General features: G+C 72.3%; 55 protein-coding genes and 1 tRNA gene (2 of these 56 cut by a window edge). 12 read left to right on the top strand and 44 right to left on the bottom strand.

Annotation, left to right across the window (positions count from 1 at the left end):
- The 3 genes from N801_RS00560 to N801_RS00550 all read left to right on the top strand — a co-directional run.
- Window positions 1–94 carry the 3' end of a flavodoxin domain-containing protein gene (locus tag N801_RS00560; protein ID WP_035931687.1) on the top strand. The gene continues 440 nt to the left of window position 1, outside the view, so the window shows 94 of its 534 coding nt (coding positions 441–534); its start codon lies off the left edge, out of view; the stop codon is at window positions 92–94.
- Window positions 95–164: 70 nt separating this feature from the next.
- Entirely contained in the window at window positions 165–962 is a 798-nt protein-coding gene (locus tag N801_RS19470) for an alpha/beta fold hydrolase (RefSeq protein ID WP_052112462.1), read from the top strand.
- Between the two features lie 27 nt (window positions 963–989).
- Window positions 990–1,631, top strand: a complete 642-nt coding sequence (locus N801_RS00550; RefSeq protein ID WP_052112461.1) for an SRPBCC family protein — start codon at window positions 990–992, stop codon at window positions 1,629–1,631.
- Between the two features lie 42 nt (window positions 1,632–1,673).
- Here the strand turns inward: N801_RS00550 and N801_RS00545 are convergent, their stop codons facing one another.
- The 3 genes from N801_RS00545 to icmF form a co-directional block, all read right to left on the bottom strand.
- Window positions 1,674–1,940 (bottom strand): hypothetical protein, encoded by a 267-nt coding sequence (locus tag N801_RS00545; RefSeq protein ID WP_156996377.1) that lies wholly within the window; start codon window positions 1,938–1,940, stop codon window positions 1,674–1,676.
- A 155-nt stretch (window positions 1,941–2,095) separates the two neighbouring features.
- The gene (locus N801_RS00540) at window positions 2,096–5,011 is read right to left on the bottom strand and encodes a helix-turn-helix transcriptional regulator (RefSeq protein ID WP_035931680.1); all 2,916 of its coding nucleotides are present in this window, start codon (window positions 5,009–5,011) and stop codon (window positions 2,096–2,098) included.
- Window positions 5,012–5,069: 58 nt separating this feature from the next.
- Window positions 5,070–8,333, bottom strand: a complete 3,264-nt coding sequence (gene icmF / locus N801_RS00535; RefSeq protein WP_035931678.1) for a fused isobutyryl-CoA mutase/GTPase IcmF — start codon at window positions 8,331–8,333, stop codon at window positions 5,070–5,072.
- A gap of 188 nt (window positions 8,334–8,521) precedes the next feature.
- Here icmF and N801_RS00530 point away from each other — a divergent pair, with 188 nt between their 5' ends.
- A complete protein-coding gene (locus tag N801_RS00530; protein ID WP_035931675.1) occupies window positions 8,522–8,893 on the top strand; it encodes a VOC family protein in 372 nt (123 codons plus the stop codon).
- 52 nt (window positions 8,894–8,945) lie between these two features.
- On the opposite strand, the gene N801_RS00525 is transcribed toward N801_RS00530, so the two are convergent.
- The 5 genes from N801_RS00525 to N801_RS00505 form a co-directional block, all read right to left on the bottom strand.
- The gene (locus N801_RS00525) at window positions 8,946–9,107 is read right to left on the bottom strand and encodes a hypothetical protein (protein ID WP_156996375.1); all 162 of its coding nucleotides are present in this window, start codon (window positions 9,105–9,107) and stop codon (window positions 8,946–8,948) included.
- Window positions 9,108–9,155: 48 nt separating this feature from the next.
- The gene (gene aroQ / locus N801_RS00520; RefSeq protein ID WP_035931668.1) at window positions 9,156–9,599 is read right to left on the bottom strand and encodes a type II 3-dehydroquinate dehydratase; all 444 of its coding nucleotides are present in this window, start codon (window positions 9,597–9,599) and stop codon (window positions 9,156–9,158) included.
- 187 nt (window positions 9,600–9,786) lie between these two features.
- Window positions 9,787–12,396 (bottom strand): DUF4153 domain-containing protein, encoded by a 2,610-nt coding sequence (locus tag N801_RS00515; RefSeq protein ID WP_035931665.1) that lies wholly within the window; start codon window positions 12,394–12,396, stop codon window positions 9,787–9,789.
- Window positions 12,393–13,106, bottom strand: a complete 714-nt coding sequence (locus N801_RS00510; RefSeq protein ID WP_052112460.1) for a response regulator — start codon at window positions 13,104–13,106, stop codon at window positions 12,393–12,395. Before N801_RS00510 ends, N801_RS00515 begins: the two co-directional genes overlap by 4 nt.
- Before the next feature lie 136 nt (window positions 13,107–13,242).
- Window positions 13,243–14,199 carry a helix-turn-helix domain-containing protein gene (locus tag N801_RS00505; protein WP_035931962.1) on the bottom strand — a complete coding sequence of 319 codons (957 nt, stop codon included), beginning with the start codon at window positions 14,197–14,199 and terminating at the stop codon, window positions 13,243–13,245.
- Between the two features lie 91 nt (window positions 14,200–14,290).
- Between N801_RS00505 and N801_RS00500 the strand changes: the two genes are divergently transcribed.
- Window positions 14,291–14,488: a hypothetical protein gene (locus tag N801_RS00500; RefSeq protein ID WP_035931659.1), complete on the top strand. Its 198-nt coding sequence runs from the start codon at window positions 14,291–14,293 to the stop codon at window positions 14,486–14,488.
- Window positions 14,489–14,503: 15 nt separating this feature from the next.
- Here the strand turns inward: N801_RS00500 and N801_RS00495 are convergent, their stop codons facing one another.
- The 8 genes from N801_RS00495 to N801_RS00460 form a co-directional block, all read right to left on the bottom strand.
- Window positions 14,504–15,220 (bottom strand): SRPBCC family protein, encoded by a 717-nt coding sequence (locus N801_RS00495; protein ID WP_035931656.1) that lies wholly within the window; start codon window positions 15,218–15,220, stop codon window positions 14,504–14,506.
- Between the two features lie 3 nt (window positions 15,221–15,223).
- Window positions 15,224–16,078 carry an FAD binding domain-containing protein gene (locus N801_RS00490; protein WP_035931654.1) on the bottom strand — a complete coding sequence of 285 codons (855 nt, stop codon included), beginning with the start codon at window positions 16,076–16,078 and terminating at the stop codon, window positions 15,224–15,226.
- The gene (locus N801_RS00485; RefSeq protein ID WP_035931651.1) at window positions 16,075–18,597 is read right to left on the bottom strand and encodes a xanthine dehydrogenase family protein molybdopterin-binding subunit; all 2,523 of its coding nucleotides are present in this window, start codon (window positions 18,595–18,597) and stop codon (window positions 16,075–16,077) included. The genes N801_RS00490 and N801_RS00485 overlap by 4 nt, the downstream gene beginning before the upstream one ends.
- Window position 18,598: 1 nt before the next feature.
- Window positions 18,599–19,096 (bottom strand): (2Fe-2S)-binding protein, encoded by a 498-nt coding sequence (locus N801_RS00480; protein WP_035931960.1) that lies wholly within the window; start codon window positions 19,094–19,096, stop codon window positions 18,599–18,601.
- Between the two features lie 133 nt (window positions 19,097–19,229).
- On the bottom strand, window positions 19,230–20,351 hold the full coding sequence (locus N801_RS00475; protein ID WP_035931649.1) for an XdhC family protein: 1,122 nt from the start codon (window positions 20,349–20,351) through the stop codon (window positions 19,230–19,232).
- Window positions 20,344–21,456, bottom strand: coding sequence for a vWA domain-containing protein (locus tag N801_RS00470; protein ID WP_035931646.1), 1,113 nt, complete (start codon window positions 21,454–21,456; stop codon window positions 20,344–20,346). The genes N801_RS00475 and N801_RS00470 overlap by 8 nt, the downstream gene beginning before the upstream one ends.
- A gap of 7 nt (window positions 21,457–21,463) precedes the next feature.
- Window positions 21,464–22,348: an AAA family ATPase gene (locus N801_RS00465; RefSeq protein WP_035931644.1), complete on the bottom strand. Its 885-nt coding sequence runs from the start codon at window positions 22,346–22,348 to the stop codon at window positions 21,464–21,466.
- A gap of 56 nt (window positions 22,349–22,404) precedes the next feature.
- Window positions 22,405–23,013 carry a nucleotidyltransferase family protein gene (locus N801_RS00460; protein WP_035931641.1) on the bottom strand — a complete coding sequence of 203 codons (609 nt, stop codon included), beginning with the start codon at window positions 23,011–23,013 and terminating at the stop codon, window positions 22,405–22,407.
- 133 nt (window positions 23,014–23,146) lie between these two features.
- On the opposite strand from N801_RS00460, the gene N801_RS00455 reads away from it, so the two are divergent.
- Window positions 23,147–24,280 (top strand): alcohol dehydrogenase catalytic domain-containing protein, encoded by a 1,134-nt coding sequence (locus N801_RS00455; protein WP_156996373.1) that lies wholly within the window; start codon window positions 23,147–23,149, stop codon window positions 24,278–24,280.
- Between the two features lie 3 nt (window positions 24,281–24,283).
- Here N801_RS00455 and N801_RS00450 read toward each other — a convergent pair whose 3' ends face one another.
- A complete protein-coding gene (locus N801_RS00450; protein WP_035931638.1) occupies window positions 24,284–25,033 on the bottom strand; it encodes a ZIP family metal transporter in 750 nt (249 codons plus the stop codon).
- 169 nt (window positions 25,034–25,202) lie between these two features.
- On the opposite strand from N801_RS00450, the gene N801_RS19465 reads away from it, so the two are divergent.
- Window positions 25,203–26,735, top strand: coding sequence for a CYTH and CHAD domain-containing protein (locus N801_RS19465; protein WP_169744194.1), 1,533 nt, complete (start codon window positions 25,203–25,205; stop codon window positions 26,733–26,735).
- A gap of 53 nt (window positions 26,736–26,788) precedes the next feature.
- Here the strand turns inward: N801_RS19465 and N801_RS00440 are convergent.
- Window positions 26,789–26,872, bottom strand: a tRNA-Tyr gene (locus N801_RS00440).
- Window positions 26,873–26,932: 60 nt separating this feature from the next.
- Here N801_RS00440 and N801_RS00435 point away from each other — a divergent pair.
- On the top strand, window positions 26,933–27,427 hold the full coding sequence (locus tag N801_RS00435) for a YajQ family cyclic di-GMP-binding protein (RefSeq protein WP_035931636.1): 495 nt from the start codon (window positions 26,933–26,935) through the stop codon (window positions 27,425–27,427).
- Window positions 27,428–27,457: 30 nt separating this feature from the next.
- On the opposite strand, the gene N801_RS00430 is transcribed toward N801_RS00435, so the two are convergent.
- Window positions 27,458–27,916 (bottom strand): hypothetical protein, encoded by a 459-nt coding sequence (locus tag N801_RS00430; protein WP_035931632.1) that lies wholly within the window; start codon window positions 27,914–27,916, stop codon window positions 27,458–27,460.
- A gap of 299 nt (window positions 27,917–28,215) precedes the next feature.
- Here N801_RS00430 and N801_RS00425 point away from each other — a divergent pair, with 299 nt between their 5' ends.
- Window positions 28,216–28,431, top strand: a complete 216-nt coding sequence (locus tag N801_RS00425) for a hypothetical protein (protein WP_035931629.1) — start codon at window positions 28,216–28,218, stop codon at window positions 28,429–28,431.
- A gap of 33 nt (window positions 28,432–28,464) precedes the next feature.
- Here the strand turns inward: N801_RS00425 and pepN are convergent, their stop codons facing one another.
- From pepN to N801_RS00335, 18 genes are all read right to left on the bottom strand, one after another.
- Window positions 28,465–30,927: an aminopeptidase N gene (pepN, locus tag N801_RS00420; protein WP_035931952.1), complete on the bottom strand. Its 2,463-nt coding sequence runs from the start codon at window positions 30,925–30,927 to the stop codon at window positions 28,465–28,467.
- Window positions 30,928–30,970: 43 nt separating this feature from the next.
- Window positions 30,971–31,861, bottom strand: coding sequence for a zinc metalloprotease HtpX (htpX, locus tag N801_RS00415; protein ID WP_035931626.1), 891 nt, complete (start codon window positions 31,859–31,861; stop codon window positions 30,971–30,973).
- Between the two features lie 46 nt (window positions 31,862–31,907).
- Window positions 31,908–33,359 carry a proton-conducting transporter transmembrane domain-containing protein gene (locus N801_RS00410; protein ID WP_035931624.1) on the bottom strand — a complete coding sequence of 484 codons (1,452 nt, stop codon included), beginning with the start codon at window positions 33,357–33,359 and terminating at the stop codon, window positions 31,908–31,910.
- Window positions 33,356–34,894, bottom strand: coding sequence for a complex I subunit 4 family protein (locus tag N801_RS00405; RefSeq protein ID WP_035931620.1), 1,539 nt, complete (start codon window positions 34,892–34,894; stop codon window positions 33,356–33,358). The genes N801_RS00410 and N801_RS00405 overlap by 4 nt, the downstream gene beginning before the upstream one ends.
- The gene (locus N801_RS00400; protein ID WP_035931618.1) at window positions 34,885–36,792 is read right to left on the bottom strand and encodes an NADH-quinone oxidoreductase subunit 5 family protein; all 1,908 of its coding nucleotides are present in this window, start codon (window positions 36,790–36,792) and stop codon (window positions 34,885–34,887) included. The genes N801_RS00405 and N801_RS00400 overlap by 10 nt, the downstream gene beginning before the upstream one ends.
- Window positions 36,789–37,085, bottom strand: coding sequence for an NADH-quinone oxidoreductase subunit NuoK (gene nuoK, locus N801_RS00395; RefSeq protein ID WP_035931615.1), 297 nt, complete (start codon window positions 37,083–37,085; stop codon window positions 36,789–36,791). The genes N801_RS00400 and nuoK overlap by 4 nt, the downstream gene beginning before the upstream one ends.
- Window positions 37,082–37,588: an NADH-quinone oxidoreductase subunit J family protein gene (locus tag N801_RS00390; protein ID WP_035931611.1), complete on the bottom strand. Its 507-nt coding sequence runs from the start codon at window positions 37,586–37,588 to the stop codon at window positions 37,082–37,084. The genes nuoK and N801_RS00390 overlap by 4 nt, the downstream gene beginning before the upstream one ends.
- Window positions 37,585–38,130, bottom strand: a complete 546-nt coding sequence (locus N801_RS00385; RefSeq protein WP_052112479.1) for a NuoI/complex I 23 kDa subunit family protein — start codon at window positions 38,128–38,130, stop codon at window positions 37,585–37,587. Before N801_RS00385 ends, N801_RS00390 begins: the two co-directional genes overlap by 4 nt.
- An 80-nt stretch (window positions 38,131–38,210) precedes the next feature.
- Window positions 38,211–39,167, bottom strand: coding sequence for a complex I subunit 1/NuoH family protein (locus N801_RS00380; RefSeq protein ID WP_035931608.1), 957 nt, complete (start codon window positions 39,165–39,167; stop codon window positions 38,211–38,213).
- 195 nt (window positions 39,168–39,362) lie between these two features.
- Window positions 39,363–39,911 carry an NADH-quinone oxidoreductase subunit C gene (locus N801_RS00375; protein ID WP_035931606.1) on the bottom strand — a complete coding sequence of 183 codons (549 nt, stop codon included), beginning with the start codon at window positions 39,909–39,911 and terminating at the stop codon, window positions 39,363–39,365.
- 9 nt (window positions 39,912–39,920) lie between these two features.
- Window positions 39,921–40,331 carry a hypothetical protein gene (locus N801_RS00370; RefSeq protein ID WP_035931604.1) on the bottom strand — a complete coding sequence of 137 codons (411 nt, stop codon included), beginning with the start codon at window positions 40,329–40,331 and terminating at the stop codon, window positions 39,921–39,923.
- 142 nt (window positions 40,332–40,473) lie between these two features.
- Window positions 40,474–41,526 (bottom strand): SGNH/GDSL hydrolase family protein, encoded by a 1,053-nt coding sequence (locus N801_RS00365; protein ID WP_035931601.1) that lies wholly within the window; start codon window positions 41,524–41,526, stop codon window positions 40,474–40,476.
- A 189-nt stretch (window positions 41,527–41,715) separates the two neighbouring features.
- Window positions 41,716–42,063 carry a DUF2568 domain-containing protein gene (locus N801_RS19460; protein WP_052112458.1) on the bottom strand — a complete coding sequence of 116 codons (348 nt, stop codon included), beginning with the start codon at window positions 42,061–42,063 and terminating at the stop codon, window positions 41,716–41,718.
- Window positions 42,063–42,662 (bottom strand): NADH-quinone oxidoreductase subunit B, encoded by a 600-nt coding sequence (locus N801_RS00355; RefSeq protein ID WP_035931946.1) that lies wholly within the window; start codon window positions 42,660–42,662, stop codon window positions 42,063–42,065. The genes N801_RS19460 and N801_RS00355 overlap by 1 nt, the downstream gene beginning before the upstream one ends.
- 91 nt (window positions 42,663–42,753) lie before the next feature.
- A complete protein-coding gene (locus tag N801_RS00350; RefSeq protein WP_035931598.1) occupies window positions 42,754–43,113 on the bottom strand; it encodes an NADH-quinone oxidoreductase subunit A in 360 nt (119 codons plus the stop codon).
- Between the two features lie 60 nt (window positions 43,114–43,173).
- Entirely contained in the window at window positions 43,174–43,605 is a 432-nt protein-coding gene (locus N801_RS19455; protein ID WP_169744193.1) for an LppA family lipoprotein, read from the bottom strand.
- Between the two features lie 122 nt (window positions 43,606–43,727).
- A complete protein-coding gene (locus N801_RS00340) occupies window positions 43,728–45,455 on the bottom strand; it encodes an alpha/beta hydrolase (RefSeq protein ID WP_052112456.1) in 1,728 nt (575 codons plus the stop codon).
- Window positions 45,456–45,457: 2 nt separating this feature from the next.
- The gene (locus tag N801_RS00335; protein WP_035931594.1) at window positions 45,458–45,757 is read right to left on the bottom strand and encodes a hypothetical protein; all 300 of its coding nucleotides are present in this window, start codon (window positions 45,755–45,757) and stop codon (window positions 45,458–45,460) included.
- A gap of 189 nt (window positions 45,758–45,946) precedes the next feature.
- On the opposite strand from N801_RS00335, the gene N801_RS00330 reads away from it, so the two are divergent.
- From N801_RS00330 to rarD, 3 genes are read left to right on the top strand one after another with little or no spacing between them, the layout of a single operon-like run.
- A complete protein-coding gene (locus N801_RS00330) occupies window positions 45,947–47,815 on the top strand; it encodes a 2-oxoacid:acceptor oxidoreductase subunit alpha (protein WP_035931939.1) in 1,869 nt (622 codons plus the stop codon).
- The gene (locus N801_RS00325) at window positions 47,812–48,918 is read left to right on the top strand and encodes a 2-oxoacid:ferredoxin oxidoreductase subunit beta (protein ID WP_035931591.1); all 1,107 of its coding nucleotides are present in this window, start codon (window positions 47,812–47,814) and stop codon (window positions 48,916–48,918) included. The genes N801_RS00330 and N801_RS00325 overlap by 4 nt, the downstream gene beginning before the upstream one ends.
- Window positions 48,919–48,943: 25 nt before the next feature.
- The gene (gene rarD, locus N801_RS00320; RefSeq protein WP_052112455.1) at window positions 48,944–49,894 is read left to right on the top strand and encodes an EamA family transporter RarD; all 951 of its coding nucleotides are present in this window, start codon (window positions 48,944–48,946) and stop codon (window positions 49,892–49,894) included.
- Between the two features lie 75 nt (window positions 49,895–49,969).
- Here rarD and N801_RS00315 read toward each other — a convergent pair whose 3' ends face one another.
- The 7 genes in view from N801_RS00315 to N801_RS00285 are tightly spaced (at most 42 nt apart) and all read right to left on the bottom strand, a layout consistent with a single transcriptional unit that may run on beyond the window.
- Window positions 49,970–50,527, bottom strand: a complete 558-nt coding sequence (locus tag N801_RS00315) for a GerMN domain-containing protein (RefSeq protein WP_035931588.1) — start codon at window positions 50,525–50,527, stop codon at window positions 49,970–49,972.
- A complete protein-coding gene (locus tag N801_RS00310; RefSeq protein WP_052112454.1) occupies window positions 50,524–51,894 on the bottom strand; it encodes a sensor histidine kinase in 1,371 nt (456 codons plus the stop codon). The genes N801_RS00315 and N801_RS00310 overlap by 4 nt, the downstream gene beginning before the upstream one ends.
- Window positions 51,891–52,571, bottom strand: a complete 681-nt coding sequence (locus N801_RS00305) for a response regulator (protein WP_035931933.1) — start codon at window positions 52,569–52,571, stop codon at window positions 51,891–51,893. The genes N801_RS00310 and N801_RS00305 overlap by 4 nt, the downstream gene beginning before the upstream one ends.
- A 42-nt stretch (window positions 52,572–52,613) precedes the next feature.
- Window positions 52,614–53,600 carry an ABC transporter ATP-binding protein gene (locus N801_RS00300; RefSeq protein ID WP_245618152.1) on the bottom strand — a complete coding sequence of 329 codons (987 nt, stop codon included), beginning with the start codon at window positions 53,598–53,600 and terminating at the stop codon, window positions 52,614–52,616.
- Window positions 53,601–53,604: 4 nt separating this feature from the next.
- Entirely contained in the window at window positions 53,605–54,639 is a 1,035-nt protein-coding gene (locus tag N801_RS00295; protein ID WP_052112453.1) for an ABC transporter ATP-binding protein, read from the bottom strand.
- 10 nt (window positions 54,640–54,649) lie between these two features.
- On the bottom strand, window positions 54,650–55,618 hold the full coding sequence (locus tag N801_RS00290) for an ABC transporter permease (RefSeq protein WP_084107966.1): 969 nt from the start codon (window positions 55,616–55,618) through the stop codon (window positions 54,650–54,652).
- A protein-coding gene (locus N801_RS00285; RefSeq protein WP_035931583.1) for an ABC transporter permease crosses the window boundary here: on the bottom strand, window positions 55,611–56,373 show its 3' portion. The gene runs 161 nt beyond the window's last position; the window shows 763 of its 924 coding nt (coding positions 162–924); its start codon lies off the right edge, out of view; it ends in the stop codon at window positions 55,611–55,613. The genes N801_RS00290 and N801_RS00285 overlap by 8 nt, the downstream gene beginning before the upstream one ends.

Below are 56,373 nucleotides of genomic sequence, written 5' to 3'. Positions count from 1 at the left end.
GGCGCGCGAGGGCATTCCTGCCGGCGACTTCCGTGACTGGGACGCCATCGGTGCCTGGGCCGAGGAGATCGCCTCCGACATCGAGCGCGGCTGACCCCGTGGCCCCCCGGCCGGTGAGGGAGGGCTCACGAGCCCAGCGCCGGACGGGCGTCTCTGCCCGGCGGATGGCGTTCGCCGTCCTGGGCACAGGTCCTCGGAGCATCCTGTTCCTCCCCGGCGGGCCGGGGAGCGAGATCTCGCGCGGGCTCATGGCCGAGATGGAGCGCCGGCACGCCCGCGCCTACCTCGAGCGCGGGTACGCCGTGTGGACGGTCACCCGCAGACGTCACATGGAGCCCGGGACCACGGTGGCGGACATGGCGGCTGACCACGCCTCGTTCATCCGCGAGGTCATGGGCGGACAAGCCGACGTCGTGGTCGGCCAGTCCTACGGTGGGCTGGTCGCGCTGTTCCTGGCGGCCGACCACCCCGAGGTGGTGGGCAGGGTCGTGCTCGCCGGGGCGGCGGCGAAGATCTCGGAGTGGGGACGGGACGTCGACATCAGGTGGGCCGAGCTCCGCGCGGCCGGCCGCCACTCCCGGGCCGGTGTCGCGATGATGGAGGTCATGCTGCCGGGGAGCCGCTGGGAGCTCCTGCGCCGGATCGTGGGACCGGTGGCCGGTGCCGCGTTCCGGCGCTCCCGCACCCCCGCCGGCGACCTTCTCGTGGAGGCCGACGCCGAGCGCGGGTTCGACGGGCGAGCCGTGCTCGGACGCATCACCGCCCCCGTCCTGCTCGTGTGCGGTGACGCCGACCGGTTCTTCCCGCCGGACGCGGTTCGGGAGACGGCCGGGGGCATCAACGACTGCACGACGGTGACCTACCCCGGACTGGGGCACGTCCGCACCCTGTCGGGCAGCAGGCTCCAGCGCGACGTCCTCACCTGGCTCGAGGCCGCCACTCCCCACCCATCCGTCCCCTGAGCCGGGCGTCCAGCGGAGGAGGACGTGGTGCACGCGAATCGAAGGTTCGGCGCGCTCCTCGCGGCGACGACGGCATACGCCGTCCTGCTTCGGTGGGGGACGACGTCCGGATCCACGTTCCAGGAGCGCCGGTGTGGGCTCCCGGGGGACGAGCTCATCGCACACCCGACCCTGGTCACCAACCATGCCGCGACCATTGCCGCTCCCCCGGAACGCGTGTGGCCCTGGCTCTCCCAGCTCGGATGGCACCGCGGCGGCTGGTACACACCGCGCTGGGTCGACCGTCTCCTGTTCCCCGGCAACTGGCCCAGCGCGGAGCGACTTGATCCAGCCCTCGTGAGGGAGCTCCGTCCCGGCGACACCGTTCCCGACGGCCCACCCGGCACCGCGGAGTTCGTCGTGGAGCGGGCGGAGGCGCCCTCCGTGCTCGTCCTGCACTCGCGGACGCACCTACCACCCGGGTGGGCCGAGCGCTTCGGAGCCGAGCTCGACTGGGTCTGGACCTTCTCGCTGACCCCGACGGGCAACGGCACCCGACTCCTCATCCGCAACCGTGGATGGGTCACGCCGCCCTGGCTGGACCTCGCCTATCGCGCCATCGTCGTGCCGGCCGACCACGTCATGGCGCAGGGCATGCTCAAGGGTCTGGCCTCCCGGGCAACGCGATGACGAACGGGGTGGCGCCGATGCCCGGGAAGGCCGGTCCGCCGGTTACGGGCACCCACCCTTGAGGAGGCGGGAGCCGCCCTCGTCAGCCGCGTAGGCGGTGCCGATCTCGTCCGCCGGGAACGTCTCGGGTCGCAGGTCGTGCAGCGACCCGTCGGGCAGCGTCACCGACTTCTCGGACCCCACGACCATGCACTCGCCCGAGGGCAGGATGACGTGCGCCCTGTTGTGCGCGTGCGCACCGTTGCTCACCGAGACCTGCAGCACCGCGGCGAGAGAGATCACCGCTGCTGCGCCCATTGCCTTCTTCATCGCTTCTCCTTCGTGTGACCAGAACGGGTCCTTCGGACCTCCCCACGCTCCCGCGATCACCGTGTCGGCGGCATCGGGCATCACCCCTGAGATGGCTGCGCCCTGACCCTGACCTCCGCTCGCGCCGGCGGGTCGCGTGACGAGCGGTGACGCCGTCAGGGCGTGGGTGCCGACGCGGACGTCGACGCGGACGTCGACGCGGACGTCGTCGCGGACAGCCGTCGCGCCAGCTGGGCGAGCTCGATCCGGCTGGCCGTCCGCGTCTTGCGGAGCATGTGCGAGATGTGCGTGCTCACGGTCTTCTCACTGATGAAGAGCTCAGCGGCGATCTCCGTGTAGGTGCGCCCTGCCAGCACGAGGGCAAGCACGTCGTGCTCGCGCTCGGTGAAACCCGGGAAGGGCGTCGACCCCCGCGGGCCAGGGGCACCCGGCGTGGACAGGGAGATGCGCGCCTGGCGCGCGAGCCCCTGGATCTCCTCGAGCAGAGGCACCGCCTCGAGGTCCGTGGCCAGGCTGTGCGCCCGCCGCAGGAGCTCCCTCGCGGACGGGGTCACCGTGCCGGGCTTCAGTCCCGCCTCCGCCGCGCGCCACCGGGCGTAGACCTCGTCCCAGGTCAGACCCGCCTCGGCGCACCTCTCCGCGGCGGCCTCCCAGGTCGACGAGGAGCCGGACACGTTCTCGGCCCGGGCGGCCTCCGCCTCGTACACGGCCTGCATGGCCACGATCCCGGCGGCGTGCGCGGTCCCGGGGCCGACGTCGAACAGGACGTCGGGATACCGCGTCCGGAGGTCGTGGAGGGTCTCCAGCACCGGTCCGACGTCCTGGTCACGGTCCCGCAGGGTGATTGCCTCGTTGGCGAGAGCTCGGGCCGCCAGAGGCAGCACGTGCTCCGTGAGGTTGGCGCGCCCGACCTCCACCCCGGCCATGGCGGCTGCGAAGGCTGCACGGTCATCGCCCCGGGCCAGCTGCAGCTCGGCGTTGATGGCGTGGTAGCCGAAGAACTCGTGGGGCGCACCCGTGAGCTCCAGCGCACGCGCGAGGTGCTGGGCTCCTTGTTGCCAGCGTCCTTGGCGGATGTCCAGGAGGCCCGCGGCGAGCCGTCCGATGCAGTCGACCGCAGGGCCGGGAGTCGAGCCAAGGGCAACCCGGAGGAGCTCGAGGCAGCGGCGCCAGTCACCCGACATCAGGGAGGAGTACGCGTCCCCGGCACTCAGCCACGCCACGTAGCGGTACGGCGCACCCAGTGCGACGAGCCGCTCCCGGCTCCGGGTCGCGTGCTCGATCTCCCTGGGGTTGGTGAAGCCGATGTCGATGGCGTTGCCCGCCGTGCCCACGGCCTCCACGTAGGTCCGGAAGTCCCCGGCAGCAGCTGCGGCCTCCTCCGCGGCCAACGCGTCCGCGAGCCCGTCCCCTTCACCGGCGAAGCTCGTGGCGGTCGCGCGCGCTATCAGCGCCAGGGCCATGGCCTTGGTGGACCCACTCGTGGTCGCGTGCTCGACCGCGTCCGCTGCCCGTGCCGCACCGGTCGGCATTCCGGCCCAGACCTCGCTCCCGGCGAGAAGCGCGACGGCCGTCGCGTGCTGGGCGCTGTCCGGTCGGGCAGCCGAGAGCCGCACCGCACGCTCTGCCATGTCCATCGCGGCGGGCTTGGACACCAGCCCGGTCTCGTAGCCCAGCTCGATCCTCCGGACGAGCAGCTCCGAGACGCGCATCGGGTCCGCGTCCGCGTCGGCGAGCTCCACGAGTCGATCCACGGCCTCCATGGCCGCGTCCAGGTCTCCACATCGCTCTGCGGCATCTGCCAGTCGCTCCAGGATCTCGACCTCCGCTCGGGGTGACAACGCCAGGTGCGCCGACAGGGCGCGCGCGCGCTGCAGCAGCCGGAGCGCCTCGGCAGCGCCGCCCGCACGCTGCACCGACGTCGCGGCCGTCAGGGCCCACCGGAACGCGTCCTCACGATGACCGGCGCCGGCGTGATGGTCGGCGAGGTCCACGGCAACGTCCGCATCGGCCTCGTCGTCTCCGACCGTCGCGGCGAGGTACCGCGCCATGGACGCGTGCAGTCGCTGCCTCTCCTCGGGCAACAGCTCCTGTTCGAGCACCTCCGCCAGCAGCGGATGGCCGAACCAGTACCTGCCCTCATGCCGTTCGACGACACCGGCCTCGATCGCCTCCCGGAGAAGGCGAACCGGGTCCCCCTCCACACCCCCCGACGTTGCGAGGCGGGCCAGCCGCTCTCCGCCCTGCGGACGCCCGGCCACGGACAGCAGGCTCGTCAGCGCCTTCGCGTTCCGGGAGAGCCGACGCCACGTCCTCGCCACCGCATCCTGGAGGTCCGTCGGCAGACCCTCCGGAAGCTGGCGGGCATCCGGGCTGAGCCCGCGCACCAGGAGCTCCGTGAGGTAGGGGTTGCCCGCGGCCTTCCCATAGAGCTGGTCGACCAGGGATGCGCGCGGTGGTTGGCCGAGCAGGGCCGTCAGCTGGGCCTGGACCCCGAGCCGGTCCAACCGAGCGAGGTGGAGCTCACGAGTGCGTGGGAGCCTCCTCACGTTGGCCAGCCACTCGGGCAGGAGCCGCCCCTCTTCCCCCTGACGCACCGTCATCAGCACCGTCAGCCGGCGGTCGGCCGGGCCGGCAAGGACGTAGAGGAGCACGTCGAGGGAGCTCTGGTCCGCCCACTGCAGGTCATCGACCACGAGGACGACGGGTCGTTGGGCGCAGGCCCTGTCCAGCCACCCGTCGAAGGTGGTCAGGGCGTTCACCGGCGACCCGTGGAGGTCGTCGAGCAGGCCCTGCTCCGCGCCGTGGCCGCGCAGGGCCGAGATCAGCGGCAGGAACGGGACCGACAAGGTACTCAGCGGCAGGCAGGACGCCCACAGGACATCGCTGGTCGAGGGCGTCCGCGACATCGACTCCTGCAGGAGCGCGGTCTTGCCGACGCCCGCCTCCCCGCTGAGGACGAGCGCGCCGGCCGCGCCGGCCGCGCCCTGGCCCACCAGCCCGAGGACGACCTCCAGCTCCGTGGTGCGCCCCACGAGCGCCTTCCCAGCCTGCGTGACCTCGACTGCCACCTGCTCAGTCTGGCATCGACCGGTGGGCGACCCCCACCGTTTGCCGGACCCGCACCACTCAGACGTTCCGGCGGTACTGACCCCCGACCTCGAAGAAGGCGTCCGTCACCTGCTGCAGCGTGCACACCCGCGCCGCATCCATGAGCACCGCGAACACGTTGTCCCCACTCATCGCGGCCTCGCGCAGTCGCTCCAGCGCCACCTCGGCCTCCTCGCGGTGGGTCTCGCGGTACGCCCGCACCCGGGCCAGCTGCGACTCCTTCTCGGACTCCGACGCGCGCGCCAGCTCGACGTGCTGCGGCGTGCCGCCTTCGGCATCGGGCTTGCGGAAGGTGTTGACGCCGATGATCGGCAGCGAGCCGTCGTGCTTGCGGTGCTCGTAGACCATCGACTCGTCCTGGATCTTGCCGCGCTGGTACCCGGTCTCCATCGCCCCGAGCACTCCCCCGCGCTCCGAAATCCGGTCGAACTCGGCCAGCACAGCCGCCTCGACCATGTCGGTGAGCTGGTCGATGATGTACGACCCCTGGAGCGGGTTCTCGTTCATCGCGAGCCCCCACTCACGGTTGATGATCATCTGGATCGCCAGCGCACGACGCACCGAGTCCGGACCCGGCGTCGTCACCGCCTCGTCGAAAGCGTTGGTGTGCAACGAGTTCGCGTTGTCATAGATCGCGATGAGCGCCTGGAGCGTGGTGCGTATGTCGTTGAAGTCCATCTCCTGCGCGTGCAGCGACCGACCCGACGTCTGCACGTGGTACTTGAGCTTCTGGCTGCGCTCGTTGGCGCCGTACTTCTCACGCATCGCGACCGCCCAGATGCGGCGGGCCACCCGGCCGATGACGGAGTACTCGGGATCCATGCCGTTGGAGAAGAAGAACGAGAGGTTCGGCGCGAAGTCGTTGATGTCCATGCCGCGCGCAAGGTACGCCTCGACGTAGGTGAACCCGTTCGACAGCGTGAACGCGAGCTGGCTGATGGGGTTCGCCCCGGCCTCGGCGATGTGGTAGCCGCTGATCGACACCGAGTAGAAGTTGCGCACCTGCTGCTCGATGAACCACTCCTGGATGTCGGCCATCATCCGCAGCGAGAACTCGGTCGAGAACAGGCACGTGTTCTGCCCCTGGTCCTCCTTGAGGATGTCGGCCTGCACCGTGCCGCGCACCTGCGTGAGGGCGGACGCGCGTATGCCGGCCGCCTCCTCCTCGCTCGGATCGCGCCCCTCGCGCTCGGTGAACTTCGCCAGCTCGGCGTCGATGACCGTGTTGAGGAAGAACGCGAGGATCGTCGGCGCCGGGCCGTTGATGGTCATCGAGACGCTGGTGCTCGGTGACGTGAGGTCGAACCCGTCGTAGAGCGCCTTCATGTCGTCGAGAGTCGCGACCGAGACGCCGGAGGTGCCGACCTTGCCGTAGATGTCGGGGCGCGGGTCGGGGTCGCGGCCGTAGAGCGTCACCGAGTCGAACGCGGTGGACAGCCGGGTCGCCGGCTGCCCCTCGGACAGGAGCTTGAAGCGACGGTTCGTGCGGAAGGGGTCGCCCTCGCCGGCGAACATGCGCGCGGGGTCCTCGTTGTCGCGCTTGAACGGGAAGACACCCGCGGTGAACGGGAAGAAGCCGGGGAGGTTCTCGCGCCGCAGGAACGACACGAGATCGCCGTTGTCGGCGAAGGAGGGCACCGCCACGCGGCGGATCTTGTTGCCGGACAGGGACTCCTTGACGAGTGCCGTGTGGAGCTCCTTGTCGCGGATCCGGACGACCTGCTCGTCACCCGCGTAGGTCTCGACGACGGCCGGCCACTTCTCGATCGCCTCCCCCACCTCCGTCGGCAGCGCCTTGCGTGCCTCCACCAGGAGGACATCGACGGCGTGGGCCGTGTCTTCCACGTGACCCGCGGCTGCGAGCTCGTCGTCGACGAACTCGAGCCGCTGCACGCGACGGGCGTGGGCGGCATACGCCTCGGTCTGCGAGTGGTACCCACGGACGGTGTCGGCGATCTCGGAGAGGTATCGCACGCGCGCGGCCGGGACGATCTGTCGAAGCACCGAGGAGTGCCGCACCTCGACGTGCGGCAGGACACCCTCGGCGAGCTGGAGACCCTTGCCGACGAGGAGCCCGCGCAGCTCCTGGTAGAGAGCGGTGACGCCGTCGTCGTTGAACGTCGCCGCCGAGGTGCCGAAGACGGGCATGTCCTCGGGCTTCTTGCCGAACGCCCCGCGGTTGCGGACGAGCTGGCGACCGACGTCGCGCAGGGCGTCCAGCGCACCACGCCGCTCGAACTTGTTGATGGCGACGAGGTCGGCGAAGTCGAGCATGTCGATCTTCTCGAGCTGGCTCTGAGCGCCGAACTCCGGTGTCATGACGTACATCGAGACGTCGGCGAACGGCACGATCGCCGCGTCGCCCTGGCCGATGCCGGGGGTCTCGATGATGATGAGGTCGTATGCCGCGGCCTTGAGGATGGTGATGACGTCCTCGAGCGCCTCGGGCACCTCGCGGCCGCCGCGGGTCGCGAGCGAGCGGAAGAAGACGGGAGAGGCTCCGTCGGGGCTGCTGTTGGCGTTCATCCGGATGCGGTCGCCGAGGAGCGCGCCACCACCGCGGCGGCGGGTCGGGTCGACCGCGACCACGGCGATGCGGAGCTTGTCCTGCTGGTCGACGCGCAGACGCCGGACGAGCTCGTCGGTGAGGCTCGACTTGCCGGAGCCGCCGGTGCCGGTGATGCCGACGACGGGGACGGTGCGGCCGGCCGCCGCCCTGGTGAGCTCGGCCCGGTCCGCGTCGGAGAGCGCCTTGACCTCGGCGCCGGTGATGGCGCGCGCGACGGCCGGTCGCTCCCCCGCCAGGACGGCGGTGATGTCGGCCGGCCCCGCGGCATAGAGGTCGGTGTCGCAGGCCTCGATGACGGTGTTGATCATGCCGACGAGACCGAGCCGCTGGCCGTCCTCGGGGCTGAAGATCGTCACGCCGGCCTCACGAAGCCGGGCGATCTCGTCGGCGACGATGACGCCGCCGCCACCGCCGACGACCTTGACGTGGTCGGCGCCGGCCTCGCGCAGGAGCTGGACGAGGTACTCGAAGTACTCGACGTGCCCGCCCTGGTAGGACGACACGGCGATGCCCTGCACGTCCTCCTCGATCGCCGCGTCGACGACCTCCTGGACGGAGCGGTTGTGCCCGAGGTGGATGACCTCGGCGCCCTGGCTCTGCATGATCCGCCGCATGATGTTGATCGACGCGTCATGGCCGTCGAACAGGCTGGACGCGGTGACGATGCGCACCGGGTTCGTGGGCACGTGCAGATCGGGCGACGTCGGTGTCATGCCTTCGATAGTAGGACGTCCTACTAACTACCCGGAAGTCACGAAGAGTCGGCGTCTGGCTCACAGGGCCCAGGCCGCGCGATGCGCCTCCGATGCCTCACGCCTGTCGGTCGCCGGGCGTAGCGTCGGCTCCAGCGCCCGGGCGACGGCGTCCGGGCCACGGCCAGTCGAGAACGACAGGAGCAGCCATGGACTACCGAATCGAGCTCATCTTCGTGCCGGTGACCGATCCGGACCGCGCGAAGGCGTTCTACGAGGGCCAGCTCGGCTGGCACGTCGACTTCGACCAGACGGTGCGGCCGGGCCTGAGGTTCGTCCAGGTGACGCCACCGGGATCCGCGTGCTCGATCGCGTTCGGCGACGGGCTCAGCGAGGACGAGCCCGGGTCGCTGCGCAACGTGCAGGTCGTCATCGACGACGCCGATGCGACGCGGGCGACACTCCTCGAGGCCGGCGTCGACGCGAGCGAGGTCGACGACCAGCCGTGGGGCCGATTCGTCACCTTCCCGGACCCCGACGGCAACCGCTGGACGCTGCAGCAGCTCGTCCCCCAGGGGTAGCGCCCGCCGGCCGGCCTGGTGAACGCCCGCGCCGACCCGGCCGGTGGTGCGCTCAGCCGCCGCCGAAGCCCTGGCCCGAGCCCTCACGGTGGGTCGACTGGCCGAGGGCCTTCTCCGTCGTCTCGGTCCCGCCACCCAGACCGCTCGACCCGCGACGGTTGAGCACGTAGGCGAGGATCGCGATGATGACGACGAGCGCGATGAGATACCTCATGTCCGGCCCCTGCTTCCCCCGGACCACGGACGGGCCCGGAGCGTCAGGTTAGCGGTCCTGCTGCTCGGCGACCCATCGAACCGCCTCGACGTACCCGGTGACCCCGCGGCCGATGACCTGGTGGTCGGTGACGTCGGTGAGGTAGCTGTGGTGGCGGAACTCCTCGCGGGCGTGGATGTCGCTGATGTGCACCTCGACGCTCGGGACGGTGACCGCCGAAATCGCGTCGCGCAGCGCGACCGAGGTGTGCGTGTAGCCGGCGGCGTTGACGACCAGGCCGGCGATCCCGCGCCGCCCCTCCTGCACCCAGTCGATGAGCTGGCCCTCGTGGTTGCTCTGCCGGAAGTCGAGGCCGAGCCCAGCGGCGGCGCAGGCCGCTCGGCAGAGCTCCTCGACGTCGGCGAGGGTCGCGCTGCCGTAGATCTCCGGCTCGCGCTCCCCCAGAAGGTTGAGGTTGGGGCCGTTGAGGACGAGCACCGTGGTCGAGTCCATTCCGCGAGTATGCCCGTCCCGGGCCGCCGCCCCGTTCCACCCGGCATACCCGCTGCGTCCGCAACCCTGGTCGCGAACCCGACCACCCTTGCGGACGCACCCACCCGGCATACCCGCTCCGTCCGCAACCCTGGTCGCGAACCCGACCACCCTTGCGGACGCAAGCAACGGCGGGTATGCCGGCCGCTCAGCCTCGCGTGGTGTCCGGCACGAACCCGTCACCGAACGCCCGACACGTCGCCGCGTCGACGGTGAGGTCGGCGCCCTCGAGGGCGTCGAAGGCGCGGTCCCGCGAGATGTTCCAGGAGAGGACGTCGTCGCGCCCCGCGTCGTACTCCTGACGCCACCCGAGGACGCACGCCGCCTGCTTGTCGTCGAGCCGATCGAGGATCGCCGGGGTGGCGTCGGGCCCGAGCGTGGACAGGTAGGCGGTGTCGAGCTCGCCGGTCTGCTCGAACCGGTCGAGGTTGCGCGACGCCACCCAGGCGTCGGGGTTCATCAGCCCGAAACCGAGGAAGAACAGTGCACCGGACAGCAGCGCCGCCCGCGGCAGCCACGTCCCCCGGCCCCTGACGACCGCGACGACCATGAGGACGAGCAGCAGCCCGAGCCACAGTTCGAAGCCGTCGACGAGGACACGCAGTGTCGTGTAGCCATAGGCCTCCTGGTAGAGGCTCATCCGGTAGAGCGCCGACGCGACGACCGCGAGCGTCAGCACGCACAGCGTCACGAGCGCCACCTTGAGGACGAACCGGTCCGAGGCTGACGCCTGCGGCGCCTTGCGGGTGGCGATGCCGATGACGACGAAGGTGAGGAAGGTCGCGGTCGTGAGCTGGCCGAAGCCCTGGTGCACGTACTCGGCGTACGTCAGGCCGGTGGTCTCGCGCAGGTACTCGTGACCGCCCCACATGGCCGTCGCCTGCGCGACGAGGAAGGCGGCGAACAGCGCGATGACGACCCCGAGCGGCACGAGCCACTCCCACCGGTGCCCGACCGGGGCGCTGCGCGGGACGTCGAGGTCGGCGATGCGCGGCGGGTTGAGCGCCAGGTAGCCCCCGGCCAGGGAGACCCCGGCGACGAAGACGAAGATGAAGACCCGCGCGATGATCGAGTCCCAGCGCAGGTCGGGGACGAGCGACTGCGCCCACGACCCGAAGATCGCGTCACCCGAGGCGAACAGCCCACCGAAGAGGACGAGCCCCACCGCGGCGATCGCGACGGTGCGCAGCACCGGCCACAGCAGCGGCATCCGGCTCGTCGCGCTGAGGGTCCGGCCGAGCAGCGGCAGGCCGCGCAGCCCGGCGAGCACCCACGACATCGCGGACAGCGGGATGCTGACGAACGACCGCGCCCGCGTGACGGTGGCCGCCAGGAGCAGGGCCGCGATCATCGCCGACAGCACCATGATCCATTCGGCGGCCCGCAGGACCGTCATCGCGGTGAGCGCGACCCCGACCGCGACGCAGGCGATCGCCCAGGGCGTCCGCCGCTCGCGCGACGCGGAGAGGATGAGGACGGCCGACAGGAGCGCGACGAGTCCGGCGGCCATGCCGATCCGCCTGTCCGGCAACATGATCGCCGCCAGGAGGCCGATGAGCAGCGCGCCGATGAGGAGCTTGGGCTGCGGCCCGCGATCGGTCTCGGGCCAGAACCTCCCGAAGAGCGTGTCGGTCAGCGCCGGGGGCCCTGCCGGCCGCGCCGCCACGGCCGGCAGGGCCGGCTGGGGCTGCGGTGCGGGGGGCTGGGCGGGCGTGGGTGTCATGGTGACCTCCGGGGTCGTGGGCGCGTTCTTCGTCGTATGCCGTGGCAGCACGGCGCGCAGCCGCGCGCCTCGGGCGCCGGGCTCGGTGGGCAGGACGTGGATCGAGCCACCGTGCAGCTCGCAGACCCACGACGCGATGGCGAGGCCGAGGCCGGTGCCGCCACCGGAGTCGTCGCCGGTCCCGAACCGGCTGAAGACGCTGGCGGCCTTGTCAAGGGGGATGCCCGGCCCGTCGTCGACGACCTCGAGCGCCCAGCGGGCGCCGTCGAGGACCGAGGCGACGAGCTGGATCTCGCCGTGGGGCGGGCTGTGCCGGGCGGCGTTGTCGAGGAGGTTGGCGACGAGCTGGGCGAGGCGCGCGGGGTCGGCGGTGACGGCGAGGTCCTCCGGGACCACCCGGCACACGAAGCGGACCGGGCGGGCACCGAGCTCGGCCTCGGCCACGGCACGGCGCAGGACACCCCCGACGACGACCTCCTCGAGCCGGAGAGGCGCCACGCCCGCGTCGATCCGGGAGAGGTCGAGGAGGTCGCCGACGAGGTCGCTGAGCCGCTCGGACTGGGTGAGCGCCCCGCGCAGCGCCTTGTCGTCCGGCTGCACCACCCCGTCGACGAGGTTCTCGAGCAGGGCGCGCTGCGCGGTGAGGGGGGTGCGCAGCTCGTGGGACACCGTGGCGATGAGCTGCCGGCGCTGGTGGTCGGCGTCGGCGAGGTCGGAGGCCATCGCGTTGAAGGCGCGGGCCAGGTGGCCGACCTCGTCGGTGGACGCCGTGGACACCCGCTGGCCGTAGTCGCCCGCCGCCATGCGGCTCGTGGCCTCGGTCATCTCGCGCAGGGGTGCCGTCATCCCCCGGGCGAGCCACTGGGTGACCAGGAGAGCGGCGGCGACGGTGACGGGCAGGGTGAGCCAGGCCGGCATCCCGGCTCGTTCGCCGATCGTCGCGAAGAGCGCGGCGACGACGCAGCTCACCCCGACGAGGAGCCCGAGCTTGACCTTGATCGAGCCGACCCCCTCGAGGGGCTGGTCGGAGTTCACGCGTCCTCCAGGGCGTAGCCGACGCCGTGGACCGTGCGCACCCGGCCGGCGCCGATCTTGGAGCGCAGGGACTTCACGTGGCTGTCGAGCGTCCGGGTGCCGGAGGCGTCCGACCAACCCCACACCTCACCCATGAGCTGCTCGCGGGAGCGCACGGCTCCGGGCGTGGACGCGAGCGCGGCGAGGAGGTCGAACTCGAGCGGGGTGAGGTGGACCTCGGTGCCGGCGACGGTGACCCGACGCGCCGGGCCGTCGATCTGGACCGCGCCGACGTGGGTGGTCGGCGCAGGCGTCGCGGCGAGCTCGGCGGCGCGCTCGACCCGCCGGAGGAGGGCGTGGGTGCGGGCGACGACCTCGCGCATCCGGAATGGCTTGGTGACGTAGTCGTCGGCGCCGACGCCGAGCCCCACGAGGATGTCGGTCTCGTCGTCCCGGGCGGTGAGCATGAGGACCGGGACGGGGCGGACGGCCTGGATGCGGCGGCACACCTCCAGCCCGTCGTAGCCGGGGAGCATCACGTCGAGGACGACGAGGTCGGGGGCGTGCTCGTGGAAGGCCGCGACGGCGCCGGGGCCGTCGTGCGCCTGGTGGACGACGTAGCCCTCGGCCCGCAGGCGGTCGGTGACCGCCTGGTTGATCGTGGGCTCGTCCTCGACGACGAGCACCGTCGTGCTCGCCGGGGCCGCGGTCCCCCCACCTGTTCCACTCATGTCCCTGACCCTAGGAGCCCGTCGATGGAGTCCGTGGGCGCGACCTGTGGAGATCTCGTGAAGATCGACCCTGACGTATGCCGTCCGCTTGCGTCCGCAACCCTGGTCGCCTTCTCGACCAGGGTTGCGGACGCTGTCAGGCGGGGGAGCGGTGACGCGTCCGGAAGACCGTCGGCGTGAGCCCGGTGCACTGGGCGAAGTGGTGCCGCAGCAGGGCGGCGCTGCCGAACCCGACGTCCCGCGCGACCTGGTCGACAGACAGGTCGGTCTCCTCGAGGAGCTCCCGCGCCCGCAGCACCCGCTGGTCGGTGATCCACTGGTGCGGGGTGGTCCCGGTCTCGGAGACGAACCGGCGCGCGAAGGTCCGACCCGACATCGAGGACCGGCGGGCCAGCTGGTCGACCGTGTGCGGCTCGTCGAGGTGCTCGAGCATCCACTCGAGGACCGGGCCGAGGCTGTCGGCCTCGGTGACCGGGACCGGGCGGTCGATGAACTGCCGCTGGCCCCCGTCGCGGTGGGGGGACACCACCATCCGCCGGGCGATGCGGTTGGCGACGGAGCCCCCGTGCTCGGCCCGCACGAGGTGCAGGCAGGCGTCGACCCCGGCGGCGGTCCCGGCGCTCGTGATGACCGTGCCGTCGTGGGCGTAGAGCACGTCGGGGTTCACCCGGGCCAGTGGGTAGGACGCAGCGAGCTCCTCGCTGTGTCGCCAGTGGGTCGTGCACTCGCGGCCGTCGAGGACGCCGGCCGCACCGAGGGTGAACGCGCCGGAGCAGACCGAGAGGACCCAGGCCCCGCGGTCGACCGCGTCACGCACGACCTGCCTGACGGCGTCGGAGGGGGCGAAGGCGGCGCTGCTCGCCGGGATCGCCACGAGGTCGGCGTCGGCCGCCGCCTCGAGGCCCAGCTCCGCGACGAGCGTCGTCCCGCCGTCGGCGCGCAGCGGCACGCCGGGGCGCTCGGTGCAGACGCGGAAGTCGAAGGGCGGCACCCCGTCGTCGGTGCGGTCGACGCCGAAGACCTCGGCGAGCACACCGAACTCGAAGACGGCGACCGGATCCTGGAGCACGACGGCGATCGAGTGCAGGCCCATGCCGGCCAGCATGACAGGTTGGCAGTATCTTGTGCAAGACCGTCAGATCAGCCACTCGTGGCAGGATGTCGTCGGCCATCAAACTCATGCCATGAGCACTCTCCTCTCCGACATCGCCCCCTTCATCCCCGCACTGCTGCTCACGGCCCTGTTCGTCTGGGCGCTCGAGCGCAACCACCGACGCCAGCAGCAGGCCCCCTGGGCCGACGACTTCCGCCACCCGGCCGAGCACGACGCCGACCACCGGCGCAGCGCGCACGACTGGGACGCCTACGGCCGAGCCGCCTGACCTCGTCGGCGCCCGTCAGCCGCGGTCGCGACCGATCGCGTAGCCGATGAGGATCCCGATCAGGCCGGCGACGGCATACGGTCCCCACTGCCTGACCGCCGACGGCAGGGCGACCGCACCGAGGTCGATCGCCTCGTCGACCACCGGTGTGGGTCGCCTCGCCGCCGGTGCACGCACCGGTGCGGACGCGGCCGCCATGGCCGCGTGCGCCGACCCGGCGGCCTCCGCCTCGTCACCTGCCTGCGCCGACGCCACGCCTGCCACGCCCGCAGCCGCACCGTCCTCCGCCGGAGCGACGAACTGGCTCTCGATGCAGTCGACGAACTGGCGCAGCAGCTTGTCGGAGACGTCCTGCATGACGCCCCGACCGAACTGCGCCGGCTTGCCCGTGATGGCCAGGTCCGTGTCGACCTCGACCTTGGTCTGGTCACCCACGGGCGAGAGCTGGAGCGTCACGGTCGCGCCTGCGGTGCCGTTGCCCCGCTTGTCCTTGCCCATGGCCTCGATGACGGCACGCCGCGCGGTGGCGTCGCGTTCGACGAAGGTGCCGGAGCCGGCATACACGAGCGAGATCGGACCGAGCTTGACCTTGACCGTGCCCGAGAAGCCGTCGTGCGAGAACTCGGTGACGGTGGCCCCGGGGAAGCAGCCGCCGACGCGTTCGAGGTCGAGCAGGGTCTCCCAGGCGTGGTCGGCGTCCGCGGGCACGGTGAACTCGTGGTGCAGCTCCACGGATCAGCCTCCCGCCGCGGCCAGGACGGCTCGCCTCGTGAGGACGGGGGCCAGCGCGCGCCGGTAGTCGGCACTGCCGTTGAGGTCGCTCGGCGGCTCGGTGCCGTCGGCGGCCGAGGCGCAGGCCGCGCCGATGGCTGCCTCGCTGACCTCGCAGCCGACGAGGGCCTGCTCGACGCTCCTCGCACGCAACGCGGTGAGGCCCATGTTCGTCAGGCCGATGCGCGCCTCGGCGATCGTGCCGCCCTCGGTGCGCACGGTCGCCGCGACGGCGACGATCGACCACTGGTGGACGACGCGCACGAACTTCTCGTAGTGCCCGCCCCAGCCCGTGTGCTTCGGGATGCGGATCGACGTGAGCAGCTCGCCGTCGCCGACGGCGGTCTCGAACAGGCCGGTGAAGAAGTCGCTCGCCGGGACGGTCCGCTCGCCACCCGGTCCGGTGATGACGAGCTGGGCCTCGAGAGCGAGGATCGGGGCCGCGACGTCACCGGCCGGGTCCGCGTGCACGAGCGCTCCACCGACGGTGCCGCGGTGGCGGATCTGGGGGTCGGCCACCTCCTCGACGGCCTTGGTGAGGACGGTCGCGTGCTCGCGCACGGCCTCGCTTGCGATGAGGTCGACGTATGCCGTCATCGCGCCGATGACGAGGTGGTCGCCGTCGTCGGTGATGCCGCGCAACGCGTCGATCCGGCCGAGGTCGACGACGACCGAGGGGTCGCCGAGCCGCATCCGCAGGACGGGGAGCAGCGACTGGCCGCCGCCCAGCACCTTGGCCTCGTCGCCGTGCTCGGCGAGCGCCGCGAGCGCGTCCTCGACCGAGGTCGGGGCGAGGTAGTCGAAGGCTGCGGGGATCATCGGGTGCCTCCTTCGGCTCCGGTGCCGGGATCCTGGTTGGGCTCACCCTCGACGAAGTGCGGCTGGGCCTCGGGGGTGGTCTCGCTCGTGCCGCCGGCCCGGGCCGACTGGATCGCCGACCACACCCGCTCGGGGGTGCACGGCATGACGATGTCGTCGACGCCGAAGTGGCGCACCGCGTCGATGACCGCGTTGACGACCGCGGGGGTCGAGGCGATGCACCCGGCTTCGCCGACACCCTTGGCGCCGAGGTCGTTTGACGTGGCCGGTGACACGGTGCGGTCGGTCGTGAAGCTGATCGTGTCGGCTGCGGTCGGGAGCGTGTAGTCGACGAAGGAGCCCGTGACGAGCGTGCCCGACTCGTCGTGGACCGCCTCCTCCCAGAGCGCCTGCGCGATGCCCTGGAGGAGACCGCCGTGGACCTGGCCCTCGACGATGAGCGGGTTGACGACGTTGCCGATGTCGTCGACGGCGACGTAGTCGCGCATCCTCACCTGGCCGGTCTCGGTGTCGACCTCGACCGCGCACAGGTGGGTGCCGTGCGGGAACGAGAAGTTCGAGGGGTCGAACGTCGCGTCCGAGTCGAGGTTGGGCTCGATGCCGTCAGGCAGGTTGTGGCCCGCGAAGGTCGCGAGCGAGACCTCCCCCAGGCTGATCCCCTTGCCCGTGCCACGGACCGTGAAGGAGCCAGCCGAGAACTCGAGGTCCTCGACCGCCGCCTCGAGCAGGTGGGCCGCGATGGGCTTGGCCTTCTCGACGACCTTGCGCGAGGCCATGATGACTGCCTGCCCGCCCACGACGAGGCTGCGCGAGCCGTAGGTGTCCATGCCCCGGGCCGAGACCTGGGTGTCGCCGTGGAGGATCTCGATGTCCTCGAACGGGATGCCGAGCTCGTCGGCGACGATCTGGCTCCACGCGGTCTCGTGGCCCTGGCCGTGGGCTGACGACCCGGTGACGACCTCGACCTTGCCGGTGGGCAGCATCCGCACACTGGCGTTCTCCCACCCTCCCGCGCCGTAGCTCAACGAGCCGAGGACGCGCGACGGTGCGAGCCCGCACATCTCCGTGAAGGTCGAGATGCCGAGACCGAGCTGCACGGTGTCGCCGCTCTCACGGCGCCGCTTCTGCTCGGCGCGGAGGCCGTCATAGTCGAAGAGCTCCTTGGCGCGGGCCGTGGCCGCCTCATAGTTGCCCGAGTCGTACTCGAGGCCACACACGCTCGCGAACGGGAACTCCTCGTGCTTGATCCAGTTCTTCTCGCGGATCTCCAGCGGGTCGACACCGAGCTCCACGGCGAGCTCGGTCATGAGCCGTTCGATGGCGAAGGTGGCCTCGGGCCGTCCGGCCCCGCGGTAGGCGTCGGTCCACGTCTTGTTGGTGAAGATGTTCTCGCAGGTGAAGCGGTACGCCGGGAACTTGTAGATCGCGTTGTACATGAACGCCCCGAGGATCGGGACGCCCGGCGTGACGAGGCCGAGGTAGGCACCCATGTCGGCGAGCAGGTCGACCTTGAGACCGGTGACGGTGCCGTCCTTGGTCGCGGCCAGGGTGAGCTTCTGCCACTGGTCGCGGCCGTGGTGGGCCGAGAGCAGCGACTCGCTGCGCGTCTCGGTCCACTTGACCGGGCGGCCCGTCCGACGGGCCGCGAGGAACGTGATGATCTCCTCGGGCGTGACCTGGAGCTTGCCGCCGAAGCCGCCGCCGACATCGGGCGCGATGACCCGGACCTTGGACTCGGAGACGTCGAGGGTCAGCGCGAGCATGAGCCTGAGGATGTGGGGCACCTGCGTGGAGGACCACATCGTCATCTGCTCGCCGGTGGGGTCGACGACGACCGAACGCGGCTCCATGAACGACGGGATGAGCCGCTGCTGCCGGTACTCCCGCTCGAGGACGATGCCCTCGGCCCTGGCGGTCTCGATCGCGGCGTCGACGTCGTCGCCGGTGCCGGCCTCCTTGGAGTCGAACACCCACGTCGCGCTGACGTTGGTCCCGAGGTCGGGGTGGGCGAGGTCGCCTCCCGCGGCCGCGGTGCGCAGGTCGAGCACCGCGGGCAGCTCGTCGTAGTCGACGTCGACGAGCTCGGCGGCGTCGCGCGCCTGGGCGACGGTGCGCGCCACGACGACGGCCACGACCTCGCCGGCGAAGGCGACCCGGTCGACGGCGATGGCGGGGTGGGGCTGGCTCTTCTGGTCGGCCGTGATCGGCCAGGCGCACGGGAGCGCGCCCTGCTCGTCCTTGACGTCGGCGCCGGTGATGACGTCCATGACGCCGGGCGACGCCTTCGCCTCGGTCGTGTCGATCGCCGTGATCCTCGCGTGGGCGAACGGGCTGCGCACGGTGACGATGTGCAGCATGCCGGGCAGGACGATGTTGTCGGTCCACCTCGTGCGGCCGGTGATGAGCCGCTGGTCCTCCTTGCGGACACGGGCGCGGCCGACCTCGCCACCGCCACCGGTGTCGTCGACGTCGACCCGGTCCTCGATCTCCTCGGCCACCGCCTCGGGGCTGATGCTCATGTCACTCACCCGCCATGACGTCGGCGGTGCGGCTGCCGGCCATCGCGGCGGCGCCCTGCTCCACCGCGCGCACGATGTTGTGGTAGCCGGTGCACCGGCAGAGGTTCCCCTCGAGGCCCTTGCGGATCTCCTCCTCGGACGGGGTCGGGTTCTCCCGGACCACGTCAAGGCTCTGCATGATCATCCCCGGCGTGCAGTAGCCGCACTGGAGGGCGTGGCACGCCCGGAACGCCTCCTGCATCGGGTGCAGGACTCCGTCCCTGGCCAGGCCCTCGATCGTCGACACCTCGTGCCCGTCGGCCTGGACGGCCAACAGGTTGCACGACTTCACGCTCACCCCGTCGAGGTGGACGGTGCACGCGCCGCAGTTGCTCGTGTCGCAGCCGATCACGGTCCCCACCTTGCCCACCACCTCTCGCAGGTAGTGCACGAGGAGCATGCGGGGCTCGACCTCGTCGCTGTAGGTCGAGCCGTCGACCGTGACCGAAATCCGAGTCATCATTGACCCTTCCTTGGCGGGGTGGTGCGGTAGTTGATCTTGAACTCACATCGACGTCCGTCGCAAGCGTTCGGGGAAAGTCCCAGGTTCGAGCCGCATGGGGCGGCGCGCCCATGTCCCGACGGGGTCGGGGTCAGCCGTGCAGGTGGATCGGCCCGCCGCGCTCGGAGAGGCGGTCGCCGTGACCTCCCCACTGGAGCGCGATGATCTCCGCGGCGATCGACACCGCGGTCTCCTGGGGGGTGCGCGCGCCGAGGTCGAGCCCGATCGGCGACGACAACCGGGCCAGCTCGTCGTCGGTCAGCCCGGCCTCGCGCAGGCGCTCCGTGCGCTCGTCGTGGGTGCGCCGCGACCCCATGGCCCCGACGTAGCCCACCTCGGGCAGCCGCAGCGCGACCTCGAGCAGGGGCACGTCGAACTTCGGGTCGTGGGTGAGCACGCAGAGCACGGTGCGCCCGTCGACCCGGCCGGCCGCCGCCTCGGCCGTGAGGTAGGTGTGCGGCCACGCGACGACGACCTCGTCCGCGGCCGGGAGCCGTGCGGGGGTCGCGAAGACCGGACGCGCATCGCACACCGTGACGGCATACCCGAGGAAGTGGCCGAGCTCGGCGACCGCCGCCGCGAAGTCGATGGCGCCGAAGACGATCATCCGCGGCTTGGGGGCGTGGGCGGCGACGAAGACGCGCATGCCCTCGCCCCGTCGTTCCCCCTCCGGGCCGTAGGTCAACGTCTCGGTCTGGGCGGTGGCGAGGAGTCCGCGCACGTCGTCGGTGACGGCCTCGTCGGCGCGCCGCGACCCCAGCGACCCGCTCACCGTGTCGGGGCGCACGACGAGCCGGCTCCCGACGCGGGCCGGGTCGGGGTGGGCCACGACCGTCGCGACGGCGACGGGGCGCCCCGCGTCGATGTCGTCGGCGACCTCGCCGAAGTCGGGGAAGGTCCGGCGGTCGACCTGCTCGACGAAGACGTCGAGCTGTCCCCCACAGGTCAGGCCCACGCTGTATGCCGTGTCGTCCGAGATGCCGTAGTGCACGAGTCGTGCCGTGCCCGAGCGCAGGACGTCCTGACCCTCCTCGTAGACGGCGCCCTCGACGCAGCCTCCGGAGACGGACCCGACGGCCTCACCGCTCGGCCCGACGAGCATCGAGGCGCCGGGCGGGCGGGGCGAGGAGCGGAAGGTGTCGACGACGGTGCCGACGGCGGTGCTCTCTCCGGCGTCCCACCACCGGCGCAGCTCGGTGAGGACCTCACGCATCCGCAACCACCTCCAGGAGCTCGGCGAACGCGGCCATCGAGTGGCCGGCGACGAAGGTGTCAACGTACGGCAGGGCCGCGACGATGCCCTGCTGCACCGGCTCGTAGGCCGCGTGCCCCTGGTGCGGGTTGGCCCAGACGACGCGGTGGGCGAGGCCGGCGACCCGGCGCATCTGCTCCGCGAGGGCATCGGGGTCGGTCCGCTCCCACCCGTCGCTGATGACGACGACGACGGCGCCGCGGGCCATCCCCCGCCGTCCCCAGCGGTCGAGGAACGCCCTGAGGCCGTCGGCCAGGCGGGTGCCCCCGGACCAGTCCGGGATGGCGCGACCGGCTGCCACGAGGGCCCGGTCCGCGTCGGGCTGGCGCAGGGCGGCGGTGACGTGGGTGAGGCGGGTCCCGAGCGTGAAGACCTCGACCGGGCCGTCGGACCGGCACCACACGTGCGCGAGCCGCAGGAGGGAGTCGGCGTAGGCGCTCATCGACCCCGACACGTCGAGCAGCAGGACGACACGGCGGGGCCGGTCGGTGCGACGACGGTGGCGGATCGGGCCGGGCTCGCCGTGGCGGCGCAGCATGTCGCGCAACGTCGCCCGGGCATCGACGTCGCCGCGTCGGGAGGGCCTGCGTCGGTGGGCGAGCCGCCTCGGTGGTCGCGGCCGGAGCGTCGCGAACATCCGCGTGAGCATCGCGCGCTCGCTCGCCGACATCGCGGCGATGTCCCTGTGCCGCAGCACCTCCGTGTCGCTGGCCGTCGCCCGGACCGCATCCTGGTCGAGGCCCTCGTCCGGTTCGCCCGGCGGCGGCTCACCCCGCAGGTCGGCCATCGTCGTCGGGGGTCGGACGGGAGCACGGCGGGCCGCGCCGGGGCGTTCGGCACCGAACCATGCGGCATACACGAGGTCGTAGCGCTCGAGGTCTGACGGTGAGCCGCACAGCGTGGCCCGCCCCGCGGCATACGTCGCGGCCTGGTCGTCCAGGCCCACGGTCGAGACGGCCAGCAGGTAGGTGCGCTCCCGGTCGGCGGTGACCGCGACACCCGCGGCTCGGAGGGCGCGCGCGAAGCCGAGGAGGACCTCCTCGGCCGGGCGCACCGCGGTCGTCACGACCGGGTCACCGCGCCATCAGCCGGTCGAGCGACGCGCGGACGCGGGCGCCGTCCTCGCGGTACTTCACCGCGACACCGAGGGTCGCGGCCACGGAGGCGGTGTCGAGCTCCCTCGTGCCGAGCTCGTGGAGGGCCCGCGCCCAGTCGAGGGTCTCGGCGACGCCCGGCGGCTTGATGAGCTCGGCGTCGGCACGGATCGCGTGGACGGCACGGACGACCTGCTCGGCCAGCTCCTTGGGGACCTCGGGCGCTCGGGTCCGGACGATCGCCAGCTCCCGCTCGAGAGAGGGGTGTTCGAGCCAGTGGTAGAGGCAGCGTCGCTTGAGGGCGTCGTGCACCTCCCGGGTGCGGTTCGAGGTGAGGACGACGAGCGGCGGCGTTTCGGCCTTGATCGTGCCGAGCTCGGGGATGCTCACCTGCCACGTCGAGAGGACCTCCAGCAGGAACGCCTCGAACTCGTCGTCGGCCCGGTCGATCTCGTCGACGAGGAGCACCGCCGGGGCCTCACGGAGTGCCCGCAGGACCGGCCGGGCGAGGAGGAAGCGCTCGTCGAAGAGGCTGGCCTCGACGTCCTCGAGCGCCGTGGCGCCGCCGACCGCCCCGACCGTCTCGACCGCGCGCAGGTGGAGGATCTGGCGCGGGAAGTCCCAGTCGTAGAGGGCCTGGCTCGCGTCGATGCCCTCGTGGCACTGGAGCCGGATGAGGGGGACGCCCCCGGCCTCGGCGAGGGCCTCGGCGAGGGCGGTCTTGCCCGTGCCCGGTTCGCCCTCGAGCAGCAGCGGCCGGTCGAGCCGGTGGGCGAGCCATGCGACGGTGGCCAGCGCGTCGTCACCGAGGTAGCCGGTGTCCTCGAGTCGCCGGCGCAGGTCCGCCGCGGTGGAGAAGTCCATGCCCGCATCGTCACACGCGCCGCCTCCCGGGGCGACGCACTCCCCCGGAACTGGGGTCAGAGGTCCGCGGGCCGGTCGACGTCGCGGCCGGTGGCGAGGTCGCCGCACTCGACGAGGAGCGTGCTGGCGGCGTCGAGGTGGCCGCGGGCTCCGCGGTCACCCACCGCGCCCTCCCGGATCGCGTCCCAGTGCTCACGCCCGAGCAGGACGGGGTGCCCCGGCTTCCCGTCGTATGCCGCCCGCACCAGGAGGCTGCCGAGCCCACCGTCCGCCGCGCTCGCCGCGCTGGCGCGGGCCACCTCCAGCACCCGCACGTGGGCGGCCGACCCGACGTCGGGGAGGTCGACGAGCATGACCAGGGCCGCCTGCGCGCTCGTGCCCGCCAGGGCGTCGAGGCCGTGGCGCAGCGAGGCGCCCATCCCCTCGTCCCAGTCGGGGGCCTCGACGACGCGGGCTCCTGCCTTCTCCGCGAGCGCCGCGACGGCCGATGCGGAGGCCCCCACGACGACGTGGACCTCCCCCACCCCGGCCTCGCGCAGGCGTGCCACGGCGGTCTCGACGAAGGTGGGGCCGGACGGAGCGAGCCGGAGCAGGCCCTTGGGCCCGCCCATCCGGCGGCCGGCTCCCGCCGCGAGGACGAGTCCGACCACGTCGTCATGCACCATCCGCACACTGTGCCACCGCCGTGGTGGACGCGCGGACGGGCGCCGAAGGCACGACAGCCGGGGCGTGGGGGCGGAGGCACGCCTACGGTGGGGTTCCGGACCACGACCCGACCCGCACACGACAGGGGCACCCATGGGCATCACGACGAGGGCGGCGGTCCTGCGCGCGTCCACCGGGGTCCATCCCTTCGCCGAGTCGCTGCCCCTCTCCGTCGAGGAGGTGACCCTCGACGGACCCGGCCCGGGCGAGGTGCTCGTCCGGATCGTCGCCGCCGGGCTCTGCCACTCCGACCTGTCGGTCGTCAACGGCGACCGACCACGCCCGCTCCCGATGGTCCTCGGCCACGAGGCCGCCGGTGTCGTCGAGGAGGTCGGAGCCGGGGTCACCTCGGTCGCGGTGGGCGACCGCGTCGTCTGCTCGTACGTCCCCTCGTGCGGGAGCTGCGCCGACTGCGCGGGCGGCAACCCGGTCCGGTGCGCCGACGGCCAGGCCGCCAACCGGGAGGCCCGGCTCGTCACCGGCCGGCGCCCCTTCCGCGACGCCGACGGGCGCGAGCTCCACCACCACCTCGGCGTCTCGGCGTTCTCCGAGCTGACCGTCGTGTCGCCGCGCTCCCTCGTGCCGGTTCCGGACGCCGTGCCGCTCGAGACGGCCGCGGTCTTCGGCTGCGCCGTGCTCACCGGCGCCGGTGCCGTCCTCAACACGGCGCAGGTGCGCCCCGGCGAGTCCGTCGCGGTCGTCGGGCTCGGCGGGGTCGGCATCTCCGCCGTCATGGCCGCGGCCCTCGCCGGGGCCCACCCCGTCATCGCCGTCGACGCCGTCGCCTCGAAGCTCGACTCCGCGCGGGCGGTCGGCGCCACCCACGGCGTGCTCGCGAGCGACACCGCCGTGCAGGAGATCCGTGACCTCACCGGCGGCGGCGTGCACGTGGCCGTCGAGGCCGCAGGGCACCCGGGCGCCCTCGCCACCGCATACGCCGCGGCGCGCACCGGGGGCCGGATCGTCGTCGCCGGGCTGCCGCACCCCCGACACGAGGTCGGCGTCTCGATCGCGTCGCTCGTCGCGGAGGAGAAGTCGATCCTCGGCTCCTACATGGGCTCGTCGGTCCCCCGCCGCGACCTGCCGCGGCTCTTCGACCTGTATGCCGCGGGGCTGCTCCCGGCCGACGCCCTCGTCACGTCGAGCCGGGTCCCCCTCGACGACGTCAACCTCGCCCTCGACCGGCTGCACGCCGGCACCGAGGTGCGCCAGGTCATCGCGCCCTGACGGTCAGGCGTGGCTGAGGACGAACGCCGCCATGAAGCCCACGGTTGCGGCGAGGCCGGCATACATGTGCGTCTTCTCGAAGGCCTCCGGGATCATCGTGTCGGCGACCATGGCGAGGATGGCCCCGGCCGCAAGCGCCGTGATGGCGGCGACGGTCTCCGGCGCCGCCCCCTCCAGCAGGAGCACGCCGAGCAGCCCGGCCAGGCCGGTGGTGATCGCGATAGTGGCCCAGACGCCGAAGACGTAGCGAGCGCTGCGTCCTGACACCTTCATCCCCGCTGCGCTCGACAGCCCCTCGGGGAGGTTGGACAGGAAGATCGCGGCGAAGACCGGGATCCCGGCACCGCCCCCGCCGAGCAGGCTGAGCCCCAGGACGATCGACTCGGGGATCCCGTCGAGCAGGGCACCGATCGCGATGGCGGCGCCGCTGCCCGGCGTCTCCTCCTCCGAGCCCTGGATCTCGTGCGACCGCTTGCGGTGCCGTGCACCGCGCTTGGCGAGGGCCACGTTGGCCGCGACGTAGATGACCGCCCCGCCCATGAAGCCCGCTGCGGTGGGCACGAGCCCGCCGACGGACTCCGCCTCGTCGACGAGGTCAAACGACAGGGCCGAGATGAGCACGCCAGCCCCGAACGCCATGACGGTGGCCACGACCCGCTGCGGCACCTTGACGAACCAGGCGATGCCGGCGCCGAGCACCAGTGCGGCGCCCGCGAGGAGCCCCCACAGTCCTGCCTCGGCCCACACGGGCATGCGCATCGTCCTTTCGCGGTCACCGCAGTTCTACCCCGAACCGCACCGTCCACGGTCCGCAGGCACAGGACGAAGGCCCCTGACCGGCATACGGGCTGGCGCCGACCTGACGTCAGCGGCTGGTCACAGAACCCTCCGCAGGGCCGTGCTCGTCCGCGAGGATGACGTCATGGCAGCGACGCGTCACGAGGAGGTCGAGCGCAAGTTCGCCGTCGAGCCCGACACCGAGTGCCCCTCGTTCAGCGACATCGCCGCCGTCGCCGAGGTCGCACGCGCGGTCGAGATCGACCTGGAGGCGCTGTACTTCGACACCGTCGAGGGCGAGCTGCTTCGCCCTGCGGCGGCGGGTCGGCGGGGCCGACGAGGGTTGGCACGTGAAGGGCCCTCCGGTCCCGGCACGCGCACCGAGACGCGCCTGCCACTCGGTCGGGCGGTCCGCACCGTGCCGAAGCGGCTGCGCGTGCTGGTGGAGCCGGTCATCGGGTCGAGGCCGCTCGTGCCCGTCGCTCGGGTGACGACGCACCGGACCGAGCGCGCTTTGCGTGACGCGTCCGGCGCCGACATCGCACTCTTCTGTGACGACGTCGTGCGCACCGAGCGGCTCGTCCCGCCCACCCTGCACCGCCACTGGCGGGAGTGGGAGATCGAGCTCACTGACGGCAACCGTGACCTTCTCGAGACCCTGACGGCCGCCGTGGTGGCTGCCGGCGCCCGCCCGGCGCCCGCGTCGTCGAAGGTGGCCCGAGCCCTGGCGGAGGACGCACCCGAACGCGGGGACGAGCCGCCGTCGACACCGCCCCGTCGCCGGTCCGACGCCAGTGAGGTGCTGCGCGCCTACCTCGCCGAGCAGCTGGTCGTCCTCAGGGAGCACGACGCCGGCCTGCAGGGTGAGAAGGTCCACCAGCTGCGGATCGCCGCCCGCCGCCTGCGGTCGGTGCTCGCCAGCTATCAGGAGCACGTGGACCCGGGCATCGTCGAGCCCGTCCGTGAGGAGCTGCGATGGCTGGGGCTGTCGCTGGGCCCGGCTCGCGACTTCGAGGTCCTGCGACGCCACCTGGACGAGATGCTCGACGGCGAGCTCGGCCAGCCCAACGACACTGCCTCCGCGTCGCTGCGCTCGCGGATCGACCACGACCTCGAACAGGCGCACCGCGCAGGGCGCCACGCGGCGCTGGAAGCCGTGGCGAGCGAACGTTACGGACGTCTGGTCACGTCGCTCGAGGCCATCGTGGAGTCCCCCACGGCGCTGCCCCCGAGCACTCGTCGGGCGCGCTCCGCGCTCCCCGGGATCCTCGCGCGTGACGTGCGACGGGTGCGACGAGCCGCCGAGGTCGTTACCCGCTCCGCCCCCGGTCACGCGCACGACGCGGCGCTGCACGAGGTCCGCAAGAAGGCCAAGAGGCTGCGGTACTCCGCCGAGTCCGCGATCCCGGTGCTCGGCACGCCGGCGAAGACCCTCGTCACGCAGGCGAAGGCGCTGCAGGAGGCACTGGGTGCCCATCAGGACGCCGTCGCCGCGCGAGCCTGGCTGCAGGACCTCGCCGCACGGGCTGACGGCGACGTCACCGTGGCGTTCGGCGCCGGTCGGCTCCACGCAGGAGAGCAGCTGCGCGCTCGCTCCGCTGAGCGGGACTACGAGGAGGCGCTGCGACAGCTCCCGCGCAAGCACGTCCGCACATGGCTGCGTGGGCGCACGACCTGAGGTGCCACGACGAAGGCCCCTGACCGGCATACGGTCAAGGGCCCTCGAGCACGTGGTGGCGGGTGAAGGATTCGAACCTTCGAAGCTTTCGCGATGGATTTACAGTCCACTCCCATTGGCCGCTCGGGCAACCCGCCGTGCGCGTGGAAGGATAGCAAGCCGAGACCCTGAACCCGAAACTCGACCCTGGAGGACCCGTGGCGGACAGCTCGATGGACATCGTGAGCAACTACGACAAGCAGGAGGTCGCCAACGCGGTCAACGCCGCGGCCAAGGAGGTCGCCAACCGCTACGACTTCAAGAACGTGGGCGCCAAGGTCGAGCTGTCGGGTGAGTCGATCTCCATGCAGGCCAACTCCGAGGAGCGCGTCCTCGCCGTCCTCGACGTCGTCCAGACCTGGCTCGTCAAGCGCAAGGTGTCGCTCAAGCACCTCGACGTCCCCGAGGCCGGGCCGCGACTGTCGGGCAAGGAGTACAAGCTCGACGTGCCGCTCAAGCAGGGCATCTCGACCGAGAACGCGAAGAAGATCAACAAGATGATCCGCGACGAGGGGCCCAAGGGCGTCAAGTCGCAGATCCAGGGCGACGAGCTGCGCGTGAGCAGCAAGTCGCGCGACGACCTCCAGGCGGTGCAGCGCATGCTCACCGCTGCCGACCTCGACGTCGCGCTGCAGTACACGAACTACCGCTGACGAAGCCGCCCCGCGCGTGGCGGCCTCTCGTCAGCGGCTGGATCCCGGGGCGCGCGCGATCGTGACCGGGCCCACGATCCACTCGGTCCCCTCGCCTCCGTCCCCCCACTGCGAGGAGAAGTCACAGGTGAAGGCGGAACCCGTGAGGCCTGCCTTGGTGCCCCACGACCGGGTCTCGAGCTCCGGGAGGCCCGCGTAGTCCGTGGCTGGCGCCTGGGCGGCCTGCTCGGCAGTGGTCGCGAGGTAGTGGGCGTCCCGGAGGATGACGTAGTGACCCGCGAGGTCACCGGTGAGGATCCACAGCGAGTCCGACGGCGGCACGGCCACCCAGTCGCTCGGAGCCAGCGTGGTGCTGCCACACGTGAGGGTCGCGTTGGGCAGCCAGGTGTCCGGCGCCCCCGACGCGGACGCAGCGGCGCCGATGCCGAGCGTCGCCGCCGTGACGCCCACCAGCGCTGCCCGGGTGATGTTCTGTGTCTTCGTGGCCATGTCGAACCAGTTCCCTTCACCTGCCGCGAGGACCTGCCCGCGGCTCCCTCGCCGCGGGCTCCTGCCAGCGGCGACTCGCCGCCGAGATCGTGCCGACGGCGCCCTCCGGGTCTCTCCAGCGTATCGACAGGACTCCGCCCACGTCCGAGGTTCGCCACAACGGCCGAGAGCGTCGACGCGCACACGACGGGCGCGCCGGTGGCAGGGTCATCAGTGCCATTGGCCTCCCACCCGGGGAGGCGTACGTTGCGAGACGGCAGGGGTCTGGACCGCCCAGTGCCCCGCGCCCGGAGGAAGCCATGAAGAAGCTCACGATGCTGCTGTCCGCGCTGGCTCTCTGCGCCGCCGCTCCGGCGTCCGCGTCGCCTCAGCCCAACCCGACGGCTCCCGCCCACACGGGGAACGCCTGCATGAAGGTGCTCGAGCACAACCCGCAGGCAGGCCCGGGGTCGCACAGTGCCCCGCAGGCCCAGGAGAACTTCGCCGAGGTCGGCGCAGCCTTCTGCGGGCTCTGAGCCCTCACCACTCGCGCGACGGCAGGAGCGGGCTCAGCCGGCCCAGCGCGAGCGGGAGGTCAGCGCCTCCTCGAGCTTGGACAGCTCGTCACCCATCGCGCGCCGCACGCCGGCGGTGAGGCGGGGGCCGGCCATCGCCGTGCGCACCAGCTCGACGGTCCCGGGCTCGACCACCCGCGAGGGGAAGGCCAGGCTCGCGACCCGGTCGTGCGCGTCCGCGCCCAGCCACTGCGCGAGGCGGGGGATGTCGGTGACGTAGCGGGCGGCATACGGTCGCAAGGTCTCGATGGACCCGCTCGACCAGAACCCGGTCGCGAGCGCGTTGAGCTCGTAGTTGGAGCGCTCCCGGTTCTCGGTGATCTCGGCCCACGCCCATTCCTTGTCCGAGGCCTCGGGGCGGGCGGCGCGTGCCGTGAGCCCGGCCAGGTGCCCGGAGAGCGTCGTGTCGTCCGCCTCGACTCCGGCGATGAGCGTGTCGTCGGCGAGCCCGAGACGAGCCATGGTCTGCACGACGAGCCACCGGAAGTCGGAGTCGCCCTCGAGACCCTCGGGGAGGGAGCGCCCGTCGACCCACGCCGAGAGCCGATCCTCGTCGGTCGTCGCAGCGGCCAGGACCCGCGCCGCCACGAGGGCCCGGTCCGACCCGGGTGTCGCTCCCTGGAACGCCATGAGCGCCGCGCCGGCGAGTCGCTCCTCGGCCGCCTCCACGTCGTCCTCCGCGAGGAACGTCGGGAGGATCCGGTCGTTGAACGCGGTGGCCACCCGGGACATCAGGGCGTCGTGGGACTCCAGCGGCCAGGCCGCCGTGAAGACGTCGAGCGCGACCTTGGGGTCGACGCTCGCCCGGAAGACCCCGGTGAGCACCGCGCCCCAGAGGACCGAGCGGGCGGTGGTGTCCGGGATCCGCGACAGCTCGGCCGGCAGGGCCGCGAGCGAGGCGGCGTCGAGGTCGACGACGGCCCAGGTGAGGTCACCGGCGTTGGGCAGGAGCACGGCGGAGTCCGGCACCGCGTCCAGCCGCACCTGCGGGGCGTCGAGCGTGACGGGGGTGCGGAAGGTCTCGGCGCCGCCGGTGAACCCCGCGACGTCGAGGGCGTGCGTGCGGTCGGCGGGGTGCGCCTCCGGCACGGTCCGGGTCAGCGTCCCGTCGCGGTCGAGCGCGATGACGTCGACGCCCGCGGTCTCGAGCCAGGCCCGGCTCCAGTCCGCGAGCGAGGCACCGTGGGTGGCCTCCATCGCCTCGAGGAACTCGGACAGCTCGCCGTTGCCGTGCTCGTGGGAGCGGAGGTATGCCGTGACACCGGTGTTGAACGCCTCCTCGCCGATGTGGGCGATGAGCTGGCGCAGGACCGAGGCGCCCTTGGCGTAGGAGATGCCGTCGAAGTTCTCGAGGGCGCTCTGGGCGTCCGGTGCCGGTGACCCGGCGACGGGGTGGGTGCTGGGTGCGCGCTCGGCGGCATACCCCCACTGCTTGCGCGCGATCCCGAACTCGACCCACGAGTCGGTGAACTCGGTCGCGGCGCTCGTCGCCGTGTAGGCCATGAACTCTGCGAACGACTCGTTGAGCCACAGGTCGTCCCACCAGCGCATCGTCACGAGGTCGCCGAACCACATGTGGGCCATCTCGTGGGCGATGGTGTTGCTGCGCTGGAGGACCTGCTCCCGGGTGGCCGCCCCGCGGAACAGCATCGGGTCGCGGAAGGTCACGCAGCCCGGGTTCTCCATGGCACCGGCGTTGAACTCGGGCACGAAGACCTGGTCGTAGTCGCCGAACGCGTAGCGCACGTCGAAGGTCCGGTGGAAGTGGTCGAAGGACTGCTTGGTCACCTCGAGCATCTGCGGGGCGTGCCGCTCGAGGTCGGCGCGCAGGCTGCGGCGGGCGTGGATCCCCAGGGGGATGCCGTCGTGCTCGTCGTGCACGGACACCCACGGCCCGGCGCACACGGTGACGAAGTAGGTGGCCAGCGGCAGGGTCTCGCTGAGCTCCCACTCCCCCGGCCCGGTCCGGGTCGCTCGGCCGTTGCCGAGGACGACCCACTCCTGCGGCGCACGGACCGACACGGCGTAGGGCGCCTTGAGGTCGGGCTGGTCGAAGCAGGCGAACACCGTTGGCGCCGCGTCGAGGAACAGGTGCCCGTAGACGTAGTCCTCCCCGTCGGCCGGGTCGGTGCTGCGGTGCAGTCCCTGCCCGTCGCGCGAGTAGGTCATCGTCGCGGTCACCTCGACGGTGTTCTCGGCGCGCAGGTCCCTCAGCGCCACCCGGCCGCCGTGGACCGACCCGACGTCGAGGGGCGCGCCGTTGAGCACGACCGACTCGACCGACACGGGTCGCAGGTCGAGGAACGTGGTCTCACCCGGGGCGTTGCAGGAGAACCGGATCCGCGCTGTGGAGCCGAACTGCTCGGCGCCGCGGTCGAGGTCGAGGTCGACCTCCATCCGGTCCACGGTGATGAGCTGCGCCCGCTGCCGGGCTTCGTCGCGAGTCAGAGATGGCACGCCGCGATGCTGCCACACGGCGCGCGCCCGGGCAGCCGAGCCGTCAGTATCCCCGGAAGCCCGTCGCCATGGCCTGGAGCCGCGCGATGCGTTCGGCCATCGGCGGGTGGGTCGCCATGAGCCGGGAGACGTCCTGGGCGCGGAACGGGTTGGCGATCATCATGTGGCTCGCGTTGACGAGGTCCTTGGTCGGGGCGAGCGGCGCCCGCGACACCCCGGCCTCGAGCTTGGCCAGGGCCGACGCGAGCGCCAGCGGGTCGCCGGTGAGCGTCGCGCCGTCCTCGTCGGCGTCGTACTCGCGGGTGCGCGAGATGGCCAGCTGGATGACCATGGCGCCGATGGGGGCGATGATCGCCATCGCGAGGCCGGCGATCGCGCCGCCGGGGTTGTTGCTGTCGCGGTTGCCCCCGCCGAACATCGCGCTGAAGCTCAGCATCTGGCCGACGGTGCTGATGACGCCGGCGATGGCCGCGGCGACGGAGCCGGTGAGGATGTCGCGGTTGTAGACGTGCATGAGCTCGTGGCCGAGTACCCCGCGCAGCTCGCGCTCGTCGAGCAGCTGGAGGATCCCCTGGGTGCAGCAGACGGCGGCGTTCTGCGGGTTGCGGCCGGTCGCGAAGGCGTTCGGTGCCTCGGTCGGCGAGATGTAGAGGCGCGGCATCGGCTGCCCGGCCTTGGTCGAGAGCTCGCGCACGATGCGGTACATGCCCGGCGCCTCGGTCTCGCTCACCGGGAAGGCGTGCATCGCCTTGATGGCGAGCTTGTCGCTGTTCCAGTACGAGTAGAACGTCATGGCGACGCCGATGAGGGCGAAGACGAGGATGAAGGTGGAGTTGCCGAAGTAGACCGCCGCGGCCCAGCCGAGGGCGAGCAGCAGCCCGAAGATGAGGCCGAAGAGCCCCGCGGTCTTCAGTCCGTTGAAATGGTTGTGCATGTCCCCTCCAACGCTTGGTCGAGCACGAATCGTTCCAGTGACACGCTCACGACACCAGCCCGACGAGCAGCTGCGGCAGGACGCTGGCGAGCACGAGGACCGCCGACCCGACGAGGGCGACGCCCACGCTGGCGCGGCGCGACCGTTGCCGCGCCGGGGCGTCCTCGCCGGGCTCGCCGATGAGCACCGCGAACCACCGTACGTACACGGCGATCCCGAGCACGGCCGCGACGACGGCGACGACCGCCACCGGCCACAGCCCCGCCGAGACGACGGGCCGGATCGCGACGATCTTCGCGACGAGCCCGATGACCCCCGGCGGCAGCCCGGCGAGGACGAGCAGGGCGAGCGCGAGCGCCCCCCCGGCGACCGGGTCGCGACGGAGCAGACCTTGGTATGCCGTGAGGTCCCGCCGGTCCTCCACGTGCGGTCCGTGGACGGCGCGGACCGCAGCGAAGGCGACGAGGCCGGCGACGGCATACACGACGACGTAGACCGCGGCGGCCCGGCGGCCGGCGGCGGTGAGCGCGGTGAGCGGCAGGATCACCCAGCCGGCCTGGGCGACGGTCGACCACGCGAGGAGGCGCACGACCTCGGTCTGGCGCAGCGCCATGACCGTGCCCACGAGCATCGACGCGACGGTGAGGGTGACGAGGGCCGCGACGACGGCGTGCGGCCCGGGGCTGAGGCCGAGGACCGACTCGTAGGGGGTGAGGACGACGATGAGCGCTCCGACGGCGGCGACCTTGGACGCCGACGCGAGCAGGGCCGACACCGGCAGTGGTCCCGCAGCCAGGGTGGTGGGCGTCCACGCGTGGAACGGCACCGCCGACATCTTGAACGCCAGCCCGGCGACGAGGACGACCGTGGCGAGGCTGACGAGGACACGCTGCTCGGGGACCTCCCAGGCGGTCGCGAGCGAGTCGCCGGTGAGCGTCGGGTCGCCGGTGCCGGTGACCCAGAGGGCGGCGCCGAGGACGAGCAGGCCGAACGAGACGAGGGAGGTCGTCAGCAGGGTCAGCGCTCCGTGCGCGGCGGCGCGGCGGTCCCGCCACGCGACGAGCGCGATGACGGGCAGGGTCGCGAGCTCGAGCGTGACGAGCCACGTGCCGAGGTCGCGGGAGGCGACGACGGCGGCGGCGCCGCTGGCGGACGCGAGCAGCAGGACGACGTCGATGACCCCGGCCCGGTGGATCGAGACGAGGGCGAGCACGGCGAGGGTCGCGAGCAGGGCGGCGACCTGCAGGGTGCTCGTCAGCGGCCCGCCGTCCCAGAGGCAGCGGCCCTCCGGGGCGGGCGTGCAGAGGGTGAGCCGGGGGCCGGTGCCGACGAGCCCGGGGAGCGCGGTGGCCGCGCCGCCACCGAGCCCGAGGGCGCCGATGACCGGGGCGGCCAGCCGGGCCCGGGGGGCGACGGCGTCGACGACGAGCACGAGGAGCATCGCCGCGACCGGGAGGAGCGCCGGGAGGAGCAGGCCCCACGACATCTCGAGGGTCATCGCCCACCCCCGACGAGCGCCTCGGCGGCTGCGGCGGTGACGGAGAGGACCGTGTGCGGCACGACGCCGATGGTGACGACGGCGGCGACGAGGACGGCGAGGACGGCGAGCTCGACGCCGCGGGTGTCGGGTGTCCGGGTGTCGATGCGGTCGAGCGCGCCCGCGACCGGGTCGTCCGTCGCGGCGTCCGGGACGGCGTCGCCGACCCAGACGATGCGCGCGACCCGCAGGGCGTAGGCCGCAGCCAGTGCCGCGCCCACGGCGGCGATGACCGCGCAGGTGCGCAGCACGCCCTCGTGGTGAGCGGGCTCCCACGCCGCGACGAGCGCGAGGAACTCACCCCAGAAGCCTGCGAGGCCGGGGAGGCCGAGGCCGGCCGCGAGCCCGAGGATGAGGGCGAAGCCGAGTCGGGGTGACACCTCGCGCAGCGCCGGTCTCACCACCGCGAGGTCGACCGAGCCCCAGCGGTGCTTGAGGCCGCCGACGATGACGAAGAGCAGGGCCGAGATGACGCCGTGGGCGATGTTGCCGATGAGGGCGGCCTGCAGCCCGGTCGCGCTCCCCGAGGCGAGGCCGAGGACGACGAAGCCCATGTGCGCCACCGACGAGAAGGCGATGAGCCGCTTGAGGTCCCGCTCCACGAGGCAGATGAGCCCGCCCCAGAGGATGCCGACGACACCCGCGATCGCGAGGCCCGGCGCGATCCGGGCGAAGCCGTCCGGCACGTTCGCCAGCGGGAGCCGGACCAGCCCGTAGGTGCCCAGCTTGAGCAGCACGGCGGCCAGCAGGACGGACCCGGCGGTCGGTGCGGTGGTGTGCGCCGCGGGCAGCCAGGTGTGCAGCGGGAAGACCGGCACCTTGACGGCGAGCCCGAGGGTGAGCAGGACGGCGATGAGGGTCTGCGGGCCTTGCCCGAGCGCGCCCGCCGCGGCGGGGAGGGCGTCGAGGTCGGCGGTCCCGGCCTGGCCGACGAGCAGCAGGATCCCGACGAGCATGAGGGTCGACCCGACGGCGGTGTAGAGGATGAACCTCGCCGACGCGTCCGCCCGCGCCGCCGCGCTCTTCGGGTCGCCGTAGCGCGAGATGAGCACCCACATCGGGACGAGGACGACCTCGAAGGCGATGAAGAAGAGGACGGCGTCGCGGGCGGCGAAGGCGGCCAGGGCACCGGTCTCGACGAGCAGCAGCGCGCCGAGGTAGGTCGCGGCACTCCCTCGGGGGAGTCCGAGGTGCGTGTCGGTCCACGGCTGCTCGACCCACGCGTGCGCGACGACGAGGACCCCGATGACGGCGGTGAGGACGACCAGGGGAGCACTGATCCCGTCGATCGCGAAGTGCCAGCGCACCCCGAGGTCGGGGATCCACGCCCGGTCGACGACGGGGCGCATGGCGGCGGCGACGACGGCCGCGAGCCCCCCGACCGTGGCGGCGACGAGGGCGACGACCCGAGCCGTGTGGGCGTCGAGTCCGCGACCGCCGGTGACGAGCCACAGCCCGACGGCCCCGGGGACGAGGAGCATGAGGATCAGCGCCATGTGAGCACCGCCGTCCCGGCCGCGACGAGCAGTCCGAGGGCGAGGAGGCCGAGTCCGGCAGAGGGCGACTCGCGGCGGTGACCGCGTTCGGCGAGCCACCCCGCGACACCGGCCGACGCTGCCGCCCCCCGCACGTAGCCGTCGACGACCTCGCGGTCGAGGAATGCGACGACCCGCGCCAGTCCCAGCACCGGCCGCGCCACGAGGGCCCGGTATGCCGTGTCGGCACCGAAGCCGGAGTCGGCCAGCGCCCGGTGACGGGGCGTGCGGACGAACTGGTCACGCGGGTCACCGGAGCCGCGGGCGAGCCAGGCGAGCCCCCCGCCGATGACGATGAGCAGGGTCGTCAGCACCATCCACCACACCGATGCACCGTGGACGTCGAACAGCCCGGTGAGCAGCACGAGCCCCCCGACGACGGTGAGCACGGTGAGCACGGCGAGCGACGCGAGCACGGGGGCCGACGGCATACCGGCGTGTCCCGTGCTTTTCTCGCCAATTCCCCCGTTCGGCCCCGGCGTGTCCGGACCCAACGGGGGAATTGGCGAGTTGGGCACGGGGGCGGAGACGACGAGGTGGGCGCGGACGGCGTACGCGGCGGTGAGGACCACGGTGACGAGGAGGGCGGCGAGGACGACGACCCCGGGGCCGCCGGCGCTGGCCGCTCCCTCGTAGGCCGTGACGACGACGTGCTCCTTGGACAGGCCGCCGACGACGAAGGGCGCACCGGCGAGGGCGAGGAGGCCGAAGAGCCACGCGACCCGGGCGAGCGGGTGTCCGTGTCCCGCGCCGCGCAGGGCGCTCGCGAGCGTCGAGCCGGCGATGACCGACAGCCAGCCGATGGTGAGGAAGAGCAGCGACTTGAAGATCGCGTGCGACCAGAGGTGGAACAGCGCGGGGTCGGGGCCGACGTCCCGGGTGGTCGTCGCGAGCGCGGAGAGCATGATCGCGACCTGGCTCACCGTCGACCACGCGAGCAGCCGCTTGAGGTCGGACTGGCCGAGCGCGAGGACCGCGGCCCCGACCATCGTCACCGCCGTCGCGAGGCCGAGCACCCAGCGGGCGCCGTCGGCGAGCACGAGGACCTCGAACAGCTGGGCGAGGACGACGGTCCCGGCGGCGACCATCGTCGCGGCGTGGATGAGCGCCGAGGCCGGCGTCGGGCCCTCCATGGCGTCGGGCAGCCAGTCCTGGAAGGGGAACTGGGCCGACTTGCCGAGCACCCCGATGACGACGAGCACGAGCAGGGTCGAGCGCAGCGCGGGCGAGCCGGGTGCCTCGTCGGAGGTCCAGGCGGCGACGACGGTGTCGAGCCCCGTGGAGCCGGCACCGGCACACAGGCCGACGACCCCCAGAACGAAGCCGATGTCGGCGACGCGGGTGACGAGGAAGGCCTTGAGCGCCGCCCGCCGGGCCGACTCCTTGCGCGACCAGTGCCCGATGAGGAGGTAGGAGCACCAGCCCATGACCTCCCACCCGACGACGGTGAGGACGAGGTCGCGGGAGTGGACGACGAGCATCATCGCGGCGGTGAAGAGGCTGACCGTGGCGGCGAAAACCGCGAGGCGGTCGTCGGCGGCGAGGTACCAGCGGGTGAAGACGAGCACGGCCGCGGCGACGAGGGCCACGACCGCGGCCACCGCGGCGGTCGCTGGTCCGGCACCCAGCTGGAGCGGGAGGTCGAGCCCGCCGACGGCGTACGAGCCGCGCAGGGGGACGAGGTCGGTGCCGCGCACCGGGGCCACGACGAGCCCGACGACCGCCAGCAGGAGCGAGACGAGCGCGGCGCCGACCGAGACGAGCGTCGCCGGTCCCTGCCACCGTCGCAGCGCCAGGGTCGCGACGGCGGCGAGGGCGGGGACGAGCACGAGGAGGTACGAGACCTGGAGCGCGCTCACAGCGCCTCGTCCATGTCGATGGAGCCGCGGTGGCGGAAGGCCGTGAGGATGACGGCGAGGGCGACGACGACCTCGGCTGCCGCGATCGTGATGACGAAGAGCGGCAGGACGCTCGACGCCTCCCAGCGTGAGGGCGCCGTCGCGCCGGCCGCGACGAGCAGGACGAGCGAGCCCGAGAGGATCAGCTCGACGCCGACGAGCACGAGGACCGCGTTGCGGCGGGCGAGCACACCCATGACACCGAGGCCGACGAGCAGGGCGGCAACGACGTAGGGCCCGAGGAGGTGGATCACGTGTCCTCCCCCGCGCGTCCCCGGGAGATCGCGAGCGCGGCGATGAGGGCCGCGAGCAGCAGCACCGAGAGCGCCTCGAACGGCCACACCCATGTCCCGAAGAGCTCGGTCGCGACAGCCTGGTTGGAGATCTCGCGCCGCTCCACGGCCGACCCCGCCACCGGCACGAGGGCCGCGAGCAGCAGCGCCGTCGTCGCCGCCCCCGCCACGGCCGCGGCGGCCTGCCGCCAGACGGGCGCGGCGTGGGCCAGGTCCGGCCCGATCGGCGCCCGGGTCAGCATGAGCGCGAAGAGGACGAGCACGACGACGGCCCCCACGTAGACGAGCACGAGCACGAGGGCGACGAGCTCGTGCCCGAGGACGAGCAGGCACCCGGCCACTCCGAGCAGTGCGACGACGAGCCAGAGGGCGGCGTGCACGACCTGCCGTGTCGTCACGGCGAGCAGGCCGGCGACGACCGCCAGCAGACCGCACGCGGCGAACGCCAGGTCGAGAGAGGTCATGCTCCTGAGGCCCCGGACGTCCCCGTCGTCCCCGCGCCCCGCGGCGCCCGGGCCGGCTTGTTGACCGCGGCGACCTCGGCCGGCTCGGCCGACCGCTCGTCCAGGGCCGGTGGTGGCGGCACCGTGTCCATCCAGCCGCCGAGCCGTTCCTTGTCGTGGAGGAGGTCGCGGATGTCGGTCTCTGCGTACTCGAACTGCGGACTCCAGAAGAGCGCGTCGAACGGGCAGACCTCGATGCAGATCCCGCAGTACATGCACAGCGAGAAGTCGATCGAGAAGTCGTCGAGGACGTTGCGCTGCCGGTCGCGTCCGCCCTCGGTGGTTGCGGGGATCGTCTCCTTGTGCGAGTCGATGTAGATGCACCAGTCCGGGCACTCGCGGGCGCAGAGCATGCAGCTCGTGCAGTTCTCCTCCAGCAGCGCGATGACACCGCGGCTGCGCGGCGGGAGCTCGGGGGCGACGTCGGGGTACTCGCGGGTGTGGGCCCTGCGCGTGGCGGTCTTCGCCGTCGTCGCCAGGCCCTTGAGTATGCCGGGCAGCATGCCCTTGGCGCCGGGCTTGCCGCCGCGGTGGTCATGACCGTGGTCGTGGCCGTGCTCGTGGCCGTGGTCGGTCGGGGCGTTCATCGCGTCACCACCACTCCTATTCCGGTGAGGGCCAGCTGGGCCAGGGCGACGGGCAGGAGCACGAGCCAGGCGAGGCGCTGCAGCTGGTCCTCGCGCATGCGCGGCCAGGCGACGCGGAACCAGATGACGAGCACGGCGACGACGAGGCCCTTGAGGAGGGTCCACAACCAGCCGAGCTCGTCACTGAACGGGCCACGCCAGCCGCCGAGGAAGAGGACCGCGAAGAGGAGCGAGAAGACGACGATCCCCGCGTACTCGGCGAGGAGGAAGAACGCGAACCGCAGCCCGGTGTACTCGGTCCACGGCCCCATGACGAGCTCGGCGTCGGCGATGGGCATGTCGAACGGCGGCCGCTGCAGCTCGGCCAGGGCGGCGACGAGGAAGACGACGGCGCCCGGGAGCTGCCAGACGAGCCACCACGGCGACCACGCCTCGACGACCCCGGCGAGGCTGAGCGTGCCGGCCGCGAGGCAGGCCGACGCGACGGAGAGGACGAGCGGCAGCTCGTAGGAGACGAGCTGGGCGGCGGAGCGCAACGCACCGAGGAGGGCGTACTTGTTGGCGCTCGCCCAGCCGGCCATGAGCGTGCCGAGGGCGCCGACGCTCGTCGCAGCGAGGAGGAGGACGGCGCTGGCCGGAACCTCGACGGCCGCCACGCCCTCGTGCAGCGGGAGCGCCGCCATGGCCAGGAGGTAGGGCACCAGGGCCACGAACGGGGCGATCCGGAAGATCGTCCGGTCGGCGGCGCGCGGGGTGATGTCCTCCTTCTGCGCGAACTTCACGCCGTCGGCGACGAGCTGGGCCCACCCGTGGAACCCACCGGCATACATCGGTCCGAGTCGTCCCTGCATGTGGGCCATGACCTTGTGCTCGGTCTGGCCGACGAGCAGTGGGAGCACGAGAAAGGCGGCCAGCACGGCCACTGACCTCACGACCACCTCGAGCGCGCTCATCGTGCGCAGCCTAGTTGGCGACGGCACTGCGTGGTGGGCACCGAGCGACAGCGGCATTTCGCCCATCCCCGGTCAGAACGGCTCAACCACGCGGACTGTCGACCGCCTGCTCACCGGCCTGATCACCGTCGAGGCCTCGCTCCGGGCGTCGTACATCGTGACGGCGACACGAGTCCGCTCGTTCGCGGCGCCGCGTCAGCGAGGGCCCCAGTCGGGCCCGGGGACACCGGGCGCCTGGACGCGCCGCCGCGACGGGGACTTCGCGGAGTCGTGGCCCTCGCCCGGCTCCTTGCCGCCGGGCCACTGCTTGGACGCGCGGGCGGCGAGGACGAACGACTTGCGCAGCGGTGTGCCCTCGAAGCCGTCGGGGAGGAGCAGCGGGCGCAGGCCCAGGCCCGACCCGTCGTCGAAGCCGGCGAACTCGACCCCGAACATCTCGTGCGTCTCGCGCTCGTGCCAGGCGGCGCCGGCATACACGTCGGTGACGGACGCGAGGGCGACGCCCTCCGGGACCCGGGTGGTGAGCCGCAGGCCGCGGAAGTGCGTGATCTCCTCGCCCACGACCGGGTCGAGGCGCGGGAACGCGAGCACCCGGAGGACGACGTCGTAGCCGGGTGCCGCCTCGTCGTAGGTGCGGTCGACCGCGCTGAGCCAGTCGAAGAAGGTGAAGCGCTGCGCGCGGGCGGCGGCGACGGCGTCGTGCCAGTCGTCCGGGGCGACCCCACGCAGCTCGTCGGTGCTCACCCGCGCAGCCTAGCCACCCCTGACGACCGCCACCGCTGCGGCGACCGCGGCGACGGCGGCGGCTGCGGTGCGGACGAGGTCGGCGAGCGTGAGACGGCGGATGAGCTCGCCGGTGCGGCCCTCGCCGAGCCGGCCGTGGGTCGGTGCGGCCACCGCCGCCGTGCTGAGGACCGCCACCGCACAGGCCGACGCGGCGACGACCACCGCGGGAGAGGGGGACGTGAGCAACGCGCCGACGACCGTGACGCCGAGCGCCCCGTAGACCACGGCGACCAGCGGGGCTATGCGCCGCCCGTGCGCGGCGTGCGCGGCGGGCCATTCGGTGTCGGACGTCGCCAGCAGGGCTGGATAGGCGACGAGGGTGATGGCCAGCTGGAAGCCCAGATGCACGGCCGCGGCGACGAGCAGGGCGATCAGCACGACGCCCCCACCGGTTCCGCCTCGCTCATGCGGCGAGCCTAGGTGTCCTCGGCCGCCTCGCGCCCGCCACCGTCCGCAGACATGGTCGAGAACCCGACCATCTCTGCGGACGCTGGGGGTGGAGCGGTGGAGACGACGCCCGTCAGCGGCGCGCGGCGTACTCGGCCGCCTGGCGGGCGGCATACACGCGGTCGGCCCGGTCGATGCTGGCCTGCGAGGAGAGGTCGACACCGGCTCGAGCAGCGGCCGCCCTGACCTGCGGCGAGCCGAGGTCCGGGGCGAGGACCTGCTCCGGCGCGATGCTCGCGTCCCGCGCGGCGTACGTCCGCTGCTGGGCCGCGAGGCGGTCGGCCGAGGCGGCCGCCCGCTGCAGCGTGGCCGTCGAGGTCGTGAAGGCGGACCCGGTGAGCGGGGTGCTCACCGCCGGGGCGTAGCCCGAGCTGTGGCCGGGACGGTTCGGGTGGTAGCTCTCACTGATCGGGCTGGAGAGTCCGTTGATCCACTCGACGTCGTCGCACACCGCGTGACCGATGAAGCGTGACGTGGGGTTGGCGAAGCCGAAAGCCTTGGCGCCAGCCGCTGTTGACGTCCTGCCGTTGAGGAGGTCGGCCATCTGGTTGAGCCGGGCCTCCTCGGTCGGCGAGAACCAGGTGAAGGCGTTGCAGTCCTCGCCCTGGAAGATCCGCGGGTAGCCGACGACGACGACCTTGGCGTTGGGGGCCTTGCTGCGGATGCTCGAGTAGAGGGTGGCGAGCCGGCCGGGCAGGACGTTGGTGATGTAGCTCTGCGCCGTGTCGATGGCCCCGTTGCAGTTGCTCGCCCACGCGGGCTTGGCGCACTCGGTGAGGACGTTGGCGAACCCGGCGTCGTTGCCGCCGACCGAGATGCTGACGTGGGTGGTCGACGACGTGAGCGCACCGAGCTGGGTGGTGGTGACGTCGGCGACGGTCGCGCCCGAGCAGGCCCGGAAGTTCAGCGTGAGCCCCTGGGCCGCCGCGATGAGGGAGGGGTAGGCGAGCGCGGAGCGCTGGCAGGTCGTGCCGTCACTGAGGTAGCTGCGCGTGCCCGTGCCCGACGAGTACGAGTCGCCCAGGGCGACGTACGAGGTGGCGGCCTGCGCCGGTGCTGCGCTGATGACGAGGCTCGTCGCGGCGGCACACGCCGCGACCACACTCATCGCTCGAACTGTCGTCATGGACGTCTCCCAAGGATCGCGAGGGCTGGTGCTCGCAACCTAGGGCCGCCGGTGCATCCGCCGCATCCGGTGGACGTCGCCTTTGCCAAGTCCATACCCGACACCCGTATGCCGTCCGCTCCCGGCGCGCTCCCTCCTTGCGTCCGCAAAGGTGGTCGGGTTCCCGACCAGGGTTGCGGACGCTGACGGTCAGCGTGAGGGTGCGACGACGTCGTCGAGCGCGATCTGGGCGAGGACGAGGACGAGCCCCGCGCCGATGAGGACGAGCCCGAAACGCTGGTGGCCCAGGCCGAGGAGACCGGCACCGACGACACCCACGGCCCCACCGGCCGCGAGCGCCCGCGGCACCCTGGGGATGCGACGACGCGCCTTGGGCGCGACGAAGAGCCCCCACAGGGCGGCGACGACGACGACGGCGAGGACGCCGGCGATGGCGCCCCCGACGCCACCACCCGCCACCCCGGAGGCGAGCAGGAAGACGCCGACCATGAAGGCGAACTCGATGACGAACGCGAGCAGGCCGAGGACGACGAGCATCAGCGCGGCCTGCTGACCCGCTCGCGGGTGACCTCGGCGGCCGACCCGGTGCGGTGGGCGGTGTAGCGCGCGGCCGTCCCGGTGTCGTGCCCGGCGCCCGCGCCCCCGAGCCGGTCGGCGATCCCGCGGCCCGACAGCTTCTCACCGGCGATCTGCTCCTGCAGCCGGATGATGCCGTGCAGCAGGGCTTCGGGGCGGGGCGGGCAGCCGGGGACGTAGACGTCGACGGGGATGAGCTGGTCGACGCCCTTGGTGACGGAGTAGGAGTCCCAGTAGGGACCACCGGAGTTGGAGCAGGCGCCGAAGGAGATGACGTACTTGGGCTCGGGCATCTGGTCGTAGAGGCGGCGGATGGCCGGCGCCATCTTGTCGGTGACCGTCCCGGAGACGATCATGAGGTCGGCCTGGCGCGGGCCCGGCGCGAACGGGATGACCCCGAGCCGGATGAAGTCGTGCCGTCCCATCGAGGCGGCGATGAACTCGATCGCGCAGCAGGCGAGGCCGAAGTTGAAGACCCACAGGGAGTAGCGGCGTCCCCAGTTGAGCACCACCCGGATCGGCTTCGGGGCGTGCTCGCCCAGCGGCCCGACGCGCGGCATCGGCAGCAGCACGGGCTCGTCGACGCTCACGTGGCCACCCTAGGACAGCCGGCGGCCGACGGGCAGTGACCTCGCAGTGACCTCGCGGCGGTCACGTCCAGCGCAGCAGACCCCGGCGGGCCGCGTGGACCAGGCCGATGACGATGATGCCGATGAAGACGGTGATCTCGACCAGCGACGCCGCGCCCAGCTCGGCGTCACGCAGGACGTACGCCCACGGGAAGAGGTAGACCGCGTCGACGGCGAACACGACGTAGAGGAACGCGTAGGAGAGGTAGCGGACCTGGCTCTGCGCCCAGCCCTCCCCCACCGGGTCGACACCCGACTCGTAGGTCGTGAGCTTGGCCGCCGTCGCGGCCCTCGGCGCGAGCAGCCAGCGTGCGCCGGACGCCGCGATGACGAGCAGGATGCCGGTGGCGAGCACCGCGGCGGCGGCGACGTATCCGGTCATGCCGTCACCATAGCGAGCGGCAGCCCGTCAGGTCCGGCGTGAGCCCGACCTCGCCAGCCGTCATCGTTCGAGGTGGCAGGCCCCGTAGACCGAGGCCACGGTGTTGACGCCCGTGCCCACGGAGAGCTCGGAGCCGTCCTTGTCGTAGAGCGACACCTGGTGCTCCCCCGGCTCGTCCTTGAGGGTGTGCTCGTCGCCGAAGCCGCGCGCGGCCGCCACCTTCTTGACCGCCTCCCACGCCCGCGGCCAGTCGGCGTCGGGGACGGGGCCGAACGCGCCACCGCTCTGGAGAACCTGCGCCGTGGCGCCGTCGACCCGGTCGAACGGCTTCTTGCACAGCGACCCGGACTCGACCGTGGGCGCCGGCGAGCGCCACTCCAGTGCCGGTGCGACCTCACTCAGGGCCGCTCGGACCTCGGTGAGCAGGGCGAGATTGTCACGCTCCGCCTCCGCCGACGAGCGACGGGACTCGAGCTGCTGTCGTGCATCCACGTTCTCTCCTGTGCATCCGGTGAGCAGTGCCATGAGCACGGCGGTCGTCACGGTCATGACCGCCGCAAGACGGCGTCGGCGGCGGGTCGGCGGGCGGGGTGGTGGCATCGGGTCGTCGTCTCTCATCGGAGGAAGTCCGGCCACCAGTCCTGGGCGTCCAGCGGGTCGGTGAGCAGTCCCACATTCTTGCCCTCGATCGCGTCCTCCGGGTGACCGCCCACCACCTGTGCCATGGAGTACTGGCTCGTCGAGCCGTCCTGGAGGTAGTCGGAGTGGCCCGTGACGCCCTCCCAGGAGCGGCCGTCGCCGGAGGCGGCGTCGCCGGTCTCGAGGTGGGCGATCCCCTCGAGGCCGGACGGGTCGGTGCCGAACCGTCCGAGGTCGCCGACGGGGTCCCACTTGGCCTCGGCGTAGTACGCCGCACCCCCCGGCACATCGAGGTTGTCGAGCTCGTCGGTGCCGAGCCCCGGCGAGCCGAAGAAGACCGCGCGGTCCACCCCGGCGCCCTCGTGCTGCAGGGCGTACCCCAACGTCGTCGACCCGTAGGAGTGCGCAAGCCCGGTGAGGTCCGGGTCGGTCATCCGCGAGGTGTTGATGCCGGTGAGGAAGGCCGAGAGGTCCCGGCCGCCGTCCTCGGCCGACCCCGACAGCGCCACCGAGTCCCCGGCGAAGGTCGTGCCCCACTGCGGCGCCTGGTAGTCGAGCCACGTCACCGTGGCCACCGTGCCAGCCTCGCCGCGTCGGAAGAGCTCGTCCTCGGTGCGGGTCATGAGCTGCGCCATGGACGAGTCGTAGCCGCCCATGCCCTCCACCGTCGACGTCAGCCCGGGGGTGAAGACGGCGACGTGGTCGGCCGTGTCGACGTTGCCGTTGGCGATGATGGCCTGGGTGCGCGGGGTCGTGAAGTCGACCCCGAGCAGCTGGTGCTCTCCCGGCCGCGCGAGCATCTCGTCGAGGGTCGCGATGGCCCCCTGCTCCTCCGTGAGGTCGGTGTACTCGGCCGCGTGCTTCCAGTAGAACGCCTCGTCGAAGGACCCGTCCGGACGGAAGCAGCCGGCCTCGATCTCGGCCATCCGGTCCTCGACGTGGGTCCGCCGAGCGTCCAGCAGGGTGCGGTTCGCGAGGTCGCGCGACACGGCGTCCACCCCGTCACGGCTGCCGATCCACCCCGGGTGCTGGGCGATGACGAACGCCCGCTCGTCCGGTGACATGGTCGCCCACCAGGCGGCGTTCTCCGCGGGCGTGCCTCCCGGCGGGGGTTTGAGCACGGTGAGGTCGCCCTCGACCTCACCGATGGCCGAGGCCTGCGCGAGCGTGCCCGCGCCCCCGTCGATGCGGTTCTTCTCGATGCCGCGCAGGACGGCCCCGAGGTCGGCGTCGACGTCCTCGGCCTTGCGCAGCGCCTCCGCGATGCGGGTGGCGCACTCGTCGACCTGGGCCTGACGTGCCCGGCGGGCGTCACCGTCCGCCTCGGTCTCGTCGATCGTGCAGACGAGGAGCTCCGTCGTCGACACCCCGCCGTCGGCGCCGATGACGAGACCGTTGATCCCGGCGTACTCCTGCGCCGCGTCGACCGCGTTGACCACGCCGAGGACGGCGTCGGCAGCGTCGCAGACGGCGGTGTATGCCGCGGACACCTCGGCGACGACGTCACGGAGGTCGTCGGTCACCGCCGTGAGCCGGTTGCCCGACGCCCGGGCGGCCGAGCCGGTCCAGTGCCGCGGCAGGCCCATCGTCGCGAGCTCGTCGGCGAGGTCCAGCATGTCGCGCCGGGTGGTCCGCAGCTCCTCCTCGGCCGTCGCGAACGGGGCATGGCTCCACGACGTGACGTCGCGCCAGGTGAGCGCCACGGTCAGGGTGTCCCGCCGAGGGGCCCGAAGGCGTCCCGGGCGGCCGCGTCGTCGAGCTCGTACTGGGTGGCGTTGCTGTCGAGCGTCCGCCCGTAACCCCGAGCGGCCTTGACCCAGTCGGACAGCTCGGTGGTCCACGAGGCGCTGACTCGCGACATGACCGCAACGCTGGCGGCACCGGGGATCCCGGTGCCCGCGGCGGTGAGGTGGCTGCCCGGCGTCAGCGTGCCGAGCTGGGTGGCCGCGGAGCGGGCCGCGTCGGCCGAGTCGCGCAGGTCCGTGATCTCGACCTCGTACGTCATGCGGATCCCCCTCGTGTGCGTCCCCGGCACAAGGGTCGCAGGCCCACCGTGCCCGCGACAATGGGGAGCACTCCCCGACGCACGGTGGGCGCACGCAAGGCTTGCCTCACCTCGGTCGTAGGATGGGATGACACACGTCGGGCGAGACGAGACAAAAGGCCCGACTGACGTCTCTCGAGTCAGGTGTTCATGTCCAGCAAGACGGTTCAGAAGCTCGATCGCGTCGTCATCCGCTTCGCCGGCGACTCCGGCGACGGGATGCAGCTCACGGGGGACCGCTTCACCTCGGAGACGGCGGCGATGGGCAACGACCTCTCGACGCTGCCGAACTTCCCCGCGGAGATCCGCGCACCCCAGGGGACGCTGCCCGGAGTGTCGAGCTTCCAGCTCCACTTCGCCGACCACGACGTGCTCACCCCCGGTGACGCCCCCGACGTCCTCGTCGCGATGAACCCGGCCGCCCTCAAGGCCAACCTCGACGACGTGCCGCGTGGCGCGACGATCATCGTCAACACCGACGAGTTCACCAAGCGCAACCTCGGCAAGGTCGGCTACGCCGAGAGCCCCGTCGACGACGGCACCCTCGAGTCCTTCCACGTCCACGCGGTGCCGCTGACGTCGATCACCGTGGACGCGCTCGCGAAGTTCGACGGCCTGACCCGCAAGGAGAAGGAGCGGGCCAAGAACATGTTCGCCCTCGGGCTCCTGTCGTGGATGTACACCCGTCCCCTCACCGGCACCGAGCGCTTCCTCACGAAGAAGTTCGGCGCCCACCCCGAGATCCTCGAGGCCAACCTCACCGCGCTCAAGGCCGGGTGGAACTACGGCGAGACGACCGAGGACTTCGCGTCGAGCTACGAGATCGCACCGGCGGTCATGCCGCCCGGGACCTACCGCAACATCACCGGGAACACCGCCCTCGCTCACGGCCTCGTCGCCGCGGCGCACCAGGCCAGGCTGCCGCTCGTCCTCGGGTCCTACCCGATCACGCCCGCGTCCGACATCCTCCACGCGCTGTCGTCGCTCAAGCGCCACGGCATCATGACGATCCAGGCGGAGGACGAGATCGCCGGCATCGGGATCGCGCTGGGGGCCAGCTTCGGTGGCGCCATCGGCGTGACGACGACGTCCGGACCCGGGGTCGCGCTGAAGTCCGAGACCATCGGGCTCGCCGTCTCGCTCGAGCTGCCGCTCATCATCATCGACGTCCAGCGCGGTGGTCCGTCGACGGGCCTTCCGACCAAGACCGAGCAGGCTGACCTGCTCCAGGCGATGTTCGGCCGCAACGGGGAGTCCCCGGTCCCGATCATCGCGCCGTCCACCCCGGCCGACTGCTTCGACGCCGCCATCGAGGCGGTCCGGATCGCGACGGCATACCGGACCCCCGTGTTCCTGCTCTCCGACGGCTACCTCGCCAACGGCTCCGAGCCGTGGTCGGTGCCGGACGTCGCGGACCTGCCCGACCTCCGCGTCGAGTTCGCCGCCGAGCCGAACGGCGTCGACGACAAGGGTGAGCCGGTCTTCCACCCGTTCCTGCGCGACGAGGAGACCCTCGCCCGCCCGTGGGCCGTCCCGGGCACACCCGGTCTCGAGCACCGCATCGGCGGGATCGAGAAGGCGGACGTCACCGGCAACATCTCCTACGACCCGGACAACCACGACCGGATGACGCGGCTGCGCGCCGCCAAGGTCGCCGGCATCGCGGGCATCCCGGACGTCGTCGTCGAGGACCCGTCCGGTGCCGCACGGGTGCTCGTGCTGGGCTGGGGCTCGACCCAGGGGCCGATCGCCGCGGCCGTGCGCGCGGTCCGCAACGCGGGTCACGACGTCGCGTCGGCGCACCTGCGCCACCTCAACCCGTTCCCCGCCAACCTCGGCGACGTCCTGCGCGCCTACGACCGGGTCGTCGTGCCGGAGATGAACCTCGGCCAGCTGTCCATGCTGCTGCGTGCGCGGTTCCTCGTCGACGTCCGCCCCCACACGTCGGTGCGCGGCCTGCCGTTCTCCACGGTCGACCTCGCCGACGTCATCCTCACCCACCTCGAGGAGGTCTCATGACCACCACCGACCAGACCACGCACGCCCCCGGGGCCGCCCGCCCGAGCGGGCTCGCCGGCATACCTTTGCTCGCCGCGGACGCGCCCCCGCAGACCAAGCGCGAGTTCACCTCCGACCAGGAGGTGCGCTGGTGCCCCGGATGCGGCGACTACGCGATCCTCGCCGCGGTGCAGTCGTTCCTGCCCGAGCTCGGTCTCAAGCGCGAGAACATCACCTTCGTCTCCGGCATCGGCTGCTCCTCGCGCTTCCCGTACTACCTCGACACCTACGGCATGCACTCGATCCACGGACGCGCGCCGGCGATCGCGACCGGCCTCGCCACGTCGCGGCCGGACCAGAACGTGTGGGTGGTCACCGGCGACGGCGACGCGCTCTCCATCGGTGGCAACCACCTCATCCACGCGCTGCGGCGCAACGTCAACATGACGATCCTGCTGTTCAACAACGAGATCTACGGCCTGACCAAGGGCCAGTACTCCCCCACCTCGAAGGTCGGACAGGTCACGAAGTCCTCGCCGCTCGGGTCGGTCGACCAGCCGTTCAACCCGGTCTCGCTCGCCCTGGGGGCGGAGGCGACGTTCGTCGCGCGCACGATGGACAGCGACCGCAAGCACCTCACCGCGATCCTGCGGGCCGCTGCCGAGCACCGCGGCACCTCGCTCGTCGAGATCTACCAGAACTGCCCGATCTTCAACGACGGCGCGTTCGACCTCATCAAGGACCGCACCCAGCAGGAGGCCCGCATCGTGCACCTGCTCGACGGCGAGCCGGTCGGGGTCGGCCCCGAGGACGACCGCAAGGTCCTCGTCCGTATGCCGGGTGGTCGCCTCGAGTTCGTCGCCTCGGCCGACGCCGCTGGTGCCGATGTGGTGGTCCACGAGGCGGGCGCGGAGGACCCCAGCCAGGCCTTCGCCCTGTCGCGCCTCGACTCCCCGGAGATGACGCACGTGCCGATGGGGATCTTCCGGTCGGTGTCGCGTCCGACGTACGACGACGGGGTGCGCGCGCAGATCCGCGCGGCCGTCGACACCGCCGGTGGTCCCGCCACCGACGACGACCTCGCGTCGCTGCTCCGCGGTCGCGACACCTGGACCGTCGCGTGAGCGTGCGCCCTCCGGTGACAGGGGCGTGAGCCCGCCCCTCGCGGGTGACGCAGGTGAGCTGAGGCGCGGCACGGTCTTCGCCTTCCTGGCCTACGGGATCTGGGGCCTGTTCCCCCTCTACTTCCACGCGCTCAAGCCGTCCGGAGCGTTCGAGATCCTCGCCCACCGGATCCTGTGGACGCTCGGCTTCTGTGCGCTGGTGCTGCTGGTGCGGCGCGACTTCGGGTGGCTGCGGACGGTCGCCTCCCGGCCACGCCTGCTCGGCGGGCTGACCGTCGCCGCCCTGCTCATCGCGGCCAACTGGGTCATCTACGTCCTCGCCGTCATCACCGGGCGGACGTATGCCGCGGCGCTCGGCTACTTCCTCAACCCGATCGTCACGGTCGCGCTGGGCGTGCTCGTGCTGCGCGAGAGGCTGCGTCCCCTGCAGTGGGCCGCGGTGTCCGTCGGTGCGGTGGCCGCGGTCTACCTCACGGTGGCCGGTGGCGAGTTCCCGTGGATCGCGGTGTCGCTGGCGTTCTCGTTCGCCTTCTACGGGCTCGTCAAGAAGAAGGTCGGGGCCACGCTCGACGCGATGCACTCGCTCACCGTCGAGACCATGGTGCTCGCGCCGGTGGCGGTCGGGGTGCTCGTCTGGCTGGGCGCGCAGGGGTCGACGACGTTCGGCGGGCAGGGGGCGTGGCACACGTCGCTGCTCGTGGCGGCCGGTGTCGTCACCGCGATCCCGCTGCTGTTCTTTGCCGCCGCGGCCCGGCGGATCCCGCTCGTGACGATCGGGCTCATCCAGTTCCTCACGCCCATGCTCCAGCTCGTCATCGGGGTGGTCCTCCTCGGCGAGCGCGTCACCCCGGCACTCTGGGTCGGCTTCGGGATCGTCTGGGTCGCGCTGGTGCTGCTGACGATCGACTCCGTCCGGCAGGCCCGGTCGAACCGTCGCGCCCGCCTGGCCGGCCCGGACGTCGAGCCCTGCCCCTGACCCCGCTCGGCGCCGAGGGGTGCGCGAATGCCCAAGGCGTCGTCGCCGTCCCGATCCCCCGCCGCGGTCCGGGGGTCACCCGGCGGGCGCCCGCTCGATGAAGTCGGCCCGGGTGAGGGGTCGGGTCACGAGCCGTCCGTCCCCGGAGGGAGCGGCGGTCGGGGCGCCCGAGCGGGTCAGCTGCACGCTGCGCACGCCGTCGGAGGCGGTGAGCGTGTAGACGATCTGGGCCACTGCCAGCACCCGGTCCTCCCCTCCGGCCCTGGTGATCTGCTCCGGGGCCTCGACGACCGCGACCGAGCCGGTCCGGGTCACCTGGACCGGGGTCACCCCCGTCGGGATGGCCGACCGGATCCCCCGGCGCCGCTCGGCGTCCGCCGGGCCCCCGAAGAGGGCTCGCAGCAGCTCGGCGCCGTCCGAGCGCTGGAGCACCCGTCGCACCGGCTCCAGACGGTTGCCGCGCACGAGGAAGATCGTGGCGTCGCGCTGCCCGGCCTCGGCACTCGGGGCGCTCGGGTCGGGGGTGGCGCGAGCCCGCTCGATGCGCTGCGGCTCGTCCTGGAGCGGCACCCCGCACCCGGAGACGAGGAGGCTCACCGCGCACAGGGCCACGACTCGGCCGCCCACCGTCACGACCCCTCCCCCGGCAGCTCGACGACGAACCGGGCGCCACCGCCGGGGCGGTCCCCGACCCACACCGCCCCGCCGTGCTGGCTGACGTGCCGGGCGACGATCGACAGCCCCAGCCCGACACCTCCCGGGGTGTCGGTCGCGAACCTCTGGAAAATGCGCTCACGGCGGTCGGGCGGCACACCCGGGCCGGCGTCGTCCACGAAGATCCGCACCCCCTGGGCATACGGCTCCACGGCCACCTGCACGACCCCACTCCCGTGGATCTCGGCGTTGTGCACGAGGTTGGTCACGGCTCGCACGATCCGTCGCTTGTCGACCCGCATCCGGCGCCGTTCGACGCGGGGCGAGACGTGGGTGACGGGCCGGCCGGCGGTGCGGTCGGCGGCCGCCGCGACCAGCTCGCCGATCACCACCTGCTCCAGCACCAGCTCGCCGTCGCCGTCGCCTGCACGTGAGATCTCGAGGAGCTCCTCGACCATGACCGAGAAGCGTCGCAGCTCCCTGCCGAGGAGTGCGAACGGCTCCTGCGAGCGCCTCGGCAGCGCAGGACCCGACTCGACGAGCTCGAAGGCGTTGAGCATCGCCATGAGCGTCGTGCGCATCTCGTGGCTCACGTCACCGGCGAAGCGCTCGTCCTCGGCCACGCGTTGCTGCAAACGCTCCGCGGTGCTGTTGAACGCCCGCGCCACCTCGTCCAGGTCGGGGTCCCCGGCGGCGTCGAGACGCGTCGTGAGGTTCCCCGCGGCGATCGACCGGGTCGCCTCGATGACGGGGGTGAGCGGGGCGAGCGCCCGCCGACCGGCCACCCGCCCCAGCAGCACCCCGGCCGCGGCCGCCGCGGTGCTGAGGCCCAGCAGGGCAGCGCTCAGGGTCCGGTGCGTCTCGTCGAGCTCGACGAGCGGGAAGACCTGGATGTAGGTCATGCCCCCGACGGGCAGGCCGACCAGCAGGACGGGGCCGTCACCGAGCTCGACGCGCTGCGACGCCGCCGTGCCGGAGGTCACCACGTCGAGGAAGGCGGACGGAAGCGCCTCCGGGTCCGTCGCCAGCGACGTGCCGTACCACTCGCCACGGTGGCGCAGGAGGATCGCGGTGTCGGTGGCGCGGGGCAGGCCCTCGAGGACGTCCGGGACGGAGGGCTCCGGACGCTCGAGGGCGGACCCCACCACGGTGACGTTGCTCTCGGCCTGGGCCAGCGCCGCGCGTTCCCGCTGACCGACGACGTAGCCGGTCACGACCGTCCAGACCGTGACCGACAGCACCAGCGGCACGAGCACCGCGGTGGCGGCCAGCGCGAGCTCCACGCGGGTCCGCAGGCTGACCCGGCGCCATCGGCCGTCGGTCCACGGCCGCGGGAACCCGGTCACGGGACCAGGCGGTAACCGTGCCCACGGACGGTGACGACGTGCCGGGGGTGGCTCGGGTCGCGCTCGACCTTCGCCCGGAGCCGGCTCACGTGCACGTCCACGATGCGGCTGTCACCGAAGTAGTCGTAGCCCCACACCCGTTGCAGCAGGGTCTCGCGGCTGCAGACGCCGCCCTGCTCCCGGGCGAGCTCGGCCAGCAGCTTGAACTCGGTGTGGGTCAGGGACAAGGGGATGCCGTCCCGCAGCACCTCTGCCTCGCGCAGCCGGATGGTGAGCTCGCCCACCGTGAACGTCTCGGTCTCGTCCTGCCGTGGGCCGGCTCGCCGGAGCAGGGCACGGATCCGCGCCGACAGCTCCTTGGCCATGAGCGGCTTGCTGACGTAGTCGTCCGCGCCGGACTCGAGCCCCGCCACGACGTCGTGGCTGTCGGTGCGTGCCGTCACCATGATGACCGGGACGTGGCTGCGTGACCGGATCCGACGGCATACCGAGAAGCCGTCCTCGTCGGGCAGCATCACGTCGAGCAGCACGACGTCGGGCGGGTTATCCTCCAGCGTCGCCAGCCCCGCGGCGGCCGTCTCCGCGACGTCCACCGTGTAGCCCTCGCCGCGCAGGGCGAGCCCGAGCACCTGACGGATCCGGGGATCGTCGTCGATGAGGAGCACCCGGCGGTTCATGGCACCCATCATGGCCTCCTCACCCGGCTTGGCCACCCCGCCTCAGCGGGTCACGTGCCGGATCTCCGAGAAGTGGCATGCGTCCGGGTGGCCGGCAGCCCGGACCTCGAGGCGAGGTTCGTCCGTGGCGCAGCGGTCCTGGGCCTTCCAGCACCGCGTCCGGAAGTGGCAGCCCGACGGCGGGTCCGCGGGGCTGGGCACGTCGCCCTCGAGCACGATGCGCTCTCCTCCTCCCGCCCGGCGCGGGTCCGGGCTCGGCACCGCGGAGAGGAGGGCCTGCGTGTAGGGGTGGCCGGGCTCGGTGAAGACGTCCGAGCGCTCCCCGACCTCCACGACCTTGCCGAGGTACATCACCGCCACCCGGTCACTGATGTGTCGCACCACCGAGAGGTCGTGCGCGATGAACAGGTAGGCCAGACCGAGGTCGGCCTGCAGCTGGCGCAGGAGGTTGATGACCTGGGCCTGCACCGAGACGTCGAGCGCCGAGACCGCCTCGTCGCAGACGATCACCCGGGGGTCGAGGGCGAGCGCCCGCGCGATCCCGATGCGTTGGCGCTGGCCGCCGGAGAACTGGTGCGGATACCGGTTGACGTGGTCCGGGTCGAGGCCCACGCGCTCGAGCAGCTCCTGGACGCGGCGCCGCCACGAGTCCTTGGGGGCGACCGCCCGGTGCACGGCGAACGGTTCCGCCACGAGGTCTCCGACCGTCATCCGCGGGTTGAGCGACGAGTACGGGTCCTGCAGCACGATCTGGATCTCGCGACGCAGCTCCCGGAGCCGGCGCGCCGACATGGCGTAGACGTCCTCGCCCTCGAAGAGGACCTGTCCGGCGGTGGCCTCCTCGAGGCGCAGCACCAGCTTGGCGACCGTGGACTTCCCGCAGCCGGACTCACCCACCAGACCCAGCGTCTCCCCGGCGCGCAGGTCGAAGTCCACGCCGTCGACGGCGCGCACGGTCCCGACCTGCTTCTTGCGGACCACTCCTTGGGTCAGCGGGTAGTGCTTCACCAGGCCTCGTACCTTCAGCATCGGCTCATCCATGGCTGGTCAGGACCTCCTCCCAGAAGTGGCAGGCCGACTCGCGACCCGGCTGCACGGCATACAGGGGTGGGTCGTCCTCGGCGCACACGTCCTGGGCCATCGGGCAGCGCGGGTGGAACGAGCACCCCGGCGGGATGCGCATGAGGCTCGGCGGGGCCCCGGGGATGGGGACGAGCTCGTCACGCTCGTCGTCCATGCGGGGGATCGACTCGATGAGGCCGAGGGTGTAGGGATGGGCCGGCCTCTCGTAGAGGGCGCTCACCGCACCCTGCTCGACGACGCGGCCGGCGTACATCACGGCGATCCGGTCGGCCACGTCGGCGACCACCCCGAGGTCGTGCGTGATGAGGACGAGCGCCATGGTCGTGTCGCGCTGGAGCTCGGCGAGCAGGTCCATGATCTGGGCCTGGACGGTGACGTCGAGCGCGGTCGTCGGCTCGTCGGCGATGAGGACGTCCGGGCCCAGCGAGAGGGCCATCGCGATCATGATGCGTTGCCGCATGCCGCCGGAGAACTGGTGCGGGTAGTCCCCGTAGCGACGCTCCGCCGCCGGGATGTGCACCCGGTCCATCATCTCGACGGCTCGACGTCGCGCCTCGGCGCGCGACGCGCCCTCGTGCACGCGGTACATCTCCGCGATCTGGTCACCGACGGTGAAGACCGGGTTGAGCGAGCTCAGGGCGTCCTGGAAGACCATGGCGACGTGCCGTCCCCGGATCCGCTGCATCCCGCCCTCGTCGAGCTCGAGCAGCTCCCGGCCCCGGTAGCGGATGCTGCCACGGGTGACGTACCCCGGCGGGGAGTCGATGAGTCCCATGACCGCCTGCGCGCCGACGCTCTTGCCGGACCCGGACTCCCCGAGGATCGCGAGGGTCTCCCCCGCGTCGACGTGGTAGCTCACGCCGTCGACGGCGCGCACGACCCCGTCCCGGGTCCGGAACTCGACGGCCAGGTCCTCGACCTCGAGCAACGGGTCGGCGCGGTGCGGGGTGGCCTCGGTCGCGGTCAGGACCTCAGTGGCAGGCATGGGGCGCTCCTCAACGAAGCTTGGGGTCGAGGGCGTCACGCAGCGCGTCGCCCATAAGGATGAAGGACAGGACGGTCAGGCTGAGGAACAGCCCCGGGAAGAGCAGCAGGTGGGGCGCCTCGGCTATGCGGTACTGCGCGTCGGAGATCATCAGCCCCCACGAGATCGCGGGGAGCTGGAGCCCGACACCGAGGAAGGACAGCGTCGCCTCCGCGGCGATGACGATGCCGACGTAGATGGTCGCGTAGACGATGACCGGGGCGATGGCGTTGGGCAGGATGTGCCGGGTGAGGATGCGCAGGTCGCTCGTGCCGAGGGCGCGGGCCGCCAGCACGTAGTCGCTGTCGCGCACGGAGATCACCGACGAGCGCATGAGCCGGGTCATCGTCGTCCAGCCGAGCACCGCGAGGACGAGGGTCACCTGGAACAGGCCCCGGTTCTCGAAGACGGTGAGGATGACGATGGCGCCGAGGATGAAGGGAAGGCCGAAGACCACGTCGGTGAGGCGAGCGATGACCGCGTCGACGAGCCCTCCGTAGTACCCCGCGAGGCTGCCGAGGACCAGCGCGATGACCAGGGCGGCGAGGGTGACGAGGACGCCGATGGACACGGAGACGCGGGCCCCGTGGACGACCTGGGAGTAGTAGTCGCACCCCAGCAGGTCGTAGCCGAACCAGGAGTCGGCACTCGGCCGGCCCAGCGACCTGGAGAGGTCGCACGCGCGAGGGTCGGTGCGGGTGAACAGGATCGGCGCGATCGCCATGACGACGAAGACGGTGACGACCGCGGCCGCCGCGAGGAAGATCCGGTCGCGGCGCAGCTCCCGCCAGGCGTCCGCCCAGAGGCTGGCGCTGCGTCCGGACAGCTCGCCGACGGGCTCCCCACCGGCCGTGCCGGACTGGTCACGAGCCGCGCCGCGGGACTCGACCTCGCGGGTGTCGACCCTGTCGGTGCGCGCGTCCTTGCGGGTGTCACTCATAGCGGATCCTCGGGTCCAGGACGCCGTAGAGGAGGTCGACGGCGAGGTTGGCGAAGATGAAGACGAGCACCAGCGCGGTCACGATGCCGACCACCACGGGACCCTCCTGGGCCCGGACGGAGAGGAAGACCTGCTGGCCGATCCCGGGGAGGTTGAAGATGCCCTCGGTGACGATGGCCCCGCCCATGAGCGCCCCGAGGTCGATCCCGAGGTAGGTGACGACGGGGATGAGCGAGTTGCGCAGGGCGTGCCGGCCCACCACCCGCCTGCGGCTCAGGCCCTTGGCGGTCGCCGTCCGGACGTAGTCGGACCGCAGGTTCTCCACGAGGCTGGTCCGGGTCAGTCGGGCCACGTAGGCCAGGGAGAGCGCGCCCAGGACGAACCCCGGCAACAGGTAGCTGTACCAGCCCTGCGAGATCCCGGCGATGGGGAACCAGGAGAGCTTGACCCCGAGCAGGAGCTGCAGGCTGAAGCCCAGGACGAAGGTCGGGACCGAGACGATGGCCGTCGTCGTGACCAGCACCAGCGTGTCGAGGTAGGAGCGTCGGCGCAGCGCGGCGACGACCCCGGCGACGAGGCCGATGGCGATCTCGAAGAGGAACGCCACGACGGCCAGGCGGATCGTCACCGGGAAGCGCTGGGCCATGATGTCGGTGACCTCGCGGCCGTTGTAGTCCTTGCCGAAGTCGCCCTGCACGAGACCGACCATGTACTTCGCGTACTGGATGACGAGGGGGTCGTCGAGGTTGTACTCG

The organism is Knoellia aerolata DSM 18566 (assembly GCF_000768695.1).
Lineage (GTDB): Bacteria > Actinomycetota > Actinomycetes > Actinomycetales > Dermatophilaceae > Knoellia > Knoellia aerolata.
The sequence above is the reverse complement of the archived record's forward strand: the minus strand, read 5'-3'. Positions and strand labels throughout refer to the sequence as shown.

Bases quoted from the DNA above. Each gene is read 5' to 3' on its own strand.
- N801_RS00505 (WP_035931962.1), bottom strand. From the start codon at position 14,199: ATGGGCCTGCACTCGATCGCCGTCGTGCTCCAGGATCCGGTCGCCGTC.
- N801_RS00290 (WP_084107966.1), bottom strand. From the start codon at position 55,618: ATGAGTGACACCCGCAAGGACGCGCGCACCGACAGGGTCGACACCCGC.
- N801_RS00500 (WP_035931659.1), top strand. From the start codon at position 14,291: ATGAGCACTCTCCTCTCCGACATCGCCCCCTTCATCCCCGCACTGCTG.
- htpX (WP_035931626.1), bottom strand. From the start codon at position 31,861: ATGCACAACCATTTCAACGGACTGAAGACCGCGGGGCTCTTCGGCCTC.
- N801_RS00380 (WP_035931608.1), bottom strand. From the start codon at position 39,167: ATGAGCGCGCTCGAGGTGGTCGTGAGGTCAGTGGCCGTGCTGGCCGCC.
- N801_RS00305 (WP_035931933.1), bottom strand. From the start codon at position 52,571: ATGAACCGCCGGGTGCTCCTCATCGACGACGATCCCCGGATCCGTCAG.
- N801_RS00530 (WP_035931675.1), top strand. From the start codon at position 8,522: ATGGACTACCGAATCGAGCTCATCTTCGTGCCGGTGACCGATCCGGAC.
- N801_RS00545 (WP_156996377.1), bottom strand. From the start codon at position 1,940: ATGAAGAAGGCAATGGGCGCAGCAGCGGTGATCTCTCTCGCCGCGGTG.
- N801_RS00300 (WP_245618152.1), bottom strand. From the start codon at position 53,600: ATGCTGAAGGTACGAGGCCTGGTGAAGCACTACCCGCTGACCCAAGGA.
- N801_RS00385 (WP_052112479.1), bottom strand. From the start codon at position 38,130: ATGCTGCCCGGCATACTCAAGGGCCTGGCGACGACGGCGAAGACCGCC.
- N801_RS00510 (WP_052112460.1), bottom strand. From the start codon at position 13,106: ATGAGTGGAACAGGTGGGGGGACCGCGGCCCCGGCGAGCACGACGGTG.
- N801_RS00475 (WP_035931649.1), bottom strand. From the start codon at position 20,351: ATGCGTGAGGTCCTCACCGAGCTGCGCCGGTGGTGGGACGCCGGAGAG.
- N801_RS00390 (WP_035931611.1), bottom strand. From the start codon at position 37,588: ATGACCTCTCTCGACCTGGCGTTCGCCGCGTGCGGTCTGCTGGCGGTC.
- N801_RS00430 (WP_035931632.1), bottom strand. From the start codon at position 27,916: ATGGCCACGAAGACACAGAACATCACCCGGGCAGCGCTGGTGGGCGTC.
- N801_RS00455 (WP_156996373.1), top strand. From the start codon at position 23,147: ATGGGCATCACGACGAGGGCGGCGGTCCTGCGCGCGTCCACCGGGGTC.
- N801_RS00365 (WP_035931601.1), bottom strand. From the start codon at position 41,526: ATGACGACAGTTCGAGCGATGAGTGTGGTCGCGGCGTGTGCCGCCGCG.
- N801_RS00325 (WP_035931591.1), top strand. From the start codon at position 47,812: ATGACCACCACCGACCAGACCACGCACGCCCCCGGGGCCGCCCGCCCG.
- N801_RS00425 (WP_035931629.1), top strand. From the start codon at position 28,216: ATGAAGAAGCTCACGATGCTGCTGTCCGCGCTGGCTCTCTGCGCCGCC.
- N801_RS00295 (WP_052112453.1), bottom strand. From the start codon at position 54,639: ATGCCTGCCACTGAGGTCCTGACCGCGACCGAGGCCACCCCGCACCGC.
- N801_RS00525 (WP_156996375.1), bottom strand. From the start codon at position 9,107: ATGAGGTATCTCATCGCGCTCGTCGTCATCATCGCGATCCTCGCCTAC.
- N801_RS19465 (WP_169744194.1), top strand. From the start codon at position 25,203: ATGGCAGCGACGCGTCACGAGGAGGTCGAGCGCAAGTTCGCCGTCGAG.
- N801_RS00405 (WP_035931620.1), bottom strand. From the start codon at position 34,894: ATGGCGCTGATCCTCATGCTCCTCGTCCCCGGGGCCGTCGGGCTGTGG.
- N801_RS00350 (WP_035931598.1), bottom strand. From the start codon at position 43,113: ATGACCGGATACGTCGCCGCCGCCGCGGTGCTCGCCACCGGCATCCTG.
- N801_RS00410 (WP_035931624.1), bottom strand. From the start codon at position 33,359: ATGACCCTCGAGATGTCGTGGGGCCTGCTCCTCCCGGCGCTCCTCCCG.
- N801_RS00460 (WP_035931641.1), bottom strand. From the start codon at position 23,013: ATGGTGCATGACGACGTGGTCGGACTCGTCCTCGCGGCGGGAGCCGGC.
- N801_RS00330 (WP_035931939.1), top strand. From the start codon at position 45,947: ATGTCCAGCAAGACGGTTCAGAAGCTCGATCGCGTCGTCATCCGCTTC.
- N801_RS00335 (WP_035931594.1), bottom strand. From the start codon at position 45,757: ATGACGTACGAGGTCGAGATCACGGACCTGCGCGACTCGGCCGACGCG.
- N801_RS00465 (WP_035931644.1), bottom strand. From the start codon at position 22,348: ATGGACTTCTCCACCGCGGCGGACCTGCGCCGGCGACTCGAGGACACC.
- N801_RS19460 (WP_052112458.1), bottom strand. From the start codon at position 42,063: ATGCTCGTCGTCCTCGGCCTGCTCGCGTTCGTCATCGAGTTCGCCTTC.
- N801_RS00355 (WP_035931946.1), bottom strand. From the start codon at position 42,662: ATGCCGCGCGTCGGGCCGCTGGGCGAGCACGCCCCGAAGCCGATCCGG.
- N801_RS19470 (WP_052112462.1), top strand. From the start codon at position 165: ATGGCGTTCGCCGTCCTGGGCACAGGTCCTCGGAGCATCCTGTTCCTC.
- icmF (WP_035931678.1), bottom strand. From the start codon at position 8,333: ATGACACCGACGTCGCCCGATCTGCACGTGCCCACGAACCCGGTGCGC.
- N801_RS00485 (WP_035931651.1), bottom strand. From the start codon at position 18,597: ATGAGCATCAGCCCCGAGGCGGTGGCCGAGGAGATCGAGGACCGGGTC.
- N801_RS00480 (WP_035931960.1), bottom strand. From the start codon at position 19,096: ATGACTCGGATTTCGGTCACGGTCGACGGCTCGACCTACAGCGACGAG.
- N801_RS00490 (WP_035931654.1), bottom strand. From the start codon at position 16,078: ATGATCCCCGCAGCCTTCGACTACCTCGCCCCGACCTCGGTCGAGGAC.
- N801_RS00450 (WP_035931638.1), bottom strand. From the start codon at position 25,033: ATGCCCGTGTGGGCCGAGGCAGGACTGTGGGGGCTCCTCGCGGGCGCC.
- aroQ (WP_035931668.1), bottom strand. From the start codon at position 9,599: ATGGACTCGACCACGGTGCTCGTCCTCAACGGCCCCAACCTCAACCTT.